The following is a 57671-nucleotide window of genomic DNA, read 5'->3' on the forward strand; positions in this document are numbered from 1 at the left end:
CCTTCAACTTCTTGTTGTGCAATTTTACTTGAATTAATCCCAATTATTTCACCATTTTGGTTAAACAACGCACCACCACTATTACCTGGGTTAATTGCTGCATCTGTTTGAATAACTTGAGCATTCCAATCTGCACGCTTATCGCCATCAATATCTACTGGAATTTCACGTTCTTTGCTACTAATAATACCTTCCGTTACACTTCCATCAAACCCTAGTGGGTTACCAATTGCAATCGCTTTTTCACCCGCACGAAGTTTACTTGAATCACCTAAAGTGGCAACTTTATTTACATTAGATCCTTCAATTTCTACAACCGCTAAATCTAACCAAGGGTCTTTCCCTACAAGTTTTGCATCTACCTTTTTACCATCACTTAGTTTTACAGCAAGTTTATTCGCTCCATCTACTACATGATTGTTCGTTACAATATACGCTTTATTTCCTGCTTTTTTATAAATAACACCTGATCCTGAGCCAGCTTGTTGTTCTTGGCCTGTCGGTTGCATTGCAAATGGATCAACACTTTGTTGCATATTAATCACACCTACAACAACATCTTTCGCGCCTTCAATCATACCAGGTAAATCAGTTTCATTTTTTGCTTTATTGACCACAGGAACTACAGTACCTTCAACTTTTGAATCCGAACTGAATGATGATACAACCGCTCCATTATTTTGAGCCCATGGCATATATGGTGCCGCAAAACTAATTGTGACAGCCCCGACTACTGCTCCAACTAAACCTGTGAAAAAATATCCTTTTTTACTACCTGTTTTTTTCATTTCTCTCGTTTCACTATGCTCTTCATTCAAATTCGGTCCGTCGTAATATCCCATGTTTTATTTCCCCTCTCTGGTGAATTCGTACTTTCAGTATAGTCACAGTTTGTGTCCTTCTTGTGAACTCATCGTGAAATCCAATTAAAAAAATACGCCTATCTATCATTGTAGACAAGAAAAGTATTTTTTGTACATTCCACCTACAAAAGAGAGTATAAATTTGCTATACCCTAAAGCCAAAGCGCATAGTAAATTAAAGGTTATTCTTCAAATTTATAACCAACTCGAATAACAGTACCGATATGCTTCGCTTTATCTCCTAGCTTATTTCGTAGTTTTTTAATATGAGTATCAACCGTTCGGTCATCACCGTAGTAATCATATCCCCATAACTGATCTAATAAATGTTGACGTGACAACACAATTCCTTTGTTCTCCATTAAATAAACAAGAAGTTCAAATTCCTTATGTGTCAATATAATTTCTTCTCCATCGACTAAAACGGTTCTAGATAGACGATTCACTTCTATTCCAGCTAAAGACATAGCATTTTCTTCCGCTACTCCTACCACACCATCCGCACGTTTCAATAACGTCTTCGCACGAGCTACTAACACTTTCGGGCTGAAAGGTTTCGTTACATACTCATCTGCACCTAATTCGAACCCTAGTAATGTATCATCCTCATCCGAACGTGCTGTCAACATAATGATTGGTACTGCTGATTCTTTTCTAATTCGTCTACAAACAGACCATCCATCTATTTCTGGTAACATTATATCTAACATAATTAAATCAATTTCATGCTCTGCAAATAATTCTAACGCTATTTTTCCGTCTTCTGCTTCGATTACTTCAAAGCCTTCATTACGAAAATAATCACTAACGATTTCACGTAATCTTCTTTCATCTTCAACAAGTAATACTGTTTTATTCATATCATCTATCCCGCCTTTTTACTCTTTCAATCGAATAATACGTTGATTGGAGCTTCCGCGAAATGGAAGTGTTAAATCTTTTTTCTCGATTTCAAATCTTCCATCGACTAAAACATCCCCATAATGTAACAACTCTATCATATCATTATTTTGAGAACTCTGTATCTCTTCTAACGTATAACCTGTATACATCCAAAGATTTTTTTTCAAGTCTTTCACAGCTTTTGCTACTTTTTTCACTTCAGCTGCTTGAAAAAATGGATCTCCACCTGAAAATGTTACATCAGTTAATGTATTACTTGCAATCTCTTTCACAATTTCTTCTACTGTCATTTCAGTTCCATTACAAATATTCCACGATTTCGGATTATGGCAACCGAAACAACGATGCGGACAGCCCGCAAAAAACACGACTGTCCGCAATCCTTCCCCATCTACTACACTATCATGAATGATGTTCATCACTTTCATTTATGCTTCACCCGATCCATCTCTTCACTACGTTTCGCACTATTCCACTTCGACATATCTCCTACAAGATAACCTGTTATACGGCGAATTCTTTCTATATTAGCCTCGTCTCCATTTCCGCAGCTGGGGCATTCATTACCAATAACTCCGTGATAACTGCAGCATTTACAACGATCAACAGGATGATTAATTGAACCGTATCCAACGCCATGATCTGCCATCGCTCGTACAATTTGTTTTAATGCCTGTTTGTTATGCATAGCTGCTCCGTCTAGCTCAATATACGTAATATGTCCCCCGTTACATAGAGCATGGAAAGGTCCTTCTAAACGAATTTTATTTATCGCTTGAATGCTATAGTAAACTGGAATATGGAATGAATTCGTATAATAATTATGGTTCGTTATACCGCTAATCACACCAAATTCTTCTCTATCTTTTTTCACAAACTTCCCTGATAACCCTTCTGCAGGAGTTGCAATTACTGAGAAATTCAGTTCCTGTTCTTCCGTCGCTCTATCCATTCTAGCTCTCATAAAGGAAATGATTTCATACCCGAGTTTCCATGATTCTTCATCTTCTCCATGATGCTTTCCTGTTAAAGCTACTAAGCACTCCGCAAGACCGATAAAACCAAGACTTAACGTCCCTTGCTTTAAAATGGATGCTACAGAATCTTCAGGCTGTAACTTCTCTCCACCGCGCCATACACCTTGTGAATATAAAAATCGAAAATCTCTTGCTCGCTTCGTACATTGATACTCAAATCTCTCTAATAATTGCTTAATTCCTAAATCTAAGTAATAATTTAACGCTTCAAAAAATGCTTCTTTTGAACCACTAATTAACGCTAATTTCACTAAGTTAATAGACGTAAATGATAAATTGCCTCTTCCAATCGCTGTTTCTTCTCCATGTATGTTAGACATAACACGGGTACGACATCCCATATAACATACTTCACTTTCCGGTCGTCCGTCATAATGCACTGCATTAAATGGCGCATCTAAAAATGAAAAGTTAGGGAATAATCGTTCAGCCGTTGTCTCTAACGCTAATTCAAATAAATCATAGTTCGGATCACATTCTTCAAAGTTCACACCTTTTTTCATTTTAAAAATTTGAATCGGAAAAATTGGTGTTTCTCCTTTACCAAGACCAGCTTGTGTCGCTTTTAAAAGTTGTCTAACTAATAACCGTCCCTCTTTTGATGTGTCTGTTCCATAATTAATAGAAATAAACGGTACTTGTCCCCCGCCCCTACTGTGCATACTATTTGAATTATGAACGAAAGCTTCACACGCCTGATACGTATCATTTTCTGTTTCTTTCCATGCAAATTCTTCTATTTGTTCTTTCGTAAGCGGATATGACTCTAATCGTTTCTTATGTCTCGCTACTGTTTTTCTCACATATGGAGCTAAATCAATATCAAAGAGTGCAAATGATTGACCACCGTGCTGCATATTTTGATTCGCCTGAAAAATAATAGACGAAAGAGCCAATGCACTTTTAATGTCTTGCGGTTGTCTCATATGCCCATGTCCGGTATGAAAACCGTTCGCAAGCATTTGCGCTAACGGAATTTGCGAACAAGTCGTCGTTCCTGTCGCATAAAAATCTAAGTCATGTGGATATAATATATTTTGATCTATCGCTTTTTTCACTTGATCTGACAATAAATTTTCAACTGCATAATATTTCGCACTCTCTGATGCGAACGTTCCCATTACTCCCATCGGAGAGCGACCATCTACATTTGCATTTTCTTGCATTAAATCTTGCTCACTACCGTGGACAATCGTCTCAAACACTCTCATTAATTCTTCTCCACGTACATTTCGTTGTAACATTTATAACCCTCCACCAATATGTTGTTGTCTTTTGATTAAAATGTTACTACATATAGTCTTGGTGTTTCTGTGAGAAATGTAACATTCCTGTGAAATTTTTTTCACGAAATAATGAATTTTTCATTTACAAAAAAGAAATGTGCTCTTTACAAATGTATGGTACAATATACGGGAAAAACTCTTTTTACCCTTTATCAACACATTTGAATAAAGGAGACTGAACTTATGGTTACTACATATCTTTTATTTATCGTTGCCTACTTACTTGGCTCGATTCCATTCGCACTAGTCGTTGGAAAAATCGGCTACGGGATCGATATTCGTGAGCATGGAAGCGGTAATCTAGGCGGAACAAATACATTCCGCACACTAGGGAAAAAAGCAGGTTTTATCGTTACAATTGCTGACATTTTAAAAGGTACATTAGCAACAAGTCTACCGATTATTTTCGGATTAGATGTTCACCCACTATGGTTCGGATTAGCAGCTGTTCTTGGACATGTGTATCCGATTTTCGCGAAATTCCGTGGTGGTAAAGCTGTTGCAACTTCTGCTGGCGTGCTATTATGCTACTCTCCAGTTGTTTTTGCAATATTAGCTGTTGTCTTTTTCAGCCTTTTATTTACAACAAGATACGTATCACTTTCTTCTATGGTAACAGCCGTCGTTGCTGTTATTGCATCCATTGTTAGCGGGGATAAAATCTTCATTATTGCGATGTGTTTATTAGCAGGTATGGTTATTTATAAACACCGTGCAAATATCGGACGAATTATAAATAAAACTGAACCGAAAGCAAACTTTTCAAAAAAGCAAAAATAAGATCGTAACCCACATAACGCAAAAAGAAAACGTGAAGCATATTAATAGCGTCTTTTTGCGTTATTTTTTATACTAAAGAAAAAGCAACATAATTTGGAGGAACTATACATGAATCTTTCCGTAACAAAAGAAGCAGCACAATGGTATAAAAACGAATTAAACTTACAATCGGGTGAAACACTACGCCTTTTCGTACAATACGGCGGTTGCAGTACTGTGCAAAAAGGACTTTCTTTAGGTATTCGTAAAGACGATCCTGCACATCCTGCTGTTCAAACACAAGAAGAAGGTATTAACTTCTTTATTGAAGGCGACGATGAGTGGTTCTTCGATGGACATAATTTAGCTGTTACATTTAACGACGGTGATGATTTCCCGCAATTTAATTATGAAAAATAAAAAAGCGTGGCTTCTGCCACGCTTTTTTATTTTTTCTTAATTTCCTCATATTTCGCATACCACTCTGGATATAACTTTTTAAATGATACGGGCCTGAACCCTTCTTTTTTCGCGCAAATATTCGTCGTACTTGCAGTAATACAAAGTTCACCTTCACCGTTATATATTTCATAACCATATACAACGCGAAGCGGACTAACAGTATCAATCCACGTTTTCACAATTGCTTTTTCTCCGTAACGCATCGCTTTACGATATGAAATTTGCAAATCTAATACAGGAGAAATAATTCCCTCTTTCTCCATTTCAACATATGAAAATCCTAAATCTTGTATAAGTTTCGTGCGACCTAGTTCAAGCCACACCAAATAGTTTGAATGGTAAACAACACCCATTTGATCTGTTTCCGCATAACGGATTTCAACTTCATGTTCTGCTACAAACATATGTATTCGCCTTCTTTCACTTCTGCTACCTTGCATACATTTAATCATAATACAGTGACATCAAAAATAAAATAAAAACAGTGAATCTTTTACTGAAAGGAGCAAGCATATGATTCAAATTGTAACTGTTCGTAGCGGTGATAGCGTATATAGCTTGGCATCAAAGTATGGATCAACACCTGACGAAATAGTAAAGGACAATGGACTAAATCCAGCTGAAACACTCGTTGTAGGTCAGGCACTCATCATTAATACGAAAGGGAATAATTATTATGTACAGCCTGGCGATAGCCTATATCGAATCTCTCAAACATATAACGTACCTCTCGCTAGTTTAGCTAAGGTTAATAACTTATCTTTAAAATCCATTCTCCATGTTGGACAGCAATTATATATACCAAAAGGGACAAAACGCGCAGTAGAATCCATCGCTTATTTACAACCTTCAACAATACCAATAAAAGAAAGTTTGGTTAATGCTACGCGTGCCATTAATCCATTTTTAACATATTTGGCCTACTTCAGTTTCGAGGCAAAAAGAGATGGTACGTTAAAAGAACCAACTGAAACAGCTAAAATCGCTACTATTGCAACGCAAGGTAATACCATCCCTATGCTCGTTATTACAAATATTGAAAATGGAAATTTCAGTGCCGATCTGACATCGGTTATTTTACGCGATGCAACGATTCAAAACAAATTTATTACTAACATTTTGCAAACAGCTGAAAAATATGGCATGCGAGACATTCATTTTGATTTCGAGAGTGTGGCACCTGAAGATCGTGAAGCGTATAATCGTTTTTTACGAACTGTAAAAACACGCTTACCTAGCGGGTACACATTGAGTACAACGCTTGTACCGAAAACAAGTTCAAATCAAAAGGGCAAATTTTTCGAAGCTCACGATTATAAGGCACAAGGACAAATTGTTGATTTCGTCGTCATTATGACATACGACTGGGGTTGGCAAGGTGGGCCACCGATGGCTATTTCTCCTATCGGCCCTGTAAAAGAAGTACTTCAATACGCAAAATCTCAAATGCCTCCACAAAAAATTATGATGGGGCAAAACTTATACGGATTCGATTGGAAACTTCCGTTCAAACAAGGTAACCCGCCTGCAAAAGCAATTAGCTCTGTCGCAGCTGTTGCACTAGCTCGTAAATACAATGTTCCTATCCGTTATGATTTCACAGCTCAAGCTCCTCATTTTAATTACTTTGACGAAAACGGCGTACAACACGAAGTTTGGTTTGAAGATTCACGGTCTGTTCAAAGCAAATTCAATTTAATGAAAGAACAAGGTATAGGCGGTATTAGTTACTGGAAGATTGGCTTACCATTCCCGCAAAATTGGCGTTTACTCGTTGAAAATTTTACGATTACGAAAAAGGGCTGACTTATGTCAGCCCTTTTTGACTATTAAAAGTCCGTCACAAAAAGAAGAATGACAACATTCTTCCTTTTTAACCGTTATCAACAATCGGTTGTTTGCCTGTTTGGTCTTGCATTTGCTTTCCCTTATTGCCACCAGCTTTTTTTGATTGTGTTCCAATATGATTCGGTGCAAAGTCTTTTGAATTCTTTTTCGGATTACCCATTACTATCGCCTCCTTAACACTAGTATCGTACTAGTGTTAAGAATTATTCAGCTTGCTTAAAAAGTTGCATTTCATAACGTTTTTCAATACGCTCTTCAATGCGATCGATTGCATCACGATCACTTAATAATTGTTGTTTATTTTCTTTCACAAGTTCGTCAAATGATTTACGGCGACTTCTTCTCATGCTGTTCACCCTCTCTCCTTCGCATTCTTACTATACATAGTATGAGCAAATGAAAAACTCTTTAATCAGATTTGCAAGAAAATTTTATGTTTTAGTACTCCTAAAAAAACTCCGTGTACAACTTCTTGTACACGGAGTTTTTTATACCATTATATTTAAATATTCTTTTAGCTTTTCATCTGCATTCATTTCACTTTGTTTATAATCACTTAGCGCTTGTAGTACGAAATCATACTGTCCTAAAATATAACTTTCTAATTTCAGGACATCCTCTAAGCTATTAAGCATAATTCTCGTATTACCAACTTCACTTTTTAACGCCGGTTCACAATTTAAACTCGTACATATTTCTTTCACATCATCTTCTAATATCTCTGTTAATACGTATTTCTTTCGCCCTTTTACTTTTATTCTCATAACTGGATAAAAAGCTTTTATATCTAAATAACTTCCTACATTCATGCAACGAACCCATTCGATATCACGTTTATTGCGTACAAGTATCTTTTTTACTGCCTCATATACTGCTGTTTCATCAAGTACTTCCGTATTCGATTTTCTTTTTTCTCCTTCTTCAATAGATGAACATTTTTGATAAACAGCTGCACAAGTAATACAATCATCAAACGCATTATGAGAACTTAAACGAATTCCAAGCATTCGCTTTAACGTTTCAAGTTTATGATTAGGCGCGTGCTTCATATATTTCTTTGCTAAAAAAACAGTATCAATCACTTTATTTTTAGGTTCAGGCAGCCCAAGCATATTTACATTACTTTTTAAAAAACGCATATCAAAAGATGCATTATGAGCGACAATAACATTTGTATGTAAAAATGCTAAAAATAAAGGTAATACTTCTTCAATCGTCGGTGCATCTGAAACACGATAATTTGTAATACCTGTTAAACTCGTTATTCGGTCCGGAATTGAACGCTCTGGATTCACATAGGAAACAAATTGATCTACTAGTTCATGATTACGATATTTCACTGCTGCAACTTGAATAATTTTATCATTATAAGGGTTAAATCCTGTTGTTTCAAAATCAATTACAACATAATCTAACGGTAAGGATATATTCCCCACTCCAAACACTCCTTTACCTCTAAACGTTTATATTTCTTTTATCATAACATGCTGCTATCACTACGTGAAAAAGAAAAGGCAGAAATGGTAACTTTCCACCTCTACCTTTTCACCGTTATTTTAATTTAGCAATCCGTTTCTCCATCTCTTTTTGCGTCATCGGTCCAATGAACTTATCTTGAATGACACCTTTCGTATCTATAAAATACGAAGTTGGGATCGTAATTACTTTATACGCTGTTGTCACATCAATGTTCTTGTCCAATAAAATCGGAAAAGTAATTCCTTTTTCCTTAGCAAAATTGCTTACCTTTTCTACTCCCCCGCCCTTTTCTGAAGGCGTATAATTTATTGCTAAAATTTCTACATTTTCTTTATGTTCTTTATAGAAAGCCTCCATATCCGGCATTTCTTGCTGGCAAGGTCCACACCACGTTGCCCAAAAGTTTAAAATCACTTTCTTTCCTTTTAAATCCGATAACTTTACATTCGTTCCATCTAACTTCGTTAATTCAAAGTTTGGCGCACTCTTCCCTATTTCGATACCATTACTTGCAATCATCTCTTTCATAGCAGCTTCACTTTTTTCTTGCTCCCCTTGTACCGCCTGATCTTTTTTACCAAATTGTTCATAAGCTGCATATCCCGCTAAACAAAGTAACACTACAATAATCGTAAGCTTCCGCCACATTTTATATCACCCTAACGTATTTATCTTCTTATTAACCTAATTACCCAAATACTATATACCTTATTTTAGCTTATACGGACGAGCTTGGAAATATTCACAGTCGAAATAATTAGAATGTTCTTATTTTAAGTGAAATTTTTTCCTTTTTATCATATAATTAGAAAAACAAATGAAGTGTTGCTTATCTTCTTATGGACCCATTCACCTTTTTACTCTCGTAGTTATAAACCTACAACAAAAGGGGGATTTTTTATGAATTCATTCGAAAAAACAACATTATATATTCTTAGTTTTCTTTTATACCCAGTCGGTATTATTACATGGATCATTTCACTCTTTAGTAAAGACCTTGAAAAAAAGAAAGTAGGGCGTATTTGTCTCTACGTCTCTCTAGTCTCATTCGTCCTTTTCTTAATTCTTGGAATTGCCACTTTCCTTACGACCACTACCTTTAACGTTGATCTGAATCATTCAGAATCTATCGAGTATCAAATAAATGATGCTGAATAAAGATAAGAGCAGTACTCTTATCTTTATTCACATCACTTGCAAAACGAATGACTATTTATTAATTTTTTAGGACTTCCACATGCAACAATACGTCCTTCTTTCATTATGACAACACGATCTGCTAGTATCGCTTTCTCTACATCATGTGTTGCCACAATTCTCGTGACCTCTCTTCCTAATCCTTCTATCATATTCCAAATAGTTTCTTGGTTGCTCGGATCTAATCCCGCAGTTGGTTCATCTAAAATAATAAGATTCGGATTTGAAACAATGGCACGTAATAATGCAAGACGTTTTCTTTCCCCTCCCGAAAACTCTTCACCGCTTTTATGTAGTACAGTTTGAACCCCTTCCGATAAACCTCTAATTATCGGCTTCACATTTACAAGCTCAATATTTTTTTCTAACTGGTTTTCTAAACACTTTTCCTCGAAATACATATTCTCTTTTACTGTCGTCCGAAAGAAACGAGGTTCTTGCCACACTGTAGTCATACGAGCCTCATCACCATAATAAACAATGTTACCATTAGATGGTTTATACAACCCTGTCATTAATTTTAAAAGCGTTGTTTTTCCTGCGCCACTTTCTCCTACAATAATAACGAATTCACCTGGATTAATTTGCAAATCAATATTATGAATTCTGCATTTCTCTTCATCATTCTCCTGAAATGAAACATTTGTTACTGTCATCCCCATCCCTCTTTCTACCTTACTATCTGCCACTCGTTTATCTAAAAAGGAAAAAATTCTATTTGCCGAAGCGACTGCAACTTGTGTCATCATTAATAAATCGCCAACGTAACGGACTGGAAAAAAGAGCATTTCAATTGTGGCTAACACTGCAACAAGTGAACCAACTTCCATTTCTCCCTTCATTATTTTCTGCGCGCCCATAATGAGAACAACGATATATGCTCCTGTTTCAATCACTGTTCCAACTACTCCAATGCAGTGTTGCATCATCGTCTTCTTTACTTCCGATTTATAAGACTGTGCCGTTACTCCTTTAAATAATCGAATGGCCCATTTTTCTTTTTGTAAACTCCGTAAATCTTGTGCTCCTTTTACAAACTGTGACACCATCACTACAACACTTGATTGATTTTTTTGAGCAATGCTTGCAATATTTCTTACCTTTTTCCCCATCAACATTGGAACCGTTGCACTTAAAAATAAAAACGGAGTTACCCACAATATGAACTTTATATCTATATGTTTTAGTGCTATAAACGCACCTATAAATTGCGCAATGGCGTGTATATATTCTATTAATATAGAACCATATAATCTGACCCAGTTTGGAATATCAGACACAACTAACGTCTCTAACTCTCCTCCCTTAATCTGCTCACTCTCTTCAAACGGTAATACGAGAAAATGACGCATTACATCTATACGCTTCCTTCGCAATATTCGTTGACTTGCTTTGGAGCTTATATAATCAAATGAAAGATTGTTCACCCACATCAACAAGCGGCTAGCTGCAAACAAAGTAATGTAAAGATACACTCCCTTTAGCTCTCATTGAATAAGGTTATCTACAATTAGCCCCATGAATAGTGGACGGGATAAATTTAAAATAGCTGCAAAAATCCCACTACATATAGCAGCTATTACTAATAATTTTTCTTTCTGTAACGGTAACAATATTCTTTTATATTCTTTCATGATGTTCCCTCCATTTTTATAGTAAAAAGAAAGGGATGAAACCAATTGGTTTCATCCCTTTCCATAAAATAAGGAAGCTAACAGTTGTTAGCTTCCTTATCGTTCATTTCAATTATTTAGTTCGACACTTTTGACTCTTCAATTTTCTCACGAAGAACCATTTGTAGAATACCACCGTGACGGTAGTAGTCAATTTCTACTTCACTATCGAAACGAGCTACTACTTCAAATTGTTTTTCGTTGCCATCTGCATCAGTTGCAACTACTTTTACAAGATCGCGTGGTCTAACTGTTTTGTCAATTTGAATTTCAAATGACTCGTTACCAACAAGGCCTAATGTTTCAGCGCTTTCGCCATCTTTAAATTGAAGTGGTAATACGCCCATTAATACTAGGTTACTACGGTGAATACGCTCGAAGCTTTCTGCGATTACTGCTTTAATACCTAATAAGTTTGTACCTTTCGCAGCCCAGTCACGAGAACTTCCCATACCGTAATCTTTACCAGCAACAACTAGAAGACCTGTGCCATCTTCTTTATATTTCATAGCAGCTTCATAGATTGATGTTACTTCACCAGTTGGCCAATATGTTGTGTATCCGCCTTCTGTTCCTGGTGCGATTTGGTTTTTAATACGGATGTTCGCGAATGTACCACGCATCATAACTTCGTGGTTACCACGACGAGAACCGTAAGAGTTAAAGTCAACTGGTTGTACGCCGTTTTCTAATAAGTAGCGTCCAGCTGGTGTATGCTTACCAATTGAACCTGCTGGTGAAATATGGTCTGTCGTTACAGAATCTCCAAATTTACCAACTATGCGTAAATCTGATAATGTTTCAACTTCACCTGGTTCTTTAGATAATCCTTCAAAGAACGGTGGGTTTTGAATATAAGTTGAATCATTATCCCAAGTATATAAAGCTTCGTTTGAAGTTTGGATTTCATTCCAACGCTCATTGCTGTTAAATACTTGTGCATATTCTTTCTTGAACAGTTCAGATGTAACAACGCTTTGAACTACATCTTCAATTTCTTTAGCTGATGGCCAAATGTCGTTGAAGTAAACAGCATTGCCATTTGCATCTTTACCGATTGCATCATTTTTCAGGTCAATATCAACAGTACCTGCAAGTGCATATGCCACAACAAGTGGTGGTGATGCTAAGTAGTTTGCTTTTACAAGTGGATGAATACGACCTTCAAAGTTACGGTTACCAGATAAAACAGATGTTACTAATAAATCGTTTGCTGCGATTGCTTCTTCTAATTCCTCTGCTAACGGACCAGAGTTACCGATACAAGTCGTACAACCGTAACCAACTGTTTGGAAACCTAATTGATCTAAATATGTTGTTAAACCTGATTTATCTAAGTACTCAGTAACAACTTTAGATCCTGGTGCTAATGATGTTTTTACGTACTCAGGTACTACAAGCCCTTTTTCAATTGCTTTCTTCGCAACTAGACCTGCCCCAATTAATACGTATGGGTTTGATGTATTTGTACAGCTTGTAATTGCAGCGATTGCAATTGCACCTGTCTTCATCGTTACTTCTTTATCTTCTAATGTAACCTTCACTTCTTTATCGAACTCTTGCTCATTAAATCCAAGTCCTTGTGTTCCAACTGGTGCTAAAACAGCTTTATGGAACGCATCTTTCATATCTGAAAGTGGAATTAAATCTTGTGGGCGTTTCGGTCCAGAAAGGTTAGATTCGATTGTATTTAAATCAATTTCAACAAGATCAGTGTAAATTGGATCTTTGCTGTCTGCTGTATAGAATAAACCATTTGCTTTACAGTATTCTTCAACAATGCGAATTTGCTCTTCATCTCTACCTGTTAAACGTAAGTATTCTAATGAAATATCGTCAATTGGGAAGAATCCACAAGTTGCACCGTATTCTGGTGCCATGTTTGAAATTGTTGCACGGTCAGCTAAAGGCATGCTCTTTAGTCCATTACCGAAGAACTCAACGAATTTACCAACTACACCTTTTTGACGTAATACTTGTGTTACTTTTAATGCAACATCAGTTGCTGTAGTACCACTTGGAAGTGTACCAGTTAATTTCACACCAATTACTTCAGGTAATGGGAAGTATGAAGGCTGTCCAAGCATTCCTGCTTCTGCTTCAATACCACCAACGCCCCATCCAAGAACGCCGATACCGTTAATCATTGTTGTATGTGAGTCTGTTCCAACTAATGAATCTGGGTATGCAACTAAATCACCTTCAGCATTTTTCACAGCATGAACAACTGGTGCTAAATATTCAAGGTTTACTTGGTGTACAATACCTGTAGCTGGTGGCACTGCGCGATAGTTATCAAATGATTTTTGTGCCCAGCTTAAAAATTTATAACGTTCTTCATTGCGTTTAAACTCTAAGTCCATGTTGAATGCAAGCGCGTCTGCCGTACCCGCTCTATCAACCTGTACAGAGTGGTCAATTACAAGGTCTACAGTAATTTCTGGATTAATTTTATCAGGATCCCCGCCCATATCTGCCATTGCTTTACGAAGCGAAGCCAAATCTACAACGGCTGGAACACCAGTGAAATCTTGTAAAATTACACGAGATGGTTTAAATGGAACATCGATATCTTGCACATCTTTCGTTCCCCATTTCGCTAAATTTGTAACATGTTCTTCTGTAATTACACGTCCGTCTACTTGACGAAGTACGGATTCAAGTAAAACTTTCACGGAATATGGTAATTGAGATACGTTGCCAACCCCTGCGTTTTCAAGCGCTTTCAAATCATAATAATGATACGTTTTTTCATCTACTTCAAAAGTTGCACGTGATTGAAATGGATTATGTTTGACCATTATGTTTCCCCCCTGTTAAACGTGACTAAGTTGTCTGAATATAAAATGTAGACAAACTTTTCAATACCTTACGATAATATCTTATTACAACTTTCTAAATAAGTAAATAATAAGAAACTTATAGATTATCATAAGTTTTCTTTATGTTTCTAAATTTGAATAGTGTTCACGCTCCTTATGAATACTATTACCATAAAGTAAAGTGCTCTATTAGTGCTTTACTTACAGTTCATACATACTATGAACTGCTCATCATTCAACATACAAAAAAGTTATAGAGGTGAAATAAAATGGGTAAAAGAAAAGCAAATCATACTATTTCAGGAATGAATGCTGCATCTGCACAAGGACAAGCAACTGGTTACAATGAAGAATTTGCAAACGAGCCTTTAACTCCAGCAGAGCGACAAAATAATAAAAAACGTAAAAAGAACCAGTAACGAAAAATCCCAAAAGGTCCATTTTCCTTTTGGGATTCTTTCTAATGTTTATAACGTAGTAATTCCGAAACCGTTACAAATCGATAGCCTTGCTTTTTCAGCTCAGGTAAAATTTTTGCTAATGCTGCTACTGTTTGACTACGATCATTTCCTCCATCATGTAACAATACGATATCTCCACTTTTAGCATGTTTCACTACATGATTTACAATGGATTCAACCCCTGGATTTGCCCAATCACGCGGGTCTTGATGCCACGACCATAGAACCGTTTGATAACCCGCTTCTTTCGCGGTTTTAAATACAGCATCGTTAATATATCCGCCAGGAGGACGGAATAGTAAAGGTTCTTTCACCCATTTTTTAAAATATTTCTTTCCATCTAAAATATCATTTTCTAATTTTTCATCTGATGAATTACTCGCATACAAATGGTTCATCGTATGATTTCCAATTTCATGTCCCTCTTTTAACACTTGTTTCACTAAATATGGATTACGCTGCACTCGAAATCCAATCATAAAAAAAGTCGCTTCTGCTTTATATTGACGTAATAAATGTAAAACTTGTGTTGTATAAGTCGGATCTGGTCCATCATCAAATGTAATGGCAATAACCTTTTCATTATTAGGTACTTCCCATGTCACATAGCCAGTTGGTTCCAGCTCTTTTCTGAGCAACATTTTCGCTTCCACTTTTTCAACTTGAAATATATGTACTGCGCATAATAAATAAAAAACGAATAGAAAAATTTTCTGTTTTCGCATAATGTTCATTGAAGTAATAAGGTTGTCGAATACACAACAACCTCATTTACTTTTCTAATTGATCTACATTTCGAATAATGTTTTGGAGATTATTTTCGTATTGCTCAAGTTGTGGGCGTTGTGTTTCCGAAGCTACTTCTAACGCATTTTGAATCTGTTCATACGCCTCCTGAACCTCTTGGCGTAACTCTTTTAAATCATGACCGTAGTTTGAATCATTTTTTACAATGTTGTTAAATGCATGTTCTGCTTGTGTAACCCCTTGCTGCGCTGCTTGAAAAGCTTGTTGTTTATCTTTATGATATGGCATTATATAATCCCCTTTCCATAATAGTTGGTCCCATTTATCTTTACCTTTTTTTCTAAAAACATTCTCGTATAAATTTGCAAACTTCTCTCATTCTAAAGAGAAAGAGGAGGTGTCACATACAATGGGAAAAAACAATCGTGAAGCGAAAGAAAAAAAAGGACAACCTGAACCATTAAGCGGATCTCATAAAGTAAAAAACCGTAACCATTCACGCCAAAAAAATCATGCACATCATGATATGTAAAACAAAAGGCTCACACTAGCTACCTTTATCACATACAATGTTTATATTTTTACATTTATTCTTCACCCCTACTTCATTCATGCATAACATAGTATGAATTGAGATTTTACGGAGGGTGTCTTACATGGGCAAGAAAAAGAAGGATTGTCTTTTTCATGTTGATGGTTTCGAAGAATGGATGGATCAATTTTGTTCTGATTCTTGTAGTAACTTTAGTTTCCCAAATCAAATTCATATCGACCTTTGCGAAACTGAACAAGAATACATTTTGGAAACAGATGTGTTAAATGTATCCGAACAAAATGTAGTCATTAAAAAGATGGAGACAGGCCTAAACATTTGCATACTTCATAATAATAGTTCTTTACAGCGGATCATTCCTTTACCCGCTACTATTATTTATAAGAAGATGCTAGCCTGCTTAGAGAATGGATATTTAGCCATTCATATTTCCAAAAACGAAGTTGCTAATAAACATGAAGAAAAAGTTCTTTTTCAAATTGAGAAGTAAAATAAAGTAAAGCTTTAACCAATGGGAGTTTTACTGCCCGTTAATAGCGGGATAAATACAAAAATAAGCCCCAGTCATCTGCTGGGGCTTATTTTATTTCGCATGTAATTCTAAATTACAATTTCTATCATGCTTTTTTTTCAATAAACCTTTTGTAACTAAAAGTACAGGAAATGCTACAGTTGAAAATATAGCTAATGCTGAAAATACTACAAACCCATTTTGATATCCGTAATAATCGAGAAGTACGCCCCCAAGCCATGGACCAATTACTGCTCCAATTCCTGAGAATCCCATCGCTCCAAAATATGTTCCTTTTAAATGCGAAACAGCTATATCATCTATAAACACATCCGTCATTGAAAACATGAGAACTTCTCCAATTGTAAAAATAATTGTGCAGACGGCAGCACCTAGCGTAGATTCTACTATTCCAAACCCAAACAATCCTCCGCTCACAAATAAGGTTCCCACCATAATAGATACTAACGGTGTATACTTTTTACATATTTGAATAACAGGGTATTGAATTACGACTACAACAATCGCATTTAAAGCTAACATATACGAAAACAATGTCACTCCATCCTGAAATATATGCGCATTTGCAAAATATTGAGATACTGTTGTCGTTAAGTGAGAAAAACCACAATTACTCAAAATAATACCAACTAATGCAACTAAAAATACGACATCCTTTCGCAATATACGAACTGCATTCAACATTGTGACAGGCTTTTTTGTATTTACTTTCTTTTTTTCAATTGGATACTTCTTAAATTGGAACGCTAATATAGCTGTATATAGAATATATACTCCAGCTGCTACTAAAAAAGGAATTGTTGATTTTGCGCTTCCAATCTGTAATCCGACAAGAGGACCAATCGCCACTCCAACATTGATTGCACCGTAACGCAAATTATATACGAGTAAACGATACTCTGGTTTCGTTAAATCTGATAATAATGCTCTTGAAGTCGGTTCAAAAAAAGACCGACATAATCCATTCAGAGCATTTAATAAAAAGAAACTTAAAACATGATTTGCAAACGAAAAGCCTATAAATACAAACACCCAAACAATCATGGACCATATTATAATCATGTTTCGACCGAATCGATCCGATAAATTCCCTCCAATAAAACTAGCAAACACTCCAACAAGTGCACTCGTTCCGATAATAGCACCCGTCATTCCAGCTGATACACCTTTAACAGTCGTTAAATAAATTGCTAAAAAAGGAATGCTCATTGACGTGGCGAACCTCGCAAATAAAGTCCCTATTATAATTGTCATTCCTAACGGATGAATATTTTGTAACTTCCCCTTCATCACTAAACCTACTCTCCCCGTTCTTACATAAAAAAAGAAAGCAAAGGATCTGCTTTCTCTTCCCTTTTTATACTTGAGCTGTTGATACTCGAGCTGTTCTCGTTATATCCATATCTATGCCATATGTAAACTGTAATTCTTTACAAACATCTTTAATTAAAATTGTGACATTATACTTCTCATTAAATTGTAAAACGATATTTTCTACTTCTTCATATGTATACTTATATTCCCCTGTAATGACACTTTTTAAATCAAAGCATTCATTTATACAAAGTTGCACAAGTAGCTGGTCATATTTCTCTATTACATCTTCTTTCTTCCACAGTAACTCTTTTACATATAACCGATCAAACTTCACACTTTCTCGATTACAATCCGTTAAAATCCGGGTCATTTCATTTAATTCTCGATACAATTCAGAAATATTTTTGCTTAAACTAAGAAGTTTATCTACGCCGTTTTCATATAACATATTCATTCCACCCCCGCATTTTCTTTTTCTTATTATAGCAAGAAAATTCTAAAAATAGTTTCTTTCTTCTGAAATATTAGGAAACTAATTTCAATTGCTTTACAATGAAACTAGTGAACGCGAAAGGGGAAAGAAAATTGGAGCAAAAATTATATTACACTGACGCTTATAAGCAAGACTTTACTACAAAAATTATAAAGCAAGATTATGATAAAGACGGTAACTTATACGTCGTTTTAAACGAGACCGCATTTTATCCGACAGGTGGCGGACAACCGCATGATACTGGCACATTAAATGATATCGATGTAATCAATGTAGAAGAGATCCATGGGGAAATTCGTCACTTCATTGTAGAAAAATTACATACAGAAGAAGTAGAAGGTAAAATCAATTGGGAGCGCCGTTTTGATCATATGCAGCAACATGCGGCTCAGCACATTTTATCTGCTGCTTTTTGGGACCATTTTAACATACCTACGATTGGATTCCACCTTGGTAAAGAAACGGTAACAATTGATTTAGAAATAGAAAATCTTCATACAGAAACGGTTGAAAAAGCAATAAACATTGCCAACAAAATTGTTTTCGAAAACCATCAAATCCATATCGAGTGGATGAACTTAGAAAAAGCGAAAACATTCCCCCTTCGTAAAGAACCGACTATAACAGAAAATATACGTGTTGTTATAATTGAGAACTTCGACTACAACGGCTGTGGCGGAACGCATCCGAAACGTACAGGTGAAGTAGGTCCTATTCAAGTACTAGGGTGGGAGCGCAATAAAGGTGGCATACGATTAACATTTATCGCTGGTTGGCGCACACTAAATTTAATGGGCAAACAACAACAAATTATGAAAGATGTTTCTAAACAATTAAACAGTAGCGAGAGTGATATCCCAGCAAAAGTAGCACAACTTCTTACTTCTCAAAAAGAAAATGAAAAAGCAATACAAACAATGAATGAAAAATTATTATTTGCAGAGGCAAATGAACTACTTCAACAGCCTTTAAAAATACACGCTGGCATACTTATTTCTAAAGTATTTACAAATCGTTCTATGCAAGAAATCGCAAAGCTTTCTGCTAGTATTACAGAACAACAAGAGCATGCCATTACATATTTCGTTATCGAAAATGATGACAAACTACAATGCATCCTCGCTTGCGGAAAAACAGTCACACTTGATATGAACGCACTTTTAAAAGATTCTCTTCCTGCAATTGAAGGAAAAGGTGGCGGAAATAAAAAGAGTGCGCGCGGCGGCGGGAAAGCGCTTATGACTGGGGACGAGTTTTTAAATCAACTTATTTCTTCTATACAGTCAGCAGTGTAAAACATGTTTATGAAGGATAGCTAACTGCTATCCTTCAACTATATTTACAGGCCTATATTTTGTTTCAAGCCTTGATAACTCCCTGCACTTGCAAAACCTTCACTTATAAGAGTGATAAAAGTTTCCGAAAAACCATATTGACTTAAATCTTTAATCGGTACCATTTGCACATCATGAATCGGATTATGATCAAACTCGTTAGAAGGTAGCGTAATTTCACCTTCAATCTTTTCAAGCAGAAACGTAATATGCAATAAAGATGGGCTAGCATCCGGTTTATCACAAACATAGAGTAGCTTCTTAATTTTAACTTCTAACCCTGTTTCTTCTCTCATTTCTCGACTCATCGCTTCTTCTAACGTTTCACCATTCTCTACCCTTCCCCCAGGTAAAGACCAATTGCGACTAGCAACTTTTTGCTTTACTAGCAATACTTTTTCATCTTCAATTAAAATTCCCGTAACACGAACTTGCATTACATTTTCCATATGTAATCCCCTCTTCCCATTATATTTACAAATTAATCCTTCCACAAAAAGAACATACGTTTTATAATTAAAGAAAATTATGGAAGAAAGAAGTTGTTACATCTATGCGTCCACCCTTAACAAAACCTATATCACTTGAAGATTTCCAAAACTATTATTGGTTAAAAGCAGAACTCCAAACGTTTTGCCGTGAGCATGGTTTGCCAGCTAGTGGCTCTAAGATTGAAATAACTGAGCGTATCTCACATTATTTAACTACTGGTAAAATATTAAAAAACAGCTCTGGTCAAAAGGTGAGTAAAGCTTCTCTCTCTTATAAAGAACTTTCTCTTCAAACGATTATTACTAACAATCACCGCTGTAGCGAAGATGTTCGTGCTTTTTTCAAAGAAAAAATCGGAGCAAACTTCCACTTTACAGTAGCTCTCCAAAAATTTTTTAAAGAGAATGTCGGAAAAACATATGAAGACGCGATAACGTTTTGGTATGAAGAAAACGAACGAAAAAAAGATCCTATTTATAAAACAACTATCAGCGCACAGTTTGAATACAATCGCTTTACTCGCGACTTTTTCGAAGATCCAAATAACAAAGGGAAATCAAAAACTGATGCTATCGCTGCTTGGAATGAAATAAAAGCAAAACCTGGTAGCAATGCTTATGTTCCTCAAAAGTAGAAAACTAGTTCTTTTCTAGTCTTCTACTTTTTCAAATAATAGCGCTAACCCTATTCCACCACCAATTCCTAACGTCGCAATTCCATATTTCATATACTCCCTTTGTGCCTGATAAAACAATCGTGTTACGAGCATAGCACCAGATGCACCGTACGGATGACCGAGCGCAATTGCTCCACCATTGACATTTAATTTTTCATACGGAATTTGTAACGTCTTTGCACAAGCAACAACTTTTGAAGCGAACGCTTCATTTATTTCAAAATAATCGATGTCCTCTACTTTTACATTCATTTCGTTTAATAATTTGTTTACCGCAAATATCGGACCAGTTCCCGGAAGATTTGGATTTACTCCCACTACAGCACTATGAACGAAACGAAGAACAGGCTTGTATCCTAATTTTCGTGCTTGCCCCTCTTTCATTACAAGAACGGCACATGCTCCATCATTTACACCGCACGAATTACCTGCCGTTACTGTACCATTTTGTAAAAATGCGGGCTTTGTTCTTTTAATCATTCTTTCATAATTCATTTCTCGTTTTATAGCTTCGTCAAAAGATCCATTAAACGAAAGTATCTCATCTTGTAAATATCCATTCTCTAATGCTTGCAGTGCCCGTTTATAACTAAGGCAAGCATACTCGTCTTGCATTTCTCGCGTTATATTATAACGCTCTGCAACATATTCAGCCGCCACTCCCATATTAGGATCACCAATTGTTTCTGGTGAAAATCGCGCTCTATTTTGAAAAGGTGATGTACTTGTACTCTCTACTCCTCCTGCAATATAACAATTACCTGCGCCACCTTGAATGAAATGACATGCAGTACGAATCGCTTCCAATCCGGCACCACATTGCCGGTCAATCGTTACACCAGGAATATGATAGCCAAGTCCTGCTTCTAAAGCAGATAATCTCGCAACATTCCCTCCCGGCCCCACAATATTCCCTAATATGACATCGTCTATTTCTCTCTCAATTCCTTTACTTAAAAACGTAAGAAGCGGCGTTACTAATTGCTGAACTTCATAATCTTTCAACATCCCATTCTTCTTACCAATAGGTGTCCTTTTTGCTTCTACAATAACCGCTCTATTCATATATTTTCTCCAGGTTTTCAATCATATTTTTTGCTGCAATACGAGCGATTTTCCCGCTATTTGTATACGGTATTTCATCTACAAAATGCCATTCTTTCGGTATTTTAAACGAGGACAATCGTTGTAAGCAAAAACTTTTTAATTGTTGCTTCGTAGCACTTCCTTTTACGATGGCGACAGGTTTTTCACCCCAATAACTATCTTTCACGCCAACTACAACTATTTCATCAACAGCTGTATGTTCATGTAATACACTTTCTATTTCTTCTGGGAAAATATTAATTCCTCCAAATAAAATCATATTCTTCTCTCTACCTACTATATATATAAAGCCTTCTTCATCTTCATAACCTACATCTCGCACTGTCATCCAGCCATCCGCAGTCAACTCTGGAACTAAAACCTTATCCAATATGTAGCCCATAAAAAACTGATCACTTTTCACATAAACAGTTCCTATCTCGCCTTTCTGTACTTCTTCTCCTGCTTCGTTACATATTCGAACTTGCACATTGTGACAAGGTTTTCCTACTGAATTTGGCCTTCTATCACTCTCTTCATCAACTAGTGCTGTTACAAAACTTAGTTCCGATGCACCGTAAAATTCATATTTTTGCGCATAAGGAAATATACTCTTTATTTTTTCTTTCGCTTCAGCTTCCCATTTCGCTCCTGACGAAATAATTTTCATTCCATTTTCTATTACTCTATTTTCTTTATATAAAGATTCTAGCATTGTCGGAACTGTATACATGACCGAAACGTGTTCCGTTTCTAACTTATCCAGCACTTGATCTGGAATAAACTTTTTCATAATATGCACCGTTTGCCCTACATATAATGCACTTATTGCACCGTATAAAAAAAGAGAATGAACGAGCGTCCCAGCTATTAAAATAGAATCTTCTTTTTTCATATGGAAGTCATGTATATTGCAATCAAAACTATGAACCCACGATTGTTGTGCACGTAAAAATGCTTTTGCCTTTCCAGTCGATCCTGATGTAAATCCCATATAAAACGGAGCATTTTGTACACTTTCTACAGGATTATATGTAGGAAGATAGTTCTCTATCATTCTTTTCCACTCATCAATTTCAATTACTCTTCCTTCTTCATCCGGTAGATCATTTACCTTATATCGCTCTGTCACAATCATAGCCGGGTTACTGATCGCAATTCTTTCTTTGAGCTCATCCTCTTTCCACTTTATATCTAACGGCACACAAACCCATCCGGCCATAGCAGCACCAGCAAATAGTTGTAAAAACTCCATACTATTTTCTAATACAATTGCTATCGTTTTATTCTGCGATTCTTTTTCATTCAACCAGTTTGCTACTTTACATACTGACTCAAACCATTCTTTAAATGTTAATACTCGATCATTTTCCTTTATTGCTATTTTATTTGTTTGTAAAGAGGCATACTTTTTATATTCTTTTGTAATCCCCATTTGAGACGTCCTTTCTTTACAAAATAATAAAAAGAAACACGCAATGAACGTGTTTCTTCTCTTTCTTATCCCGCATTTGTATATTTCCCACTCTTGAGAGCAGGCGTAATAATATGTTTCAATGAACGATGTAATTTCGTTACAAGAATTGCTGCTATAATCGCTTTTATGCAATCACCTGGTAAAAATACGGCACTTACTTTCATCGTCTGCCATATAGAAACATCCATAAAGAAAGCTTGTACAATGATACCAAATACATAAACTACGAAAATACCACCAATTATATTAATACATAATACCTTTATTATAGAGACTTCACGTAAACGCTCAATTAAATAACCAATGACAAACGCTCCAACGATATAACCAAGTAAATATCCTGCACTTGGCCCAACAAATACGCCTGGACCACCGCGTCCACCAGCAAGTAATGGTGCTCCAACTCCAACTATAAGTAAGAAAATAAGCTGACTTAACGCACCAAGACGTGATCCTAACAATCCACCAGCAAGCATAACACCGAGTGATTGTAATGTAATCGGAACTGGTGTAATAGCAAGAGCAATTGGAGGTATTAACCCTAACACTCCCATAATAGAACTAAATAAAGCGACGAAAACTAGGTTTTTTGTATTCATATTTGCTTCTCCTATTTGTAAACTTAAAATGATTTTTAGATAACATATTATAGGAGTTATATTATCTTTCTATTTAGTCTTTGTCAACTTATTTTAAATATAGGTTTACAAATATTTTTTCAATTATTTCTCTTTATGCATATGCTCAAGTTCTTTCCGAAGCGCCTGTTTTAAAAACTTCCCAACAGATGTTTTCGGTATTTCTTCCATAAATACAATATCGTCTGGTAACCACCACTTCGCAAACTGTGGTTTTAAAAACTCATATATTTCTTCTTTTGTTACTGTACTATTTTTCTTTTGAACGACGCAGGCAATTGGTCGCTCTTGCCACTGCGGATGAGGAACGGCAACGACAGCTGCTTCAAATATAGCATCATGTGCCATTAATGCATTTTCAAGGTCAACTGAAGAAATCCACTCACCTCCGCTTTTAATAACATCTTTCGTACGGTCAACAATTTTCACGCAGCCTTCCTCGTCAACCGTAACGACATCTCCTGTATATAACCAACCATCACGAAAACCTTCGACAGTACGTTCATCGTTATAATAACTTTCAGCGATCCAAGGTGCTCGTAAACATAACTCTCCCATCTCAGTACCATCCCACTTCACTTCACTGTTTGTACCGACTACTTTCATCTCTACACCAGGGACAAGATATCCTTGTTTTGAGCGGATTTCTAATTGCTCTTCATATGATAATTCTGTTTCATAACTTTTTAAACGTGCAAGTGTTACGAGTGGGCTTGTTTCAGTCATACCATATGCATGTACGAAAGGAACATTATATTTTTGTTCAAATGCTTTAATAACGCTTTTCGGTGCAGCAGCACCACCGCATAATATTCTCGTTATACTAGATAAATCGTAACTATTATTTTCTAATTCTTGTAATACGCCGAGCCAAATTGTCGGCACACCTGCTGCTATCGTTACTTTTTCAGCTTGAATCATCTCTAATAAAATTTTTGGAGTAAACATTGGTCCGGGCAGAACTTGTTTAGTTCCAAACCAAGTAGCTGCAAAAGGAAGCCCCCAAGCGTTCACATGGAACATCGGTACAATTGCCATCGCCGCATCACTTTCCGATAAAGCAGCTGTATCCGCTAAACCGAGTGCCATACAATGCAGTACAGTACTACGATGCGTATATACAACACCTTTTGGATTTCCTGTAGTCGCTGACGTATAACACATACCAGCAGGTGTATTTTCATCAATATCTTTTACAAATTGGAAATTCGGATCGCCTTCTTCTAATAGTTTTTCATAATGATATACAGGTTCTAGCGTAGTATTGGGAAGTTCATCTTTATCAGTCATAATAATGTAGGCTTGTACAGTTGATAATTGTGATTGAATATTTTCAACGAGTGGTACGAGATCTTCATCTATAAGTAGAATTCGATCTTCTGCGTGCTGAATAATGTATGAAATATGTTGAGGAGATAAACGAATATTAATTGTGTGTAAAACGGAAGCAATACCAGGAATAGCAAAATATGCTTCCACATGTCGATGATGATTCCACGCTAACGTTCCTATACGCTCGCCTTCTTTAATTCCTAATTTTTTTAACGCACTTGAAAGTCTTCTCGTCCTTTCACCTAACTGCTTATACGTTAACGTCGTAACTGTATCATGTGTCCGTGAAACAATTTCTTTCTTCGAAAACAGTTTCTCTGCTCTTTCCATCATAGAACTAATTGTTAGCGGTACATTCATCATCATATTGGTTACATCCCCCTTTAAAGCGTTTTCATTTTTCGTTTATTATAACAGACTTTTACGAATAATTACGACATTTTTCTGTATTTTCTGAATTATTTCTTTGGAAATAATTCAGAAAATACTAAGAGAAAATATATTAAAATTCTTTCTTACGATATATAAATATCGAAATGAAATAAGAAAAGATATATATGATAACGCCAAATGTTGTATATAGAATTGAAACGTATACAGATGAATTTAAATTTGATATTGGAAATTGTTCTATTAGATATCCAATTACACTTTGTAATCCAAAATAAGTAACAAGTCCCCCACATGCGCCTCCAATTGTAATAGCATCAGATTTTTCTGCTCCAAAAACATAGAGAAGCGGATAAGCTATTGCTCCGGCATTAAGAATGATGAACGTCCCTAAAGAAACACTCTTAAATATACCATCATCAATTGGTGTATCTGAAACTAAACCATGTACATAAAATATGCCATACGATAATAAAGTACCAATAATTACAACTAAAAAATAGAAAAGGTAGTGACTTTGCACAATGTCATTTCTAGTAACCGGTAAAGTAAGTACATATTTTTCATACCCCGACTTACTCTCATATTTAATAACTTCAAGTGCAGGAATCGCAGCAAATAAGATAATGAATGTAGCAATTAAACGGTACATTGAAGCATTACCAAAATAAAAAACCAATCCCGCTCCTAATATCGCTATTCCCATGAACGTAAAGAAAGTTCGATACACTAGATAATAGTTTGTCAATAATAAACCTTTCATTTATTTTTCACTCCTCGTTAATAAAATACTTATTTCTTCTATCGAAATGGTTCTATGAGCAATCCCATTTGGTAGTTTATGCACATCTGATACAAGTACATTGAAATAAGAACCATTATTCCTTTTCACCACAACTATATCTTTGTTGATTAAAGTTAGTTGTTCCTCATCAACATCTACAATGGCATAATTGTCCAAAACCTTATCCTTTTCTTCATTCAATAAAATTTCTCCATCTTTTATCACAATAAGGTGACTAGCTATTTTTTCTACATCACTCATAATATGTGAAGAAAGTAATATACCACCATTACTTTTATTCACAAAACTTTTTAATTCCTCTAACACCTCCTCCCTAGATGAAGGATCAAGACCTCCTGTCGCTTCATCTAGAATTAATAATTTCGCATTATGCGACAATGCAACAGCTATAGTTAGTTTCATTGACATTCCACGCGAGAATTTACCTACTTTCTCATTAGTAGGTAAAGAAAAAGTATTAACTAATCGATAAAAATTATCTTGATCCCAAGATTCAAACATCTTTTTAAAAACTTTGTTTAATTGCTTTATCGTAAGATGAGCCGATAGATTCATAGCATCAAATACGACTCCAATCTTCCCCTTATTCTTGGCATCTTTATTTATATTCTCTTCACCAAATATTTTTACTGTACCGCTATCTTTAGAAATTAATTCTAGTACTGTTTTAAATGTTGTTGATTTACCTGCCCCATTGTCACCAATGAATCCAATAATTGCCCCTGATGGCACATTGAATGTAACATCTTTTAAAACAACGTTGCTTCCAAATGATTTACTTAAATTTTTAATTTCTAGAATGTTTGACATCATTTCACTCCTATCTTAGCTTTTAATAAAATAGATTTTCTCCTATTAAAAATTATCCACTTTATCTCTCACTTTCTTTTTTAGTTTAAAAATAATACGATTGCTATATTCTTTATTCTCTACTAAAATCCGATACATCTCCCACACTCCTACAACACGAACAAAAAGATAGACTCCAATCGCAATAAGTACAACACAGTACGGATAATACTGTACTAATTCTCCTGAAGTGATATGCTTTTTCTCAAATAAAAATGGTATCGCTCCTGCTGCTATAAAACAAAATCCAACGATCATTACTGCAGCATACTTTTTCTTAATTACTTCATATCTTTTTGTCAATTCTTTTAGAAAGTTTTGATCAAATAGTAGTTCTTCTTTTTTCAATACATTGTATCTACTCTCTTCTATCGTTACAGGTACCATCATTGCTCCAATTCCAAGGACAGCAATGATAATAACAAGGAATGTCGAAATTGTTGCATTTTCTTTAAATAATAAATACGGTATTGTAGATAAAATGAGCAAACTAAATCCTAGCGCAATATATTTAGAAATTTTTTGCCCATACACTATATACCCTTCTGCCATTTCCTGACTTACGTAATAGCCCTCCACATTTTCATTACTTTGCTCAGCAGTTTCTTTTAATAAATAGTCGAGTGATACTTCAAATACATTTCCAATCATTATTAACTTTTCAGTTTCAGGAAATCCTTGACCGTTTTCCCACTTACTAACTGCTTGCCTTGTTGTGTTTAATTTTTCAGCTAACGCTTCTTGAGAAAGACCCTTTTCCTTTCTTAATTTAAAAAGCTTTTCACCAAATCCCATATGTGTGTCCCCCTTTGTTTTCTTACCTAAATTGTATGTAAACATTGCCCTTATCTCTATCTTCCTGCGGTTGCACTTTGTCAACTTACGGTTGCGATTGTGTTATTTAGCGGTTTTGTATACGATTTAGCTATTTTCCCCCATGATTATGGGGCGTTAATTATATAACCCATCTCAATAACAAATTATAACAATTAAAGGTAATTATTGTTATACAAAATCAAAAAACTCCCTTGTTCATTTAAAGGAGTTTTCGATATAAAATATTTCAAGAGGACTAATATTGATTCACAATTTCTTCTATACATTTTTGTACGTTGTGCAACGATTAATAAGCATCCCACACAGTATATGTTGTCATCTCTTTATATAAGGCATACTCACATATATGTAAAATATTACTCCTATTAATTTCCCTAATAAAAACACTTCTCAATAATCATAACGGCTTCTGCTTAAACTTTTCATAATTTCGTACTTTTAATAAAAGGATATTCCCGCAATCTGTACAAATATAAGCATCTACTGGTGAAGATGTAAACATCGTCTCCTTTTTCCGTATTTGTGCATATCCGACAAACTCACCTTCTCCTATATTTTGAGAACCACAATTAGAGCATGTCTGCACGCCTTTCTGTTTCATGAGAGCACCACCTTTAATCTGTTTCCACTCCCTTCGACAGTTCACTTCCATTTTCCTTCCAAAAAACCTCTTATTCTCTTACATTTCAACAGGAATCTCATAACATACATCGTATATGTACTATGAAATATATTTATTAACGGAGGAATTTTATGAGTACTATTATGACGCTCAATACAGCACAAGAAATTGAAAGCGCAGAAATACATATGCTTTCTTCTAGATTAAAGGCACTACAAGCAATAAACGGAAATCCAATGCAAGTACAAATGAAAAAGTTCGGGAGTGCCACTGCCTTTTCATCAAAAATAATTGCTGGTCCTGCTTTTAATACGGTAAAAGGTATTACATTTACAAATACAGATGAGATAGATGAAATCGTCTCTTATTATCAATCGCTACAAATCCCTTGTCGTTTTGAAATTACACCCGCTCAAGGTACAGCCAAATTATTTCAATACTTATCTCAAAGAGGATTTTACCAATCCAGCTTCCATACCGCTTTATATAGTATACCGAGAGAAGACCCTTCCCTTCTTCCTTCTAACATTTCAGTACGCGAACTAAAAGAAAATGAATTTCATATTTTTGCAGACATATACGTACGCGGATTTAACATGCCATCCTTTACAAAAGATGGCGTCCATCAAAATAACGAAATTCTCTACAATAAACCTGGCTGGCATTTTTTCATAGCCGAAGTTCAAAACACTCCTGCGGGTATTGGTGTCCTGTATATAAATAATGGGATTGCATCATTAGCTGCTTCTGCTACTTTGCCAGAATTTCAGCGTAAAGGCTGTCATACTGCATTAATTCAAAAACGAATAGAGACGGCTATTGAATCCAACTGTAACTTAATAGTTGGACAAACAAGGTTCGGTAGCAGCAGTCAAAATAATATGGAACGTGCCCATATGAAAATTGCTTATACGAAATCAATATGGACTGCAAAAGACATGTAATTTACATTCTTTCTCTTCTCATTACAATTTTATACATTTTATGACACTTTCTTTTCTATCCTATTAATCATTTGAATATTCAAACTATATTTGTTACGCTATTACTAGATACATCATTCAACTTGCAATATGAAAAGAGAATTCTAATCAAACTACAAGGAGGAGAAATGTATGACTAAGAATGATCATGGTTTAAAGGAAAAAGTAGAAGGTGCCATTGATAAAGTAAAAGGTGAAGTAAAAGAAGTTGTCGGGAAAGTAACTGACAATAAGAAATTACAAGCTGAAGGAAAATGGGATAAAGTGAAAGGCACTGCTAAAGATACGGTTGGTAATGTAAAAGAGAAAGTACATGAATATAAAGAACATAAAGAGAATAAATAAAAAAGAACAAAGATGTATGGTGGTGCAAGTAGGGAGTTACTAGATCCGAGAAAAAAGAATTTGTATTTTATATTTACCTGTAAAATCATTTTAAAACGACAAATAGATGCCTTCAGGCATCTATTTGTCTATAAACAGCTATTTTTCTTCTACTATATAACTTCCTAATCACTGAGGCTTCTCCTTACCAACATTCCCCAACATAATACCTTTGCTAGAGTAAAAGATCACTTTGTGAAATTTGGTTTTAGGTCGCCTGTATACGGTTCGTGCTCAACAAAGATTTTTATATCTTTTCCATTCGCATCTTTCCCGATTCTTGTATACGTAAATTTCTCTTTATTTAACTCTGTAAGTTCAAGGACCGCACCATATTTATTATTTCCTAATGAAGCGTGAGCTCTTATTTTATTACCATGTACAACATCGAAGAAACCATAATCCCCACGACTTACCCCTGTGTTCACATTAAAAAACTCATATTTATTTGTATTTTTATCATATTTTGCTAGACTGATTAAGTTTGAGTTGTATTTTGTTACATTATTACCCTGTTCGTCTAATACCACCGTTCCGTTCCATAGTGTACTAGATAAAATTTCATCTCCATCAACGTCTGTAACTATTTTCCCTGTCGAGCTTTCTAAATTTTTATCAGGTTGCGTGAAAGAAAGTTCTTTTTCATGGTAAGGAACATGTTCAACAAATACTTCTACATCGTTCCCTTTTGCATCTTTCCCCATTCTTTTATATGTAAATTTCTCCTTGTCTAATTGCGTTAATTCAACAACTGCCTGATAATTTTTCGTTTCAGAAATTAACACTCTTTTCTTTCCATCATTCGTTATAAAAAAGGTACCGCTATCATTACGACTTTCTCCTGTACTTGCATTAAAAAATTCATACCTTGCAGTTTTAGCATCATATTTTGCAAGCCCGATGAAATTTTGATTTTCTTTCGTTACATCATTATGATCTTTGTCATAGACTTTTGTCCCTTTCCAATTTGTTTCACCAAGTATGCTAGCTAGTAGTTGCCCTTTCGTTTGTTGAGTTTGTTTAGTTTCTTGTATTGCATTGTATAAAAATTGTGCGTACTGTTCACGCGTCACATCCATACTTGGAGCAAATTTCCCTCCTCCTACTCCTTTTGCAATATTATTTGTTTGAACAGCACTAATTGCATTTCTTGCCCATGAGTTCGTTGAAACATCATTAAAAGTATGATCACTCTTTGCCTTTAAATGAAAAGCATTTGTAAGAACTTGTGCCATTTCTGCACGTGTTAAGGATGCCTTCGGTCTAAAGTTCCCATGCTCGTCACCCGTAAAAACGCCCATTTCTGTTAAAGATAAAATTTCCTTTATATAGCTTGTCGAATCTTCGCTTACGTCCCCATATGGGTTCTCATAATTTTTGTTTTCTGCCATATTAAAATAACGATACATTAATGCTGCAACTTGTTCGCGTGTTACGTTATCTCCAAAACCAAATCTTCCATCATCATAGCCAAAAATAATTTTCTCACCTGTTAATTGATGAATCGCCTCATATGCCCAGTGCCCCTTTGGAACATCTTTGAATACATCAGTATGACTCGTTTGTGGTGGAACCTCTTCTGCTTTTACCTCTCCATTTTTTTCACTCAATAGGCTTCCACCTAAAACTGCTGATATGATACATGTTTTTAAAATCGTTTTATTCATAGCTTCCCAATCCCTTCATTTAACAAAGAATTACACCACTTATCTTCCAAAAGAAGATTCTATGTGAGCAATTCATGTTTTACATTTTGATTACAGCTAATTGGTTACACCTCCAAAGTTCTTTTTCGTAGTATCCATAGCTGTTATATATAGGAATTATAAATAGCAACTATAAATTGCCCATAAATAAATTATTAAAAAAAGATAAAATTAAGATAATATATTTTTAATCTCAATCTAAAAAAACGTTATTCTTTCTCACCTAGCCTGTTAAGAAAGAATAACGTTTTTAGTTCTAGGGTTCTTTTTGACAAAAAAAAGAGAAACTTTATTTTATATGCCAAAAAACAACTTCACGGCCTTTTCCAAACAGAACATCGGAAAAAGCCGTGGCATAATACTTATTTTATAATTGATGGAATACGGCCAAAACGGCTCTTTTTACTTCCCTTCACTCTTCTCTAACACATACAAATCTTCTTCAATATTAGATAGTTTCTCTGTTACAAGCTTTCTAGCATCTCCAATTGCTTGATTGTATGCAAATGGTCCTACTAATTTAATCATTTCTTCTATTAATCGCTCTGCTTGGAAACGTCCAATTTCATCTAAATCTTCTTCAACGAAAAATTGCTGGATTTGTGCCACAAGCTCTTCTTTTTTATCATTTGGTATTTTTATATTCATCATCATTTATGACTCCTCTATATTTAAGATAGTACGTTTCTTAACTCTACCATAGAAAAACGCTTTCCAGGACAACTTTTTGTAACGCCTTCTAGCTCCCTATGACCGAGTATATTTTCTTTCTTTATAGCAAACTGCTTCATAAACATTTTACATAAAAAATATAATGCATTTATTTGTGCGGTAGTTGGATCATATTTGTCAAAATTACCCGTCATACATATTCCAATTGTTTCCCTATTATTATCTTTCGCATGTGCTCCAATATGTAAACCTCGCCCTTCGACTACAGTTCCATCTTCTTCAATAAAATAATTGTAACCGATCCCGCTCCACCCTCTTACTTTTTGATGAAATTCATGTGTTTTATACACATCCCATCCATCTTCGGATGTATGGTGGATAATCAGTTTATTAACTTTCTCTAAAGGAACTAATTCATCTTGAAATGTTAAATTAACACATTTAATTTCCATTCGAACATCCTCCCCTTAAAAATCAATGATCATAATTGTTTTATCGTCTGGCCTTATTCTCTTTTCCTCTTCTAGCTCTTCAATAATTGCTACATATTCATTTATACTATTCTTTCTTATATATGCAACAGTTTGTTCAAGTGGCCAATCTGGGTGGAATAATCCGTCTGAACAAAGAAAAATCCCGCTCACTTCATCTATATGTAGTTCACCATGTTGTAAATAATGTATCGCTTCTTTCATTCCATTCGCAACGGAGTACCCGCCCTGCATATTTGCAAGATAACGATTATATTTTAACTGTTCTCGCACATCTTGAAAAACATGTTCTTCTGGTACAGTTAACCCTTTATTACGGTCTTCTTCCCTCTTCTTTTTTGCTCGTTTACTAATTCCTTCAACCGTGTCTTGCGTTAATACTTGCATCGTCCCATTTTGAAGTATTGCGACAATCATACAGTCCCCTAACTGTGCGTATTCAATTTTCTCACCATCTATTTGAACTGCCGCAATACATGTACACCACAAATGCTCTTTCTTTCTCGTATCTACTTCATACTCTAACATTTTCCTTTGCAATGCTTCATTTGCTTTTGCAACAGCAACTTGCAAACTATGATTTTCACGTAATGAAGCAAAATAACTTGCAAATAAATGCGAAGCGATGTATGCTCCATTATGTCCCTTTTCATCACGAAACGGGACGAGCGGTGTTGCACCATCACATACACCATACATCTTTTTTTCTTCATTACAAAAATAAGAATCCTCACATTCTTGCTTCAACGGGCTTTTCTGTTGATACGTTTTTACCTTCATATCTGTATCCCCTTCCAAATGATAAAATACTCGAATTCTTTTGATTAATCTAATTTTCCGAAATAAACTGTTTTTACCCAAAACTTTCAATATCATATATAATCTTGAAATAATATGAATTTTTTAGTGAAGGACGGGAAAGAGATGGTCAGATTTCTTGGTGTTATTATCGGTTCTATTATTATTGCGATTGCATTTAATCTTTTCCTTATCCCCCACAAAATTTTAAGTAGTGGAATTGGCGGAATTGCTATTATTTTAGGGATTGTAACGCCTGTAAACACAGGTATTATTAACTTTGTATTAAACTTACCTATCCTTATTCTAGGATACATAGGTCTTGGAAAAAAAGTAATTTTTAACACGATTATCTCTGTTATTGTATTATCTGTTGCATTATACTATGTTCCAGTGAAAGTCGTAGCAACAGATCCACTTTTATCATCTATCTTTGGTGGTGTCATTGCTGGGGCTGGTATCGGTCTTGTTTTTAACTGTAATGGCTCAACTGGTGGATTTGATATTATCGGTATGCTATTGTCTCGTAAAAGAGATATTAAACTTGGTGGATTCCTTATTATTTTAAATGCAGTCGTTGTAATAATTGCAGGATTCTTCTTCACTTGGGATGTTGCTCTTACAAGCTTACTTTCAATTTATGTAACTGGTAAAGTGATCGATGCTATTCATACGAAACATCGAAAGGTTACACTTATGATTGTAACAAATGAAGCAGAAAAAATGAAAAAACAACTTCTTTCAACTGTTGTACGTGGAATTACATTACTTGATGGCGAAGGTGCTTATTCCAGCGAAAAAAAACGTGTACTTATGACAGTCGTTTCTCGTGAAGAATTAGCAAGTATGAAATTAACAATTTCCGAAATTGACCCTCATGCATTCGTTAACATTACCGAAACTGTTGAAGTATTAGGTTTGTTTAGAAAAAGTTAAAAAACTAGGTGGATTTCCACCTAGTTTTTATTTTCCATAAATTCAATTCGATTTCCGAACGGATCTGACACATAAAATCTAATTACATCTGGCCGTGCATGATCATCTATTACTTCAATACCTTGCTTTATTAACTCTTGTTTAAATTCATCAATTTTTAAAACATAAAAAGCTGGATGCGCCTTTTTAGCTGGATTGAAGTTTTGCTCAACTCCGATATGAATCTCTTGATTTCCACACTTAAACCAGCACCCACCACGCTTCTTTAATTCCTCTGGCTTCGGTATTTCCTCCATACCAATTTTATTACCGTAAAACTCTCGTGCTGCTTCTTCACACCCTACAGGCGCAGCTACTTGCACATGATCGATACCTTGAATATAATTTCTCATTTTCTCTCCCTCTCTTCTACCCTAATGTTATAAAGAAAACCTACTCCTGTAACTTACAAAAGATTTATAAAACAATATAAGCTCCCCTTATTACGACCTTACACTCACTTTTCCAAAATAAAGAAAACAAAATTTATTATATAACTTCCATTTTTTATAGAAATACACATTACATCTATATTATAGTTATGGATAGACAAATCTTTTTAGATGCTATTTGTACGGAGGAACTATTATGAGTCGTAAAAAATATTCATCAACTCAAAGAAAACGTCATCCGAACATTTCTAGACGTTTGCGAAACCATATACAAGATCGTTCATTAACAGAAATGTACGCATCTCTGTTCAAACACAATCCTGATAGTATTATTTCATTAAATTTAGAGGGAGTTATTCTACATATAAATCCTTCTGCCGAAAAAATATTAGGTTACAATTCTTTAGAATTAGAACAGAAAAATATTACCTCTATTTTAGAAGCTCATATTTCTGAGCAAGTATTACAAAATATAAAGAATACTGGAGCAGATAATCAACAAGAGTATATTTTATCTATTTATCATAAAAATGGATTCTTATTAGACGTCGTGACAAAACTAGTTCCTATTTTTGTCCAAAATCGTCTAACTGGCGTATATGCCATTATGAAACCTCTTGAGAAATCAGAAAGAATTGAGAATATGCTAAAAGAAAGTGAGAAGAGGTTACGTACATTAGTGAACTCCATGCCTGCGTTTGTTATATTTAAGGATCATGAGGGGCGCTGGCTTGAGGCAAATGACTACGCACTTTCTTGCTTTAATTTCCATCATGTACCTTACCACGGAAAAAAAGATAGTGAACTCATTCAATATAATGAAGCGTACCGAGAAGCTTTTTTACATTGTGAAGAAGTCGACGAACTAGCATGGCAACAAAGACAAATTCTTCATGGTGAGGAATTTATTATACATAGAGATGATTTCGACCTAATCTTAAGTATATCGAAAGTTCCACTTTATCATCCTGACGGCTCGCGAAAAGGTCTTATCGTCATGGGAAGAGACGTTACCGAGCTAAAAGAAACGGAAAAGTTATTACGAAAATCAGAAAAGCTCGCAGTAGTCGGACAACTGACAGCTGGAATCGCCCATGAAATTCGAAATCCACTCACTTCTCTAAAAGGTTTTCTAACATTGCTACTCCCTGAAATAAATGAAGAGCAGAAATGGTATATCGATGTTATGTTAAGTGAAATTTCACAAATGGAATCTATCACAAGTCAATTTATGGCGATGTCTAAACCACAAGTATTATCTATCCAAACTTGTAACATACAAACTTTAATTGAAGAGGTAGTTACATTTATTTTACCAACTGCTATTATGCATAGTGTTCACATCATTATGGATCATTTTGATTACAAACATGATATTCAATGTGATGGTAACCAGTTAAAACAAGTTTTTATAAATATATTAAAAAATGCGATAGAAGCAATGCCAAATGGCGGAAATATTTACATCCAAACAAAGCCATTTGAGGATACCTTCATCTTAATACGTATTATCGATGAAGGTTGTGGTATCCCAGAAGATCGTATCTCTCGTTTAGGCGAACCATTTTATAGTTTAAAAGAAAAGGGAACTGGACTAGGATTAATGATGTGTTACAAAATAATTGAAGAACATCATGGTAAATTACACATTTCAAGCGAATTAAATAAAGGTACAATTGTTGATATTCAACTACCGCTTTCTTCATCTCACCTTGCAATCCAGTCGTAAATAATAAAAGAAGCATCTGCTAGTTGTTAGCAGATGCTTCTTTTTTAAAATGCTTTGTCATACCATTCTTTTGCTTTTTCTACTTCGCCCATTGTTAATTGATGTCCTCTATTTTCCCAATGCATTGTTACAGTAGCGTTTGCATTTTCTAATATTACCTTCAATTCCTCAGACTCTGCTGATGAACAAATTGGGTCATTTGTCCCAGCAGCAATAAATACGGATTTCCCTGCTAAATTAGGCAATTGTGTTCCTCTTCTAGGCACCATTGGGTGATGGAGCACAGCGCCTTTTAATGCATTAACGTAATGGAATACTAAGCTTGCAGCAATGTTTGCTCCATTTGAATAACCGATAGCTACAATGTTATTTCTATCAAATTCATATGTTTTTGCAGCTTCATCTAAAAACTCGTTTAATTCCTTCGTACGGAAAATCAAGTCCTCTTCATCAAAAATACCTTCTGCCAATCTACGGAAGAAACGTGGCATGCCATTTTCTAATACATTTCCTCTAACACTTAATACAGATGCTTCCGGATCAATTATTTCTGCAAGTGGTAATAAATCTAATTCATTACCACCTGTACCATGAAGTAATAACAACACTGGTTTTGACGTATCTTTTCCTTTTTGAAACACATGTTTCATCATAATCCTCTTCCCCTTTCAATCACTTTTCGTCTAAATTTCTCACTTCAAATGGTAAAAGTGTTTGTTCAATTTGTTTTCTATGTGGTTCATATTGCTCCGGTAACTTTAATTCCTCACCCATCGTCTCTAACGATTCGTCATGAGCGAAACCAGGAGGGTCTGTTGCAATTTCAAATAAAATTTCGCCGTGTTCTCTAAAATAAATTGCGTTAAAATAATTTCGATCTTGTACAGGAGTTACGTGATATCCAAAACGAGACACATGCTCTTTCCAGTCTAGTTGATCATCATCATCACCCGCTCTCCAAGCAATATGATGGACTGTACCAATACCCATTTGGCCACGCCCGATTGTCGATAGCCTCAAGTCGATAATATTCCCAATATCAGCAGAAGAACGGAATCGAACGAATTCACCTTCTTCTCCCATTTTCTCAAGACCCATAACATGCTCTAACAATTCAGCTGTTTTTTGAGGTTGTGCAGATAAAAGAACAGCACCGCCAAATCCTTTAATTGCTACTTCTGGCGTAACTTCTCCAAAAGTCCAATTATTTAATACGCCTTCTTCTCTTTCTACTAATTCTATATGCAAACCATGTAGATCATCAAATTCTAAATACTGCTCTCCAAATCGAGTCATTTTTGTATACGAAATATCGAATTTTTCTAATCTATTTTCCCAAAACTCCATTGCACCTTTTGGTACGACATAAGACGTAATGCCAACTTGACCGTCCCCAATAATACCTTGACGAGCACCTGCCCATGGGAAAAACGTAATGATTGTTCCAGGCTTTCCTCCTTCATTACCAAAATAAAGATGGTACGTGCCTGGATCATCAAAATTCACTGTTTGTTTCACTAAACGTAACCCTAATATACCAGCATAAAAGTCTACATTTTCTTGTGGGTGTCCTACGATTGCTGTAATGTGATGAATTCCCATTGTTTTCTTTTCCATTTTCTCCGCCTCTTTTTATTTCATTTTAAAAACTTTTATACATTAAAATTCATTATTCATTTTGTCCATACTGCAAAGTAAAATCCATCGTTATGATTTTATCTTGAATTCAAGATAAAATACACGAAATTACATATCATTCTCTATCTTTTTAAAATTATCTCGAATTCAAGATAATTACCCAAAAAATTTTTCCATCTAACATCATTAAGAAATCATTACTTAAAATGTAAATTATCTTGAATTCGAGATTTATTATAAGTTACTTATTTTTTATTGTCAATAATTCCTTATTTTCATTTGAAATGAAAATAGAGTAAACGTCAGTTATCGTTTACTCTATTCGCTAATTATTTCGTTTCTTCTTCCAGCACTGCTTCCATCTCATTAAATTCACGATGAATTGCTTTCACTGGTTCTTTCGTTAATAAACTTACAACAATTACAGCTAATAAACTACAGAAGAATCCAGGTACCATTTCATACATAGTCGCTTTTAAACTTGGAATTTGCACCCAAGTAATAACAACTGCTGCACCTACAATCATACCGGCAAGAACGCCCCATTTGTTCGTTCTCTTCCAATATAAACTTAATAAAATAGCGGGTCCGAATGCTGAACCAAAGCCTGCCCAAGCATAACCGACAAGTGTTAAAATTGTATCACTTGGATGATACGCTAAAACAACTGCAATCATAGCTACTACTAACACTGACAGTCTACCGATAAATACAAGTTCTTTGTCACTTGCGTTACGACGGAAGAATGTTTTATAGAAATCTTCCGTTACAGCACTTGAAATAACGAGTAATTGCGAGGAAATACTACTCATAATCGAAGCCAAAATAGCTGATAATAAAAACCCAGTAATGTACGGATGGAATAAAATGTTTGAGAATGTTACAAAGACCATTTCTGGGTCTTGTAACGTCGCATTATTTTTAGCATAATAAGCAATACCAATTAGACCAGTAAGCATTGCACCTATAATTGAAATCGTCATCCAACCGATACCGATTCTACGAGAAGTTTTTAAATCTTTAACAGAGGTAATTGCCATAAAGCGAACAATAATATGCGGTTGACCAAAATACCCAAGACCCCATGCTAAAAATGAAATAATACCAAGAATTGTAGTACCTTTAAACATATCTAAATGCGATGCATCAACTTGGTTAATCGTATTGAATGTTTCTGTTACACCACCGACATCTGTAAAAGCTACAATTGGCACTAATACAAGAGCAATAAACATAATACAACCTTGCACAAAGTCGGTCCAACTTACTGCTAAAAAGCCACCGAATAGTGTATAAGCAACAACGACAACGACAGTTACAAATAAACCAATTTTATAATCAAGGTTGAAAGAATTTTCAAACAAACGTCCACCTGAAACTAAACCAGCCGACGCATAAAATGTGAAAAATATTAAAATGACGATAGCGGAGACAAAACGAAGTATTTTCGTACGATCTTTAAACCGATTTTCTAAAAAATCCGGAATCGTAATTGAATCATTTGCCACTTCTGTATACGTTCGCAAACGCGGGGCAAGAATTAAATAGTTTGCATAAGCACCTATTAATAAACCTATCGCAATCCATACACTTGATAATCCTGTTGCATACATCGCACCAGGTAATCCCATTAGCATCCAGCCACTCATGTCAGAAGCACCAGCTGATAAAGCTGTAACTGCTGGACCGAGTCCCCTTCCGCCTAACATATAATCTGATAAATCGGACGTCTTCTTATAAGACCAATAACCGATATATAACATACCTGCCATATAAATAGCAAGCGAAACCATAATCTCAATCTTCACCAAATCTCTCCCTTAGTTACATAAGCCATTCAAAATTTCGAAAAATGACTTTTTCTATTTTCTTGTTTTCGCTTATGGTTCCCTACCTTAACAAACATTTTTTGTTCTTTCAAGTGAACAAACCCTTTTCACTACATGTGAAAACCTTTATAAACGCCTTTATCCCAGTGGATTACCCGGCTTTCAAAATAAATTAAAGTAATAATATTCAAAAAAAATAAAATACCGTTTTTTTCACACTTTATTCTCATTCACTTATCAGACAAATTTTAAAAGAAAAAAGCCATACGAATGTATGACTTTTAACTTATTGGCATTGCAATTTTCTCTTTCTCTACATATACTTTACGAAATTTCATATAGCAACCAATGCGCCAAGGTACTATATAACAAACTGCAAGAGTATAAAAAAGAATGCCGATTGACTTTGGATCTAAACCTTGCAAATGTCTTCTAAAATAAGCACGTAAAAGAACGATAACTAAAAATGTAGCAATAAAAGCGATACTTTTTTTTGCATAAATATGACCATCTTCTCTGATTTCATATCCACTTAAAATAATAAGTGGAATTGATAATAACAGTCCAATTCCAGCAGCTATACCAATTTGCCAAACAGCAAGTTGTATCGGTGTAGCATATAAAGAAAAACCTGGTAATAAAAAGAATAATGGCAATAGTAGTCGTCTTCCTTTATTTTTAATTGGGCGATTCATAGAACGCATGCGCCTAAATATAACGAGCCCTATGACGAGTAAAAAAATTGTAATACTGTATGAACCTTGCTGCAAGTGAATCTCTCCCTAAAAATAGTCATTTTTAAAAATACTCCCCTATTATACTCCTAATTTTTCCAAACGATATGATTATTCCTCTGAAAAATCTTACATATTAAATATACTTTTAGGTTTGATTTACTATAGGAAACAATTCCGAAAGAGGAACTACTCTTCCCATCTCATCTTTAAACACAATATGCTCTCTCGTTAAATGACGCGGACTCTTTACTCCCGCTGCTGCCGCAAGTGAAAACAAACTATATCTCATACTTATTATATAGTTCATGACCCGCCACTTCTTCTCATACGGATCTAACGCTTTTTGATAATGAGGATTCGTCGTCGCCACACCAGACGGACATTGCCCAGAATTACATTGAAGCGCCATTATGCAGCCACTTGCCATCATAAAACCGCGGGCTGAATTTACAGCATCTGCGCCAATAGCTAAAGCAATTGCCACTTTATCTGGTGTAATTAATTTCCCCGAGGCAAAAACTTTGAATTTGTCCCGAACATCATAATGATTCGCTGTATCAATACATGTCAGTAACGCTGGAATAAGCGGCATCCCCATACTATCTGCCATCGATTTATACGTTGCACCTGATCCACCTTCTGAACCATCAACTGTAATGAAATCTGGATAGATGTTTAACTCTTTCATCGATTTGAATAAATCTTCCAACGGCTCTTGCTGTCCAATTACAATCTTCATCCCAACTGGTTTACCGCCGTTTTCTTGCAAACGTTGAATAAAATAAAGTGTATCTACTGCATTCTTTAAAAATGGAAATCGATTCGGTGAATTAATCGTTTCTCCTTCTCGCACATTCCGAACAGAAGCAATTTTCTCATTTACTTTTTGTCCCTCTAGATGACCACCACGTATTTTCGCACCTTGCCCAAATTTCAATTCGAATGCTTTAATATTGCTTTCTTTTGCTTTCTCCATAAATTTCTCCATTGAAAAATTACCATCCTCGTCACGATATCCAAATAATCCTGGACCAATTTGCGCAACGATATTTGCACCTGTATGTAAATGTTCTGGAATAACGCCACCTTCGCCAGTATTAATCCACGATCCGCCAGCCATCTTCGCACCAAACCCGCTCGCTAAAATATAATTTTCGCCAATCGCACCGTAAGAAGTTGCTGATGCGCCAAACATGCCATACAGTTTCCACGGATATTTGCGGTTGTCACCGACGATAATTGCATCGTCTTCTTCGTATAACCAAAGATTCGTTGTATCCGCTGTCAATTTTTCTCTTCGTGAAAATAACCCTTCTTTATGAATCACATACTTTTTCCCTTCACGTTCTTTCGTTACATTCACACTTAATTCATCTGTTAATTTCGGAAATAATGTATTAGCGATATAATATCCAGATGCATCAAAATCTCGTTTTGATCCAAAACCGAGTATTTCTGAACGGTATTTTGCTAGAAACATTACACTTTGAAAATCATAACGTGAAAAGGGCTTTCCATCCGTATCATGATCAAACCAATATTGCCTAAATTCCGGCCCTATCTTTTCAAGTAAATAACGCATCCTTCCTAAGTATGGATGTAACTTTAATATAGAATGATGCGTCCGTTTTTTAATAAAAAATGTAATAATAAAAAAAATAATTAATAGTAACATCAATAAGAGCAATACACTAATAATAACGAGTAGCGTTTCACTCATCCCGCTTCCTCCTATGAAAATCCATAATAAAAGGAGAACACCTAATGTGTTCTCCTTTTATCTTTATTCAAATTAAAGTAGCAAGATGCTCTTTCGCATCATATTCAACTAAACTTTCAGCATTTTTAATTCGATGAACAAAATCTGGATTAGCTATTAAAGGTCTTCCGAATGCCACTACATCAATTGTTCCTTCTTGCAACGCTTCTTCAGCCTCTTTCGGATTTAAATTCCCTACTCCTACGATCGTACCATCCCAATATTTTCTTACTAATTGATGAAAGTTTTTTCCGTCAGCAATAACTGCCGTATAATTCATCGTTGAAGGGTGAATCATCGTTAATCCAACTTCTTTGAACATAGTTACAAACGTTTCAATTGCAAGCTCAGGGTTTTCCCACATATAAGTAGGATTATCACCTTTGAAAGCAGAGAAGCGAAGAAGTGTTTTATTAGCTCCAACAGCTTCTATTACAGCCTCCGTTACTTCTTTCATAAACGTTAACCTTTCCTTTAAGTCTCCGCCGTATTTATCAGTACGCTTATTCGCAAACTCATAAGTAAATTGATCGATTAAATATCCGTGTGCACCGTGTATTTCTACTCCATCAAATCCAGCTTCGATCGCGTTTTTCGCGGCTTGTGCGTATTGACCGATCACTTCTTGTATTTCTTCTAACGTCATTGCTTCTGGCGTATCAAACGGTTTACGAAAACGTGGAACATTTCCCTCTGCAGCGATAGCAGACGGTGCTTGTGGCATTTGCCCACCAATTATTTCGTGATGACTCATACGTCCAACATGCCATATTTGAGCAATAATCGTTCCGCCTTCTTTATGTACTGCCTCTGTAACAGGCTTCCACGAATCGATTTGTTCTTGCGTATAAATTCCTGGCACTCCCGGATTCCCTTTTGCTCTTGGGCTAATGACGATTCCCTCTGTAATAATTAATCCAACTTCATCAGCTGCACGCTTTCTATAGTACTCGACTACATCAGTACCAACGACTCCCGTTTCATGATTCGCGAAACATCTCGTCATCGGTGCCATTGCTATGCGATTACGAAGAGACCAAGATCCAATTTGAATCGGGTCAAATAACTTCGTTTCTTCAATATTTTCAAAAGATCCCCAAGCGTTTATATTTGTTCCTTCATAAATACTTGCTGCTTTATTATTTGAACTTGTCATTTTTCTTCCCCCTAAAAAATTCTTACTATAATCGCATCATACTTACTTTTAGATAGTAACGTCAATTTATACGCTCTTATGTAGAAATATTCGCATAATAAAACTAACTGTTTTTTAACTTTAAGGGTTCTGGTATTCAAGACTCTTACTGTCTATTTTTATATTCAGTAAGTGGATGAGAAAAATACTTGTTAAGTGGATGTTTTCTTTTCTTCTAGTTTTATTACTATAGAATATATTGGTAATTGTTTTTCAAACTATTTACTAAAAAAACGATTTCCACTGTACTATATTCAAACTTACAGTTACGAGGTTTCAATCATTCATTTGTTTTTTATTATACAAACAAAAAATTTTAGGAACGAATAAAAGACTCCTACATAGTTGAAAGTATTTTTTCTATTTATCCGTTCCTAATCCCCATGAAAAAAGGAGCTGTCATATAGTCGATAATTCGACTATATGACACTCCTTTTTAGTTGACCGTATATGGCTAACAATTCATTTATCTCTTTAATATAAAGAATATAAACAATTATTATCTCTTCACATATAAAAAATTCCTTAGCAGTAGAAGTGAGAGTGGTTCAGTATTCTTCTAAAAATAATAACTTATAAACCTAAAACAATGAAAGCCCTACCTCTCTTTCATCCTTACGGCTCCTCGTCCGTGCCAGTGTGAATCAGGATTGCAAAAATCAAGTAACTATTCTATCGAAGTGTTTAATTAAACTTCGAATATTCGTAAAGAATTTAAAAAATAAAAATGGATTTGATTGTAGTAATAACAAAAGAGGTTAATGCTCTAAAAGTGGTTTGAAAGAATTGAATGTCTTTGAAATGATTAATTCTCTATAATTATGTTCCCAAAAAATTCAAAACCTTTTTTGGGATCTAATACATTATTTGTAATGAATCTTAACAAAAGCTTTTTATTTGACTTTCCGTGATACCTTCAATTAATCCCAGTTCACTAATCAAAAATTCGTGTGCGTTATCTAACATTTTCTTTTCGCTTGCATTAAGTGCTTTTTCTTTCTGCATACGTAATAAATCACGTACAACTTCAGCACCTTCTTGTATTTTACCCGTCTTTATTTTATCAGTGTTCAATTTATACCTTTGTTTCCACGTAAGTAATCTATCAGATTCTCCATGTTGAAAAATATCCAATATGTGTGCTATTGCCGTTATATCCGTGACTGGTCGTATATTTGAGCTCAATATTCTCCCTGCCGGAATCATTACTTCCATATTACTACCCGACATTTTTATAACATAATATTGTTGTTTTTCTCCTGTGATTTCCTTCTCTTCTATGGCTTTAATTATACCTGCTCCCTGCATTGGATAAACAATGTTATCGCCAATTTGAAACAAATAATCCACCTCCATATATGGTAACCTTCTCAATCTTAACACACAATCAATTTTTTAGCAAAATTTTTATTTTATCATAAAATTATTTTTAATGTCAATCCTTTCGAACTAAGAAAATAAATTCGTAAAATATCACTAACAACCCACAATCTTATTACCTTTTTCCACACATATATACATTCTAATTTCACCTTCTCTTTTTACATAAAAACACATTACTACATATAAGTAGTAATGTGTTTTTTATACGGAACCGTTAAACATTCCCTATTGATTTCACGCCTATATACTAACCTGCTTACGGACTGTCTCTCTCGCTAAAAGAAAACTCATAATCACTTGCGCAGCTACTCGACTCGTCATATCTCTGAAATCAAGGCTTGGATCAATTTCTACTATATCCATCCCTTGAACAAGCGGTTCTTTACCAAGAAATTCAATCGCATCAAGTAAAGTCGTACTATCCATACCGCCAGGACCAATTGCTGGACAACCTGGTGCAAATGCTTGATCTAGTACATCCATATCAAGAGAAATGTAAATAGAAGTCACGCCTTGCTTTCTTAATACTTCAATACTTTCTGTGATGATATCTTTGATTTGTCGCTCTCGTACATCTTTCATTGTATACACTGTCACGCCATGTTTTTTTGCATATTCATGGTACGCTCGTGCATTTGAAAAATTACGAATTCCGATTTGAACGAGTTGTTTTCCTTTAATGACATCATTTTCTAGCAAACTACGGAACGGTGTACCATTTGATGGGCCACCATCATCTAAATTACGTAAATCATGATGGGCATCAAATTGAATAACACCGACCTTCCCTTTACTATTTGCAAACCCTGTTATACTTGGAAAACTAATCGAATGGTCACCACCAAGAACGATTGGTATCATGTTCGGATTTACTTTCGTTACATGACCAACTGTTTTCGCAATGCGCTTATGACTTTCTTTTATATCAGTCACATGCATCGTAATATCGCCGCAATCATATAAGACACTTTCTTTCATATCATGTTCTTCTGTAATTGCGTACGTGCTATATGCATCTAACATTGCACGAATTGTTTTTGGCGCAAAACTTGCTCCTGAATGACTAATAGATGGTTTAGAAAGGGGTGCTCCAATTAAGGCAGCACCGAATATTTCCAAGCCTTCCTCCCAATCTTTAATCATCTCACTCCATTTCGTCACTTCACGATCGATAAACTTTGCATTTTTCTTTAAATAGTGGCCGTGCTCCACGATTGTTCACCTCTTGTATATGCGATATTACCATTCTTCCATACTGTATTTACATGACTCACGCCGTAATGATACGGTACGTAAGCATAATTGTAAGCATCCCATAAAACTAAATCTGCCTTACGACCAACTCTAATCTTTCCAGCTACATCACCTCGATTAATTGCGTAAGAAGAATTAACTGTTACGGCATTCCAAACTTCTTCTGGTGTCATTTTCAGCTTGAGCATTGCAATGCTCATAATAAGCTGAATGTTCTCAGTTGGACAACTACCTGGGTTAAAGTCTGTAGCCAAAGCAACTGCAACACCTTCATCGATCATTTTACGTCCACGAGCAAAGCTTTCTTTATTTAAATAGAAAGTTGTTCCTGGTAATAAAGTAGCTACTGTATTAGAGTTTGCAAGCATTTCAATTCCTTTATCAGAAGCGCCCACTAAATGGTCCGCTGATGCTGCACCAATTTCAGCCGCTGCTTCTGCACCACCAAGAGGGTCAATTTCATCTGCATGAATTTTCACATCAAAGCCAAGCTCTTTCGCTTTTAATAAAAACTCTTTTGATTCTTCGACAGAGAACACACCTGTTTCGCAGAAAATATCAACGAATTCAGCTAATTGCTTCTCTTTCATTTCTGGTAGTAGGTCTAACATCCATTGTAAAAATTCTTTCGATCTACCTTTATACTCTTTCGGAACTGCATGAGCACCTAAAAATGTGGAAACTAAATCGATTGGATGCTCTTTTTGTAATTGTGCAGTTGCCTCTAATTGTTTCCATTCCGTCTCATCATCTAATCCATAACCACTCTTCGCTTCTACAGTGGTAACTCCGAAAGATAACATACGGTCTAAATGGAATTTCGCTTTTTGAACAAGTTCTTCTCTCGATGCCTGTTTCGTTGCATTTACAGTTGAAAGAATACCTCCGCCTTGTTCTAAAATTTCTAAGTACGGAACTCCTTGTAATTTTAGGGCGATTTCATTTTCACGAGATCCACCAAATACAAGGTGAGTATGCGGATCAACAAGACCAGGAGAAACCATTTTCCCTCCGCAATCAATAACTTCTTTCGCTTGTAATCCTTTCGCTTCTTCCGCTGTTCCAACGAAAGTAATTACGCCATTTTCAATTCCAACCGCACCGTTTTCGATAACAGGAAGCGTGTTCATCGCTTCCCGTCTTAACAAGCCATCTTCTTGATCCATTGTTAGTAATTGACCGATATTTATTAGTAAAGTGTCCAGCATGTTTTCTCCTCCTTATTTCATCATCGGAATGTTAACGCCTTTTTCTTTCGCAGTTTCCACAGCTAAGTCATATCCTGCATCAACGTGACGAACAACACCCATACCAGGATCAGAAGTTAATACGCGCTCAATACGTTTTGCTGCTGCTTCTGTTCCATCTGCAACGATAACCATTCCAGCATGAAGTGAATAACCCATACCAACGCCACCGCCGTGGTGAACAGACACCCAGCTCGCACCGTTTACACTGTTAATTAATGCATTTAAAATTGGCCAATCGGCTACTGCATCACTACCGTCTTTCATCGCTTCTGTTTCACGGTTTGGAGATGCTACTGATCCGCAATCTAAATGATCACGACCGATAACGATTGGTGCTGATAATTCACCATTTGCCACCATTTCATTAATAATGCGACCAAATTTCGCGCGCTCGCCGTAACCTAACCAACAAATACGAGATGGAAGACCTTGGAACTCAACTTGCTGACGAGCCATACGAATCCAGTTACATAAATGCTCATTATCCGCAAACTCACGTAATATTACTTCGTCTGTTTTATAAATATCTTCTGGATCACCAGAAAGTGCTACCCAGCGGAATGGTCCTTTACCTTCGCAGAATAATGGACGGATAAATGCTGGAACGAATCCTGGGAAATCGAATGCATTTTTCAAACCTTCATCGAAAGCAACTTGGCGAATGTTATTTCCGTAATCAAATGTAATTGCGCCTTTTTCTTGCATAGCAAGCATTGCTTCTACATGTTTTGTCATACTTTCTTTTGATAATTGTACGTAACGTTCTGGATCTTCTTCACGAAGTTTCGCTGCTTCTTCTAATGTGTAACCTACTGGAATATAACCGTTTAATGGATCATGAGCAGATGTTTGATCCGTAACTAAATCTGGCGTAATATTGCGCTTCACTAGTTCTGGTAAAATCTCTGCCGCATTTCCTAATAAACCAATTGAAATTGGTTCTTTCTTCTCTTTATACTCGTTCGCAACCGTTAATGCTTCTTCTAATGATTCTGTATACATATCACAATATCTCTTTTCAATACGACGATCGATGCTGCGCTTATCAACATCAATAGCAATGACAACACCGCCGTTCATCGTTACAGCAAGAGGTTGTGCACCACCCATACCACCTAAGCCAGCAGTAAGTGTTAATGTACCTTTTAATGAACCATCGAAATGTTGACGTGCCGCTTCGCCAAACGTTTCATATGTTCCTTGTAAAATACCTTGTGTTCCAATGTAAATCCAGCTACCTGCTGTCATTTGTCCGTACATCATAAGACCTTTTTTCTCTAGTTCACGGAAGTGATCCCAGTTCGCCCACTTCGGTACTAAGTTTGAGTTCGCTAAAAGAACGCGAGGTGCATCTTCATGCGATTTAAAGATTGCAACTGGTTTTCCTGATTGAACAAGTAATGTTTCATCGCTTTCTAACGTTTTTAATGAATCTACAATCGCATGGTAGCTTTCCCAGTTACGAGCTGCACGGCCAATTCCGCCATATACAACTAATTCTTCTGGTTTTTCAGCAACTTCAGGATCTAAATTGTTCATTAACATACGAAGTGCAGCTTCTTGAACCCACCCTTTCGTTTGTAGCTCTGTACCTCTTGGCGCGCGAATTGTTTGTTTAACTTTTTCCATTTCAATCTCTCCCTTTTCTCATTTTATAGTGTTGCGTTTACATCTAATCTTTCTTTTATCGAATAATTCGTTTTTAACCAGTGCGTAATATTTTCAATATCCGTTGAGAATATGCGATCATTTGTAATAGAAGGTACTTGTTGACGACCTTGATGGTAGAAGCTCTTCGTCACTGTACTCATGTTTTCAATACCGCGATATTCTGCTGCTTGCATCGCGCAAATCATCTCAATTGAAAGAACACGTCTTACATTTTGAATAATTTGATGTGCATGGCGTGAAGCGATTGTTCCCATACTTACGTGATCCTCTTGGTTAGCTGACGACGGGATTGAATCAACACTCGCTGGATGTGCTAACGTTTTATTTTCAGAAACAAGTGACGCTGCAGCGTATTGCATAATCATTGCACCAGACTGAAGTCCTGGTTCTGGACTTAAAAATGGAGGTAAATCATTTAATTGCGGATTTACTAAACGCTCAATACGACGCTCTGAAATATTTGCAAGTTCCGCCATTCCTACCTTTAAGAAGTCCATCGCAAACGCAATCGGTTGACCATGGAAATTCCCACCCGAAATTACTTTTTCCCCACCATCAAAGATTAGTGGATTGTCCGTTGCTGCATTCATTTCAATTTCTAATTTTTCTTTCACATAATTTAAAACTTGCCAAGAAGCACCGTGTACTTGCGGGATACAACGAAGTGAATATGCATCCTGTACACGTAGTTCTCCTTGTTTTGTTGTTAATTTACTATCATGAAGGATGTCACGAATTCTGCTCGCTACTTCCACTTGCTCTTTATAACCACGTGCTTTATGAACATTTTCATCAAATGCATCAATAATGCCTTGTAATCCTTCAATTGTCATCGAAGCAATGAATTCAGCTTGATACGCCATTGCTTCTGCTTCTATATAAGAAAGAACTCCTTGCGCTGTCATCGCCTGCGTACCATTGATTAATGCCAGCCCTTCTTTCGCTTCAAGTTCAATCGGTTCAAGACCTTCTTCTGTAAGAGCAACCATCGCATGAACTCGTTTCCCCTTATAGAACACTTCACCTTCGCCTAATAATACAAGCGCAAGATGAGATAAAGGTGCTAAATCGCCACTCGCACCAAGTGACCCTTGTTGCGGAACGACTGGATGAATTTTACGATTTACAAACTCAAGAAGCATATTTACAACAAGCGGTCTAACACCAGATACTCCTTTAAGCATCGTGTTCGCTCTTAAAATTAACATACCGCGTGATACTTCTTCAGGGAATGGATCACCTATACCGCATGCATGTGACTGAATTAAATTGTGTTGAAGTGCCTTTACATCATCTTTTTGAATAAGCACATCACTGAACTTTCCAAATCCAGTTGTAATACCGTAAACGACTTTTCCGTCCTCTACAATTTTCTCAACAACTTCGCGGCACTCCGCCACCTTTTGCATACTATTTGGACAAGCTGTTACACCTTCCCCTTCAAGTAACAACCTCTTCATTTCTTCAATTGTCAATGTGTGTCCTGTTAACGTAATCATTCTTTTTCCTCCTTAAAAAGGCAAAAGGGGACCTTATCTTTTTAAGACAGACTTCTGTCCTAAAAAAGTAAGGCCCCCTTCTAACTAATAGACTATGGGCAAATCATATGTGATTAATTCCTAAACCAATCGCCTCATGCTCAGATCCTTTTACAGGTGCACCAATCGTTCCATATAATGCAACAGCAACCCATTCGCCTTCTTTTTTTCCGTCGTATGGTCTACCGCGCACAATCGCAAAGCGAAGTCCTACTGTACGAAGAACGTCTGCTAACTGAATTTGACCTCTCGTCACTCCGTACAAAGCTTCCATAATTGCATGATAAAGTGCATGTGTTTCTCTGTAAACATCTGTTTCAATAACTTGGGTGCTCTTAGCCGCTGTTTCCATTGCTGCTACAACTTTTTGCGAATTCATCGAACCCACTTTCCCCGTACAATACTTCCAACCTTTTGGAATAGATAATACAGGGCTTTCATTCTCATCCGCAAGTGCCAACAACATGGCCATACGACCAATTCGATGTGTTCCTTGAAGAAGCATGTGACTCTCTCATTTCTTTTAATTATTTGAATATTTCTTAATTTAAGAATATATGAAAACGGTTAAATCGTCAATAGTTTAAACTCACATTCGAACAATTTTTTCATCCCCTCCATTTGTGTACACAAATTATTTACACGAATTTTTCAGGCGTGCTATAGTCTCACTAACAGATGCAAAGGGGCGAGATTTCATTGGCAAAACGAAAAGATATTCATTTTCGAATTGAAGAAAAATTACTTGAAAGGTTTGAAGCTGCACTCCATTACGAAGTTTTAAGGAAAACCGACGTATTAACACACGCGATTCAGCAATTTTGCACGAAGGTGGAATGCGAAAAAATGAATGATGTAAAACGCCAATATAACGTAAGCAACCATTTACAGACACGTATCGATACGCATAAACATTACGAAGAAAAACAAGTAAATTTAGATGAACTCGTCATGGAACATTTACAACTTCAAGGAGAAGAAAAAATATTAGAGGTTGGGTGTGCTAATGGAAATTTTCTTTCCCTTTTACAAACTAACGGTCATAAAGGCCAACTAACCGGTTTTGATCAATCGAAAACGATGCTTTCTGAAGCCGCAATAAAGAATAGCATAATTGAATGGAGACTAGGTGATGCTGGTAAACTTCCTTTTGAAGCTAATCGCTATGACTGGGTCATCGCAAGACATATGTTATATCACATGAAAGATGTCGAAAAAACAGTTCAAGGATTCCATAAAGTAATTCGTCCCGGAGGCTCACTTTTAGCTACAACAAATTCTGACGTTACATTACCTCGTATAGTTGAAATGTGTAACCGCATGTTAGACGCATTTGATTTACCGAAAACAACATCTTCAGTCACTCCATTTTGTTTAGAAAATGGTAAAGAAATATTACAATCTGTTTTTCCAACTGTTTAAGAAGCAGTTATTCATAATGCTCTCGTTTTTCATCATGCTACTCCGATTGTAAACTATATTTCTAGCATGTTTCCATCGCTAAATATACCTGATAATACATATCTTCACGCCGAAATGAAGGAATGGCTAAAAAAAGAAGTAGAAAATGAATTGTCACTTCATAACGGTATATGGCGCGACCCGAAAACGTTAGCCATTTATCGATGTCAAAAAGAAAAAAGCTAGCAAATGCTAGCTTTTACACATTCTCATGTAAAAGTTTCTCCATCATCATATTGCCCTTACCACCGTAAAAATTTATATTATGTTCGTTCGCTACTCCAAAATAAGAGGCAACTGCTATTCCGAATGGTACAAATGCATGCCCCTGTGCTGTAATAATATTTGAGTGTCGCACAACTTCTTCATACACAAAATTTTCTACTGGAAAACAATCTAACTTTTGATAATCTATAGTCGCTGTATAAGAAATCCCTTTAAATAAACCTGCTCTTGCTAACGCATACGGTCCAGCACAAATCGCAGCTACTAATTTTTCTTTTTCAGAAAATTGGCGAATGACTGAAAAGAGAATATCTGCGTCTTTCATATGTACTGCGTCTCCCCCTGGAATGATAATCCCCTCATATTCATCTACACCCACTTCACTTAATTCTATATGCGGTTGTACTTGCAAGCCTGTTTCACTTATAATCAACTCTTTTGTTAAGCCCGCAGTAATGATTTCATATTTCTTTTTCAGCAATGCTGTTGCTACTGTTATTTCAAACTCCGCAAATGTTGGGTATACGAATAATAATATTTTTTTCATAGTCCTTTCTCCTTTAACCAGCCCATAAAATATGCTTCTAACTCATCCACTGTTAATGTATTCGTGTCCACATAAGTTACAGGAAATTGTTTATACCATTCTTTTTCAGTTTCTACTAATTTAAATTGTTCTTCGAATGTACTTCGATTTCTTGCCCCGTCATTATTTTTTCTATCATATAAATTTTCTTTCGAAACATCTAAATAAAAAATTGCATCCGAACAGCATTCTCTTAATTTATACAATTCATCTTTTAATTCTGTTTCTATATCCCACTCTTTCCCTATCACTTTCGGATAAAAGAGTGTATAAAATTCAATATCTTCTGGTCCGCGATCAAAAATCACGACTGAATCTTTCACATTTTGAAACTCCTTTATTTTTGCTTCCATAAACATTTTTTGCTTTATTATAAATCCTTCTTTTGAATTCATATCCAAATTTAATTGTTTTCGCTTTTCTACAATTGGATATGGATTTTCATATATAACTGAAAGCCCACATCTCTCTAACCTTTTAGCCAATGTTGTTTTTCCGCCTGCCATCGGTCCTTGGAGTGAAATTACATATGCCATTCCTCTCATTCCCTTGCATTTTATTATATCTATAATATACAGAATTTTAAAAACTATCAACGGAATATATATCATCTTGTTTCTTATTCTTATCTAACTTATAATAAAAATAGAGATTATGACGGACGCATCAATAATGTAAGCTTGGAAATCCAAGCTTACATTATTTTTTGCTTTCCCTTTTCTAATAAAAAGAGTATACTAACTTAGAACGTATGTTCTTAATGATTACATACAGTAAGGAGATAGAACAATGGTATACGATACAAAAGCAATTTCTTGGAATGAGTCTTTAAAACAACTTCAACGCCGCTATACAAACAAACAAGTTGATCGAAAAGAATTTGAAGATATTGAACTGATGGAATTCTTCCGCGATAACGACTACATTTCTTTACCTACACATATAAGCGGCCTATCAACAGCACGTTTTACTTCTTACTCTATTTTCACAACTGAAGATAAAGATCGTAAAGTTGGCACATTAATCATTGAATATGTAGAAGATGATAATAATAATTTATGTGTTGAACAACTATACTTTGTTTAAATGATAACGCTTGGTCAAAATGACCAAGCGTTCTTGCTTTCTATGAATATCACTGTTTATAATATGAATAAAAGAAAACCGCAATCATTAAGGGGGGGATAAGCTTGCTCGAAGGATGGTTCAGTTGGTTCATAGTGCTATGGACTGTTATTTTATTAGGACTTATGTCTATCGGTGGATACTTTATGTTCAGAAAATTCCTAAAACGATTACCTAAAGAAGATGGTATGTCCATTTTAGATTGGGAAGAGCACTATATTAATAAAACTAGACATTTATGGGATGAAGAACAAAAACAATTGTTAGAAGAGCTCGTAAGTCCTGTTCCAGAACTATTTCGCGATGTTGCTAAATCAAAAATTGCTGGCAAAATCGGAGAACTGGCATTACAAGAAAAAGCCTCTCAAATTACACAAGATTTAATTATTAAAGGATATATTATTGCTACACCGAAACGTGATCATAAATTTTTAGTAAAAAAACTACAAGAAAAAGAGATTGATTATTCTAACTATAAATCTTTACTCGCAAAGTAACTTCACATTATTTTCAATAAAAAGGACAGCGCCTTTGACGCTGTCCTTTTTATTTTATACATATAACGTTTTCAAGTTAGCTTCATATCTTTTTCATTATAAAAACCATCTTCTTTTTCCATTTCCTTCTGTAATTTCGTAAAGGAACGGTACATAGCAATTCTCCATGACACAATCATCGCGAACGCCAGTAAGAAGAACATGCCACTAAGTTGTCCTAAATCAAGAGACTGACTTAAGTATGTTTTAAATACAATTCGCACGACAAGTAATCCAATTAATATAAAAACAAATGCTTTTGAACGCTTCAAATAAATCTCTTGTCCTCTAATTTCAAATTTAGATGTTTTAATAAGAAAAATAGAGAAAAACAAACCGACGCCAATTGCTTCTAACATTTCTGCTGGAGTTAATCGAAATTCAGGAAAAACAAACATCAACGCTCCCGTGCTCATAAAAAATGGTGGAAGTATAATTTTTTTCAATGTTGCCGGTTTCTTAGCTGCTTTTAAACGAATAAACATCGCACCAACAGCCATACAAACAGCAACGATACTGGATAAAACAACTATGTTCATATTTTCTCATCCTTTTTTGTGGCTATATGCAAAATATACTTTCATTATATGCTTTTCCGTTAGTATTTCCAACATTTTCACAGAATAATACTAAAAACCGGTAAAACCACCAAATAAACTTGAGAAATATACGATAATTTTCGTCATCCAGTTAAAATATAGGAAGATACCCATGACAATCATAACGTATCCCCCGATTTTCATGAATTTCATACTATTTCTTTTAATCCAAGACATTTTCGTAATAAAGAATGATAGCACGAAAAATGGGATAGCAAACCCAAGTATGTATGCTATCATATAAATCATTGCTGATTCTGGATTTGTTGCTGCTAATCCAATGACAGACACTAAAATAGGTCCAGTACAAGGCGTCCACCCGGCAGCAAAGGCCAATCCAATTAGAACGGATCCAAAATAGCCACTCGGACGATTTTTAAACGTAAATTTACGGTCTTGCATTAAAAACTTCGGCTTAAACACACCGACAATAATAAGACCGAACACGATGATAAATATACCACCTAACTGTCTAATTAAATCTTTATAATTTGTAAAGATGCCTCCAATAAAACTTGTACCAAACCCAATTGCAATAAATATAATTGAAAATCCAAGTAAGAAAAACGCTGTATGTATCATACTTCTTTTACGAAGCATTGCATTTTCTTCTTTCAACTCAGAAACCGACATACCTGTTATGTACGATAAAAATGCCGGATAAAGCGGTAAGCAACATGGGGAAATAAATGATAAAAATCCAGCGCCAAACGCTAAAAAAATACTAATATCTTGCATGATTCCACTCCTCTCCTTACATATTGTAGCAAAAACACATAAAAATACTATGAACAATTCGTGAACTCACTTTAACAACGTGATAATAAGAAAAACTCCCCTTACAAACAGTTTCTAATAAAACGTTTTCATTTCCTTCTATTATATAGAACAATCTCAATTGGACTACGAAACTTCTCTAATTGTTATTAACATAACAAAGGTAACATAGTTTCTCAAATGATTAGCACACTATAATGGACTACCCTTCTATCTCCCTAAAAAATATTTTTTTCAAATGCTGTCTTTATACAATACGAAGCTGATTTTACAATACTTTTATTATTACTAATTTCAAGATTATGCATAAATATCATACTTTTATTATTATTCTATAAAATGTCATACTTTTCTTTTATTTGACCCTTCATTTTTAATTTTGTATACTTCCCTCTAGTTATATATGTCCGTTAGGAACAATTTCATATAGATGGGAGGAATTTTTCATGCTTCGTTATTCTCTTTTAGTTTTATTAGGAGCGTGTAGTTATGGGATTTTAGCTATTTTCGTTAAACTTGCCTATGCAGACGGATTTTCACTTGGAGAGGTAATTGGCAGCCAATATTTGTTCGGTTGGATTATTTTGCTTGCTATTACTCTTCTATTTTCTAGACATCGTGTTCCATTAAAACAAGCGTTAATTTTATTCGTTGCAGGTACATCTGCAAGTTTTACTGGAATTTTTTATTATGCTTCATTAAAAACTGTACCAGCATCTATTGCAATTATACTTTTATTCCAATTCGTTTGGGTCGGAATTATTATTGAAGCAGTCGTAACAAAAACATTACCTTCAAGAGAAAAGGTTATTTCCGTTATTTTCTTACTTGCAGGTACATTTTTATCAAGTGGTTTACTAGAGAAATCAGCAGGTGATTTCGATATGACTGGAATCATACTAGGTTTATTATCTGCTGTTACATTCGCAACATACATTTTCGTGAGCGGAAAAGTTGCTGTTGAAGTACCTTCATTACCGCGCGGTGTTCTCTTAATGACTGGCGCTT

61 protein-coding genes and 3 pseudogenes (2 of these 64 running past the window's edge) are annotated in these 57671 nt (G+C 35.5%); 17 read left to right on the plus strand and 47 right to left on the minus strand.

Annotated features, from left to right (window positions below; all coding sequences use genetic code 11):
- From DN393_RS11360 to DN393_RS11375, 4 genes are all read right to left on the minus strand, one after another.
- Positions 1-842, minus strand: partial view of a S1C family serine protease gene (locus tag DN393_RS11360; RefSeq protein WP_064476977.1) — the 5' portion only. It extends 400 nt beyond the left edge of the window; the window shows 842 of its 1242 coding nt (coding positions 1-842); the start codon lies at positions 840-842; its stop codon lies off the left edge, out of view.
- Positions 843-1045: 203 nt separating this feature from the next.
- Positions 1046-1723: a response regulator transcription factor gene (locus tag DN393_RS11365; RefSeq protein WP_001044675.1), complete on the minus strand. Its 678-nt coding sequence runs from the start codon at positions 1721-1723 to the stop codon at positions 1046-1048.
- An 18-nt stretch (positions 1724-1741) separates the two neighbouring features.
- Positions 1742-2194 carry an anaerobic ribonucleoside-triphosphate reductase activating protein gene (gene nrdG / locus DN393_RS11370; RefSeq protein ID WP_000867065.1) on the minus strand — a complete coding sequence of 151 codons (453 nt, stop codon included), beginning with the start codon at positions 2192-2194 and terminating at the stop codon, positions 1742-1744.
- The gene (locus DN393_RS11375) at positions 2191-4047 is read right to left on the minus strand and encodes an anaerobic ribonucleoside triphosphate reductase (RefSeq protein WP_064476978.1); all 1857 of its coding nucleotides are present in this window, start codon (positions 4045-4047) and stop codon (positions 2191-2193) included. The genes nrdG and DN393_RS11375 overlap by 4 nt, the downstream gene beginning before the upstream one ends.
- A gap of 225 nt (positions 4048-4272) precedes the next feature.
- On the opposite strand from DN393_RS11375, the gene plsY reads away from it, so the two are divergent.
- Both plsY and DN393_RS11385 read left to right on the plus strand, forming a co-directional pair.
- Positions 4273-4869, plus strand: a complete 597-nt coding sequence (gene plsY / locus DN393_RS11380; protein ID WP_000258967.1) for a glycerol-3-phosphate 1-O-acyltransferase PlsY — start codon at positions 4273-4275, stop codon at positions 4867-4869.
- A 108-nt stretch (positions 4870-4977) separates the two neighbouring features.
- Positions 4978-5268, plus strand: a complete 291-nt coding sequence (locus tag DN393_RS11385; protein WP_001054448.1) for a HesB/YadR/YfhF family protein — start codon at positions 4978-4980, stop codon at positions 5266-5268.
- A 26-nt stretch (positions 5269-5294) separates the two neighbouring features.
- Here DN393_RS11385 and DN393_RS11390 read toward each other — a convergent pair whose 3' ends face one another.
- Complete coding sequence (locus tag DN393_RS11390) at positions 5295-5714, minus strand: acyl-CoA thioesterase (RefSeq protein WP_000495804.1); 420 nt, start codon at positions 5712-5714, stop codon at positions 5295-5297.
- A gap of 109 nt (positions 5715-5823) precedes the next feature.
- On the opposite strand from DN393_RS11390, the gene DN393_RS11395 reads away from it, so the two are divergent.
- Positions 5824-7116 carry a glycoside hydrolase family 18 protein gene (locus DN393_RS11395; protein ID WP_064476979.1) on the plus strand — a complete coding sequence of 431 codons (1293 nt, stop codon included), beginning with the start codon at positions 5824-5826 and terminating at the stop codon, positions 7114-7116.
- A gap of 67 nt (positions 7117-7183) precedes the next feature.
- Here the strand turns inward: DN393_RS11395 and sspN are convergent, their stop codons facing one another.
- The 4 genes from sspN to DN393_RS11415 form a co-directional block, all read right to left on the minus strand.
- Positions 7184-7318 carry an acid-soluble spore protein SspN gene (gene sspN / locus DN393_RS11400; protein WP_000527987.1) on the minus strand — a complete coding sequence of 45 codons (135 nt, stop codon included), beginning with the start codon at positions 7316-7318 and terminating at the stop codon, positions 7184-7186.
- Positions 7319-7361: 43 nt separating this feature from the next.
- A complete protein-coding gene (locus DN393_RS11405) occupies positions 7362-7505 on the minus strand; it encodes an FbpB family small basic protein (RefSeq protein WP_001254698.1) in 144 nt (47 codons plus the stop codon).
- Positions 7506-7646: 141 nt separating this feature from the next.
- Positions 7647-8594, minus strand: a complete 948-nt coding sequence (locus DN393_RS11410) for a 3'-5' exonuclease (RefSeq protein WP_064476980.1) — start codon at positions 8592-8594, stop codon at positions 7647-7649.
- Positions 8595-8709: 115 nt separating this feature from the next.
- Positions 8710-9285 carry a TlpA family protein disulfide reductase gene (locus tag DN393_RS11415; RefSeq protein ID WP_000269060.1) on the minus strand — a complete coding sequence of 192 codons (576 nt, stop codon included), beginning with the start codon at positions 9283-9285 and terminating at the stop codon, positions 8710-8712.
- A gap of 252 nt (positions 9286-9537) precedes the next feature.
- Here DN393_RS11415 and DN393_RS11420 point away from each other — a divergent pair, with 252 nt between their 5' ends.
- On the plus strand, positions 9538-9795 hold the full coding sequence (locus DN393_RS11420) for a hypothetical protein (protein WP_064476981.1): 258 nt from the start codon (positions 9538-9540) through the stop codon (positions 9793-9795).
- Between the two features lie 32 nt (positions 9796-9827).
- On the opposite strand, the pseudogene DN393_RS11425 reads toward DN393_RS11420, so the two are convergent.
- Together DN393_RS11425 and acnA are read right to left on the minus strand one after the other, a co-directional pair.
- A pseudogene (locus tag DN393_RS11425) lies at positions 9828-11468 on the minus strand (ABC transporter ATP-binding protein).
- A gap of 116 nt (positions 11469-11584) precedes the next feature.
- Positions 11585-14308: an aconitate hydratase AcnA gene (acnA, locus tag DN393_RS11430; RefSeq protein ID WP_149173505.1), complete on the minus strand. Its 2724-nt coding sequence runs from the start codon at positions 14306-14308 to the stop codon at positions 11585-11587.
- Between the two features lie 290 nt (positions 14309-14598).
- Between acnA and sspO the strand changes: the two genes are divergently transcribed.
- A complete protein-coding gene (sspO, locus tag DN393_RS11435; protein WP_000518050.1) occupies positions 14599-14748 on the plus strand; it encodes a small acid-soluble spore protein O in 150 nt (49 codons plus the stop codon).
- A gap of 41 nt (positions 14749-14789) precedes the next feature.
- Here sspO and pdaB read toward each other — a convergent pair whose 3' ends face one another.
- Both pdaB and DN393_RS11445 read right to left on the minus strand, forming a co-directional pair.
- Positions 14790-15515: a polysaccharide deacetylase family sporulation protein PdaB gene (gene pdaB / locus DN393_RS11440; protein WP_149173506.1), complete on the minus strand. Its 726-nt coding sequence runs from the start codon at positions 15513-15515 to the stop codon at positions 14790-14792.
- Positions 15516-15561: 46 nt separating this feature from the next.
- Positions 15562-15825, minus strand: coding sequence for a hypothetical protein (locus tag DN393_RS11445; protein ID WP_149173507.1), 264 nt, complete (start codon positions 15823-15825; stop codon positions 15562-15564).
- Positions 15826-15946: 121 nt separating this feature from the next.
- Here DN393_RS11445 and DN393_RS11450 point away from each other — a divergent pair, with 121 nt between their 5' ends.
- Positions 15947-16069 (plus strand): small acid-soluble spore protein P, encoded by a 123-nt coding sequence (locus DN393_RS11450; protein ID WP_000517650.1) that lies wholly within the window; start codon positions 15947-15949, stop codon positions 16067-16069.
- 124 nt (positions 16070-16193) lie between these two features.
- Positions 16194-16580 (plus strand): Hsp20/alpha crystallin family protein, encoded by a 387-nt coding sequence (locus DN393_RS11455; protein ID WP_142313059.1) that lies wholly within the window; start codon positions 16194-16196, stop codon positions 16578-16580.
- Positions 16581-16673: 93 nt separating this feature from the next.
- On the opposite strand, the gene DN393_RS11460 is transcribed toward DN393_RS11455, so the two are convergent.
- Both DN393_RS11460 and DN393_RS11465 read right to left on the minus strand, forming a co-directional pair.
- The gene (locus tag DN393_RS11460) at positions 16674-17912 is read right to left on the minus strand and encodes an MDR family MFS transporter (RefSeq protein ID WP_064477046.1); all 1239 of its coding nucleotides are present in this window, start codon (positions 17910-17912) and stop codon (positions 16674-16676) included.
- Between the two features lie 67 nt (positions 17913-17979).
- Complete coding sequence (locus DN393_RS11465) at positions 17980-18387, minus strand: hypothetical protein (RefSeq protein ID WP_064476985.1); 408 nt, start codon at positions 18385-18387, stop codon at positions 17980-17982.
- Between the two features lie 137 nt (positions 18388-18524).
- On the opposite strand from DN393_RS11465, the gene DN393_RS11470 reads away from it, so the two are divergent.
- The gene (locus DN393_RS11470; RefSeq protein ID WP_148666413.1) at positions 18525-19727 is read left to right on the plus strand and encodes an alanyl-tRNA editing protein; all 1203 of its coding nucleotides are present in this window, start codon (positions 18525-18527) and stop codon (positions 19725-19727) included.
- A gap of 44 nt (positions 19728-19771) precedes the next feature.
- On the opposite strand, the gene DN393_RS11475 is transcribed toward DN393_RS11470, so the two are convergent.
- On the minus strand, positions 19772-20215 hold the full coding sequence (locus DN393_RS11475) for an NUDIX hydrolase (protein WP_064476987.1): 444 nt from the start codon (positions 20213-20215) through the stop codon (positions 19772-19774).
- 104 nt (positions 20216-20319) lie between these two features.
- On the opposite strand from DN393_RS11475, the gene DN393_RS11480 reads away from it, so the two are divergent.
- Entirely contained in the window at positions 20320-20892 is a 573-nt protein-coding gene (locus DN393_RS11480) for a DUF6434 domain-containing protein (protein ID WP_149173508.1), read from the plus strand.
- A 15-nt stretch (positions 20893-20907) separates the two neighbouring features.
- Here DN393_RS11480 and DN393_RS11485 read toward each other — a convergent pair whose 3' ends face one another.
- From DN393_RS11485 to DN393_RS11520, 9 genes and pseudogenes are all read right to left on the minus strand, one after another.
- Positions 20908-21999 carry an acetyl-CoA C-acyltransferase gene (locus DN393_RS11485; RefSeq protein WP_064476989.1) on the minus strand — a complete coding sequence of 364 codons (1092 nt, stop codon included), beginning with the start codon at positions 21997-21999 and terminating at the stop codon, positions 20908-20910.
- Positions 21992-23455, minus strand: a complete 1464-nt coding sequence (locus DN393_RS11490) for an acyl-CoA synthetase (protein WP_149173509.1) — start codon at positions 23453-23455, stop codon at positions 21992-21994. Before DN393_RS11490 ends, DN393_RS11485 begins: the two co-directional genes overlap by 8 nt.
- Before the next feature lie 65 nt (positions 23456-23520).
- Positions 23521-24096 (minus strand): biotin transporter BioY, encoded by a 576-nt coding sequence (locus DN393_RS11495; RefSeq protein WP_001093321.1) that lies wholly within the window; start codon positions 24094-24096, stop codon positions 23521-23523.
- Positions 24097-24219: 123 nt separating this feature from the next.
- Positions 24220-25833 carry a long-chain fatty acid--CoA ligase gene (locus DN393_RS11500; protein ID WP_149173510.1) on the minus strand — a complete coding sequence of 538 codons (1614 nt, stop codon included), beginning with the start codon at positions 25831-25833 and terminating at the stop codon, positions 24220-24222.
- 136 nt (positions 25834-25969) lie between these two features.
- Complete coding sequence (locus tag DN393_RS11505; protein ID WP_064476992.1) at positions 25970-26620, minus strand: ABC-2 transporter permease; 651 nt, start codon at positions 26618-26620, stop codon at positions 25970-25972.
- Complete coding sequence (locus DN393_RS11510; RefSeq protein ID WP_149173511.1) at positions 26621-27472, minus strand: ABC transporter ATP-binding protein; 852 nt, start codon at positions 27470-27472, stop codon at positions 26621-26623.
- Between the two features lie 45 nt (positions 27473-27517).
- Positions 27518-28306: a helix-turn-helix domain-containing protein gene (locus tag DN393_RS11515; RefSeq protein WP_064476994.1), complete on the minus strand. Its 789-nt coding sequence runs from the start codon at positions 28304-28306 to the stop codon at positions 27518-27520.
- A gap of 331 nt (positions 28307-28637) precedes the next feature.
- A pseudogene (locus tag DN393_RS32395) lies at positions 28638-28742 on the minus strand (GNAT family N-acetyltransferase); the annotation flags it as partial.
- Between the two features lie 3 nt (positions 28743-28745).
- Entirely contained in the window at positions 28746-28949 is a 204-nt protein-coding gene (locus DN393_RS11520; RefSeq protein ID WP_064476995.1) for a hypothetical protein, read from the minus strand.
- Between the two features lie 152 nt (positions 28950-29101).
- Between DN393_RS11520 and DN393_RS11525 the strand changes: the two genes are divergently transcribed.
- Positions 29102-29914, plus strand: a complete 813-nt coding sequence (locus tag DN393_RS11525) for a GNAT family N-acetyltransferase (RefSeq protein ID WP_064476996.1) — start codon at positions 29102-29104, stop codon at positions 29912-29914.
- A gap of 171 nt (positions 29915-30085) precedes the next feature.
- Positions 30086-30298 carry a CsbD family protein gene (locus tag DN393_RS11530; RefSeq protein ID WP_016077378.1) on the plus strand — a complete coding sequence of 71 codons (213 nt, stop codon included), beginning with the start codon at positions 30086-30088 and terminating at the stop codon, positions 30296-30298.
- Between the two features lie 227 nt (positions 30299-30525).
- Here DN393_RS11530 and DN393_RS11535 read toward each other — a convergent pair whose 3' ends face one another.
- The 4 genes from DN393_RS11535 to DN393_RS11550 form a co-directional block, all read right to left on the minus strand.
- Positions 30526-32004, minus strand: a complete 1479-nt coding sequence (locus DN393_RS11535; protein WP_064476997.1) for a DUF4822 domain-containing protein — start codon at positions 32002-32004, stop codon at positions 30526-30528.
- A gap of 441 nt (positions 32005-32445) precedes the next feature.
- Positions 32446-32697 (minus strand): DUF2164 domain-containing protein, encoded by a 252-nt coding sequence (locus DN393_RS11540; RefSeq protein ID WP_001983516.1) that lies wholly within the window; start codon positions 32695-32697, stop codon positions 32446-32448.
- A gap of 17 nt (positions 32698-32714) precedes the next feature.
- The gene (locus tag DN393_RS11545) at positions 32715-33167 is read right to left on the minus strand and encodes a peptidoglycan recognition protein family protein (protein ID WP_149173512.1); all 453 of its coding nucleotides are present in this window, start codon (positions 33165-33167) and stop codon (positions 32715-32717) included.
- Positions 33168-33182: 15 nt separating this feature from the next.
- Positions 33183-33986 (minus strand): protein phosphatase 2C domain-containing protein, encoded by an 804-nt coding sequence (locus DN393_RS11550; protein WP_088047026.1) that lies wholly within the window; start codon positions 33984-33986, stop codon positions 33183-33185.
- A 114-nt stretch (positions 33987-34100) separates the two neighbouring features.
- On the opposite strand from DN393_RS11550, the gene DN393_RS11555 reads away from it, so the two are divergent.
- On the plus strand, positions 34101-34940 hold the full coding sequence (locus tag DN393_RS11555; protein ID WP_141669153.1) for a YitT family protein: 840 nt from the start codon (positions 34101-34103) through the stop codon (positions 34938-34940).
- A 20-nt stretch (positions 34941-34960) separates the two neighbouring features.
- On the opposite strand, the gene DN393_RS11560 is transcribed toward DN393_RS11555, so the two are convergent.
- The gene (locus tag DN393_RS11560; RefSeq protein ID WP_001246933.1) at positions 34961-35332 is read right to left on the minus strand and encodes a VOC family protein; all 372 of its coding nucleotides are present in this window, start codon (positions 35330-35332) and stop codon (positions 34961-34963) included.
- A 235-nt stretch (positions 35333-35567) separates the two neighbouring features.
- Here DN393_RS11560 and DN393_RS11565 point away from each other — a divergent pair, with 235 nt between their 5' ends.
- Positions 35568-37100 (plus strand): BA3702 family sensor histidine kinase, encoded by a 1533-nt coding sequence (locus DN393_RS11565; protein ID WP_064477001.1) that lies wholly within the window; start codon positions 35568-35570, stop codon positions 37098-37100.
- Positions 37101-37144: 44 nt separating this feature from the next.
- Here the strand turns inward: DN393_RS11565 and DN393_RS11570 are convergent, their stop codons facing one another.
- From DN393_RS11570 to hutP, 12 genes are all read right to left on the minus strand, one after another.
- Positions 37145-37753 (minus strand): alpha/beta hydrolase, encoded by a 609-nt coding sequence (locus DN393_RS11570; RefSeq protein WP_149173513.1) that lies wholly within the window; start codon positions 37751-37753, stop codon positions 37145-37147.
- 19 nt (positions 37754-37772) lie between these two features.
- The gene (locus DN393_RS11575) at positions 37773-38717 is read right to left on the minus strand and encodes a ring-cleaving dioxygenase (protein WP_149173514.1); all 945 of its coding nucleotides are present in this window, start codon (positions 38715-38717) and stop codon (positions 37773-37775) included.
- Between the two features lie 350 nt (positions 38718-39067).
- Positions 39068-40546 carry a sodium/proline symporter PutP gene (putP, locus tag DN393_RS11580; protein WP_149173515.1) on the minus strand — a complete coding sequence of 493 codons (1479 nt, stop codon included), beginning with the start codon at positions 40544-40546 and terminating at the stop codon, positions 39068-39070.
- Positions 40547-40848: 302 nt separating this feature from the next.
- Positions 40849-41337 carry a CcdC protein domain-containing protein gene (locus tag DN393_RS11585; RefSeq protein ID WP_064477005.1) on the minus strand — a complete coding sequence of 163 codons (489 nt, stop codon included), beginning with the start codon at positions 41335-41337 and terminating at the stop codon, positions 40849-40851.
- A gap of 112 nt (positions 41338-41449) precedes the next feature.
- Entirely contained in the window at positions 41450-43024 is a 1575-nt protein-coding gene (locus tag DN393_RS11590) for an FMN-binding glutamate synthase family protein (RefSeq protein WP_149173516.1), read from the minus strand.
- 67 nt (positions 43025-43091) lie between these two features.
- Positions 43092-44219: an alkene reductase gene (locus DN393_RS11595; RefSeq protein WP_088047022.1), complete on the minus strand. Its 1128-nt coding sequence runs from the start codon at positions 44217-44219 to the stop codon at positions 43092-43094.
- Positions 44220-45137: 918 nt separating this feature from the next.
- Positions 45138-45599: a CarD family transcriptional regulator gene (locus tag DN393_RS11600; RefSeq protein ID WP_170771247.1), complete on the minus strand. Its 462-nt coding sequence runs from the start codon at positions 45597-45599 to the stop codon at positions 45138-45140.
- Between the two features lie 282 nt (positions 45600-45881).
- Positions 45882-46853 carry a formimidoylglutamase gene (hutG, locus tag DN393_RS11605; protein WP_149173517.1) on the minus strand — a complete coding sequence of 324 codons (972 nt, stop codon included), beginning with the start codon at positions 46851-46853 and terminating at the stop codon, positions 45882-45884.
- On the minus strand, positions 46832-48103 hold the full coding sequence (gene hutI, locus DN393_RS11610) for an imidazolonepropionase (RefSeq protein ID WP_000887534.1): 1272 nt from the start codon (positions 48101-48103) through the stop codon (positions 46832-46834). The genes hutG and hutI overlap by 22 nt, the downstream gene beginning before the upstream one ends.
- A 12-nt stretch (positions 48104-48115) precedes the next feature.
- Positions 48116-49774, minus strand: coding sequence for a urocanate hydratase (gene hutU, locus DN393_RS11615; RefSeq protein WP_000416701.1), 1659 nt, complete (start codon positions 49772-49774; stop codon positions 48116-48118).
- 23 nt (positions 49775-49797) lie between these two features.
- A complete protein-coding gene (hutH, locus tag DN393_RS11620; protein WP_149173518.1) occupies positions 49798-51315 on the minus strand; it encodes a histidine ammonia-lyase in 1518 nt (505 codons plus the stop codon).
- A 103-nt stretch (positions 51316-51418) separates the two neighbouring features.
- On the minus strand, positions 51419-51859 hold the full coding sequence (gene hutP / locus DN393_RS11625) for a hut operon transcriptional regulator HutP (RefSeq protein WP_000926520.1): 441 nt from the start codon (positions 51857-51859) through the stop codon (positions 51419-51421).
- Between the two features lie 194 nt (positions 51860-52053).
- Here hutP and DN393_RS11630 point away from each other — a divergent pair.
- Positions 52054-53001: pseudogene (locus DN393_RS11630) on the plus strand (class I SAM-dependent methyltransferase).
- Between the two features lie 13 nt (positions 53002-53014).
- Here DN393_RS11630 and DN393_RS11635 read toward each other — a convergent pair.
- Together DN393_RS11635 and DN393_RS11640 are read right to left on the minus strand one after the other, a co-directional pair.
- Positions 53015-53587 (minus strand): DJ-1/PfpI family protein, encoded by a 573-nt coding sequence (locus DN393_RS11635; protein ID WP_064477010.1) that lies wholly within the window; start codon positions 53585-53587, stop codon positions 53015-53017.
- Positions 53584-54171 carry an AAA family ATPase gene (locus DN393_RS11640; protein WP_149173519.1) on the minus strand — a complete coding sequence of 196 codons (588 nt, stop codon included), beginning with the start codon at positions 54169-54171 and terminating at the stop codon, positions 53584-53586. The genes DN393_RS11635 and DN393_RS11640 overlap by 4 nt, the downstream gene beginning before the upstream one ends.
- Before the next feature lie 244 nt (positions 54172-54415).
- Here DN393_RS11640 and DN393_RS11650 point away from each other — a divergent pair, with 244 nt between their 5' ends.
- Together DN393_RS11650 and DN393_RS11655 are read left to right on the plus strand one after the other, a co-directional pair.
- Entirely contained in the window at positions 54416-54712 is a 297-nt protein-coding gene (locus DN393_RS11650; protein ID WP_000262403.1) for a hypothetical protein, read from the plus strand.
- A 104-nt stretch (positions 54713-54816) separates the two neighbouring features.
- On the plus strand, positions 54817-55248 hold the full coding sequence (locus DN393_RS11655) for a DUF2621 domain-containing protein (RefSeq protein ID WP_000889390.1): 432 nt from the start codon (positions 54817-54819) through the stop codon (positions 55246-55248).
- Between the two features lie 71 nt (positions 55249-55319).
- Here the strand turns inward: DN393_RS11655 and DN393_RS11660 are convergent, their stop codons facing one another.
- The 3 genes from DN393_RS11660 to DN393_RS32400 form a co-directional block, all read right to left on the minus strand.
- Positions 55320-55826, minus strand: coding sequence for a CcdC family protein (locus DN393_RS11660; protein ID WP_001028637.1), 507 nt, complete (start codon positions 55824-55826; stop codon positions 55320-55322).
- A gap of 90 nt (positions 55827-55916) precedes the next feature.
- Entirely contained in the window at positions 55917-56624 is a 708-nt protein-coding gene (ccdA, locus tag DN393_RS11665; RefSeq protein ID WP_001152684.1) for a cytochrome c-type biogenesis protein CcdA, read from the minus strand.
- A 16-nt stretch (positions 56625-56640) separates the two neighbouring features.
- Complete coding sequence (locus tag DN393_RS32400; RefSeq protein WP_087944407.1) at positions 56641-56784, minus strand: peptidase T; 144 nt, start codon at positions 56782-56784, stop codon at positions 56641-56643.
- Between the two features lie 325 nt (positions 56785-57109).
- Here DN393_RS32400 and DN393_RS11675 point away from each other — a divergent pair, with 325 nt between their 5' ends.
- Positions 57110-57671, plus strand: partial view of an EamA family transporter gene (locus tag DN393_RS11675; RefSeq protein ID WP_000947017.1) — the 5' portion only. Its footprint extends 347 nt past the window's final position; 562 of the gene's 909 nt are visible here — the first part of the coding sequence; the start codon lies at positions 57110-57112; its stop codon lies off the right edge, out of view.

This window comes from Bacillus sp. BPN334 (genome assembly GCF_008368885.1).
Taxonomy (GTDB): Bacteria; Bacillota; Bacilli; order Bacillales; family Bacillaceae_G; genus Bacillus_A; species Bacillus_A wiedmannii.

Excerpts from the sequence above, each read along its gene's own strand:
- DN393_RS11465 (WP_064476985.1), bottom strand. The coding sequence starts at position 18,387 with ATGTTATATGAAAACGGCGTAGATAAACTTCTTAGTTTAAGCAAAAAT.
- DN393_RS11455 (WP_142313059.1), top strand. The coding sequence starts at position 16,194 with ATGGGCAAGAAAAAGAAGGATTGTCTTTTTCATGTTGATGGTTTCGAA.
- DN393_RS11555 (WP_141669153.1), top strand. The coding sequence starts at position 34,101 with ATGAATTTTTTAGTGAAGGACGGGAAAGAGATGGTCAGATTTCTTGGT.
- DN393_RS11500 (WP_149173510.1), bottom strand. The coding sequence starts at position 25,833 with ATGATGATGAATGTACCGCTAACAATTAGTTCTATGATGGAAAGAGCA.
- ccdA (WP_001152684.1), bottom strand. The coding sequence starts at position 56,624 with ATGCAAGATATTAGTATTTTTTTAGCGTTTGGCGCTGGATTTTTATCA.
- DN393_RS11450 (WP_000517650.1), top strand. The coding sequence starts at position 15,947 with ATGGGAAAAAACAATCGTGAAGCGAAAGAAAAAAAAGGACAACCTGAA.
- hutP (WP_000926520.1), bottom strand. The coding sequence starts at position 51,859 with ATGCTTCTTCAAGGAACACATCGAATTGGTCGTATGGCCATGTTGTTG.
- DN393_RS11530 (WP_016077378.1), top strand. The coding sequence starts at position 30,086 with ATGACTAAGAATGATCATGGTTTAAAGGAAAAAGTAGAAGGTGCCATT.
- hutU (WP_000416701.1), bottom strand. The coding sequence starts at position 49,774 with ATGGAAAAAGTTAAACAAACAATTCGCGCGCCAAGAGGTACAGAGCTA.
- DN393_RS11395 (WP_064476979.1), top strand. The coding sequence starts at position 5,824 with ATGATTCAAATTGTAACTGTTCGTAGCGGTGATAGCGTATATAGCTTG.
- DN393_RS11485 (WP_064476989.1), bottom strand. The coding sequence starts at position 21,999 with ATGAATAGAGCGGTTATTGTAGAAGCAAAAAGGACACCTATTGGTAAG.
- DN393_RS11650 (WP_000262403.1), top strand. The coding sequence starts at position 54,416 with ATGGTATACGATACAAAAGCAATTTCTTGGAATGAGTCTTTAAAACAA.
- DN393_RS11480 (WP_149173508.1), top strand. The coding sequence starts at position 20,320 with ATGCGTCCACCCTTAACAAAACCTATATCACTTGAAGATTTCCAAAAC.
- acnA (WP_149173505.1), bottom strand. The coding sequence starts at position 14,308 with ATGGTCAAACATAATCCATTTCAATCACGTGCAACTTTTGAAGTAGAT.
- DN393_RS11565 (WP_064477001.1), top strand. The coding sequence starts at position 35,568 with ATGAGTCGTAAAAAATATTCATCAACTCAAAGAAAACGTCATCCGAAC.
- nrdG (WP_000867065.1), bottom strand. The coding sequence starts at position 2,194 with ATGAAAGTGATGAACATCATTCATGATAGTGTAGTAGATGGGGAAGGA.
- DN393_RS11640 (WP_149173519.1), bottom strand. The coding sequence starts at position 54,171 with ATGAGAGGAATGGCATATGTAATTTCACTCCAAGGACCGATGGCAGGC.
- pdaB (WP_149173506.1), bottom strand. The coding sequence starts at position 15,515 with ATGCGAAAACAGAAAATTTTTCTATTCGTTTTTTATTTATTATGCGCA.
- sspN (WP_000527987.1), bottom strand. The coding sequence starts at position 7,318 with ATGGGTAATCCGAAAAAGAATTCAAAAGACTTTGCACCGAATCATATT.
- DN393_RS11490 (WP_149173509.1), bottom strand. The coding sequence starts at position 23,455 with ATGGGGATTACAAAAGAATATAAAAAGTATGCCTCTTTACAAACAAAT.
- DN393_RS11590 (WP_149173516.1), bottom strand. The coding sequence starts at position 43,024 with ATGAGTGAAACGCTACTCGTTATTATTAGTGTATTGCTCTTATTGATG.
- DN393_RS11535 (WP_064476997.1), bottom strand. The coding sequence starts at position 32,004 with ATGAATAAAACGATTTTAAAAACATGTATCATATCAGCAGTTTTAGGT.
- DN393_RS11550 (WP_088047026.1), bottom strand. The coding sequence starts at position 33,986 with ATGAAGGTAAAAACGTATCAACAGAAAAGCCCGTTGAAGCAAGAATGT.
- hutH (WP_149173518.1), bottom strand. The coding sequence starts at position 51,315 with ATGATTACGTTAACAGGACACACATTGACAATTGAAGAAATGAAGAGG.
- DN393_RS11570 (WP_149173513.1), bottom strand. The coding sequence starts at position 37,753 with ATGATGAAACATGTGTTTCAAAAAGGAAAAGATACGTCAAAACCAGTG.
- DN393_RS11415 (WP_000269060.1), bottom strand. The coding sequence starts at position 9,285 with ATGTGGCGGAAGCTTACGATTATTGTAGTGTTACTTTGTTTAGCGGGA.
- DN393_RS11365 (WP_001044675.1), bottom strand. The coding sequence starts at position 1,723 with ATGAATAAAACAGTATTACTTGTTGAAGATGAAAGAAGATTACGTGAA.
- DN393_RS11575 (WP_149173514.1), bottom strand. The coding sequence starts at position 38,717 with ATGGAAAAGAAAACAATGGGAATTCATCACATTACAGCAATCGTAGGA.
- DN393_RS11420 (WP_064476981.1), top strand. The coding sequence starts at position 9,538 with ATGAATTCATTCGAAAAAACAACATTATATATTCTTAGTTTTCTTTTA.
- DN393_RS11385 (WP_001054448.1), top strand. The coding sequence starts at position 4,978 with ATGAATCTTTCCGTAACAAAAGAAGCAGCACAATGGTATAAAAACGAA.
- DN393_RS11460 (WP_064477046.1), bottom strand. The coding sequence starts at position 17,912 with ATGAAGGGGAAGTTACAAAATATTCATCCGTTAGGAATGACAATTATA.
- DN393_RS11660 (WP_001028637.1), bottom strand. The coding sequence starts at position 55,826 with ATGAACATAGTTGTTTTATCCAGTATCGTTGCTGTTTGTATGGCTGTT.
- DN393_RS11405 (WP_001254698.1), bottom strand. The coding sequence starts at position 7,505 with ATGAGAAGAAGTCGCCGTAAATCATTTGACGAACTTGTGAAAGAAAAT.
- DN393_RS11540 (WP_001983516.1), bottom strand. The coding sequence starts at position 32,697 with ATGATGATGAATATAAAAATACCAAATGATAAAAAAGAAGAGCTTGTG.
- DN393_RS11445 (WP_149173507.1), bottom strand. The coding sequence starts at position 15,825 with ATGCCATATCATAAAGATAAACAACAAGCTTTTCAAGCAGCGCAGCAA.
- DN393_RS11635 (WP_064477010.1), bottom strand. The coding sequence starts at position 53,587 with ATGAAAAAAATATTATTATTCGTATACCCAACATTTGCGGAGTTTGAA.
- DN393_RS11475 (WP_064476987.1), bottom strand. The coding sequence starts at position 20,215 with ATGGAAAATGTAATGCAAGTTCGTGTTACGGGAATTTTAATTGAAGAT.
- DN393_RS11525 (WP_064476996.1), top strand. The coding sequence starts at position 29,102 with ATGAGTACTATTATGACGCTCAATACAGCACAAGAAATTGAAAGCGCA.
- DN393_RS11510 (WP_149173511.1), bottom strand. The coding sequence starts at position 27,472 with ATGTCAAACATTCTAGAAATTAAAAATTTAAGTAAATCATTTGGAAGC.
- DN393_RS11595 (WP_088047022.1), bottom strand. The coding sequence starts at position 44,219 with ATGACAAGTTCAAATAATAAAGCAGCAAGTATTTATGAAGGAACAAAT.
- DN393_RS11515 (WP_064476994.1), bottom strand. The coding sequence starts at position 28,306 with ATGGGATTTGGTGAAAAGCTTTTTAAATTAAGAAAGGAAAAGGGTCTT.
- DN393_RS11390 (WP_000495804.1), bottom strand. The coding sequence starts at position 5,714 with ATGTTTGTAGCAGAACATGAAGTTGAAATCCGTTATGCGGAAACAGAT.
- hutI (WP_000887534.1), bottom strand. The coding sequence starts at position 48,103 with ATGCTGGACACTTTACTAATAAATATCGGTCAATTACTAACAATGGAT.
- DN393_RS11495 (WP_001093321.1), bottom strand. The coding sequence starts at position 24,096 with ATGAATACAAAAAACCTAGTTTTCGTCGCTTTATTTAGTTCTATTATG.
- DN393_RS11560 (WP_001246933.1), bottom strand. The coding sequence starts at position 35,332 with ATGAGAAATTATATTCAAGGTATCGATCATGTGCAAGTAGCTGCGCCT.
- DN393_RS11520 (WP_064476995.1), bottom strand. The coding sequence starts at position 28,949 with ATGAAACAGAAAGGCGTGCAGACATGCTCTAATTGTGGTTCTCAAAAT.
- DN393_RS11505 (WP_064476992.1), bottom strand. The coding sequence starts at position 26,620 with ATGAAAGGTTTATTATTGACAAACTATTATCTAGTGTATCGAACTTTC.
- plsY (WP_000258967.1), top strand. The coding sequence starts at position 4,273 with ATGGTTACTACATATCTTTTATTTATCGTTGCCTACTTACTTGGCTCG.
- DN393_RS11375 (WP_064476978.1), bottom strand. The coding sequence starts at position 4,047 with ATGTTACAACGAAATGTACGTGGAGAAGAATTAATGAGAGTGTTTGAG.
- DN393_RS11545 (WP_149173512.1), bottom strand. The coding sequence starts at position 33,167 with ATGGAAATTAAATGTGTTAATTTAACATTTCAAGATGAATTAGTTCCT.
- sspO (WP_000518050.1), top strand. The coding sequence starts at position 14,599 with ATGGGTAAAAGAAAAGCAAATCATACTATTTCAGGAATGAATGCTGCA.